The sequence below is a fragment of the Agrobacterium sp. ST15.16.055 genome, from assembly GCF_027956555.1.
Taxonomy (GTDB): Bacteria; Pseudomonadota; Alphaproteobacteria; order Rhizobiales; family Rhizobiaceae; genus Agrobacterium; species Agrobacterium salinitolerans.
Genome location: NZ_JAQKGN010000017.1, coordinates 1 through 57,671, shown reverse-complemented (window position 1 = coordinate 57,671; position 57,671 = coordinate 1). Strand labels below are relative to the sequence as shown.

The following is a 57,671-nucleotide window of genomic DNA, read 5'->3' as shown; positions in this document are numbered from 1 at the left end:
GTTCGATGAACCCGCATTTAATGTCTTCTTCGATGAGGTGAATGACTGGGGTGTTGCCACTCTGGAAAAGGCAATCGAAGGCCTGAAATGTGAGACTGCCGTTCATATTTGCTACGGCTACGGTATCAAGGCCAATACGGACTGGAAAAAGACTCTTGGGTCGGAGTGGCGGCAGTATGAGGAAACTTTCCCCAAGCTGCAGAAATCCAGCATCGGCATGATCTCCCTGGAATGCCACAACTCTCACGTTCCGATGGATCTTATGGAACTGGTTCGCGGCAAGAAGGTGATGGTCGGAGCGATCGATGTTGCGAGCAATACCATCGAGACGCCGGAGGAAGTGGCCGCTACTCTGCGAAAGGCACTTCAGTTTGTCGATGCCGACAAACTTTGCCCTTGTACCAATTGTGGCATGGCACCCCTGTCTCGCCGGGTAGCACGAGGCAAGCTGAATGCTCTCGCCGCAGGTGCGGAAATCGTTCGAAAAGAACTGTCAGCCTAGCGTTACCGGAGCCGCAGGAGGCCGACATGAACATGGTGAACCACCGCTTCGATATTGTGGACAAAGCCACGTTTCGCAACGGCATGTCGCGTCTCGGCTCTGCGGTCAACGTCGTCACCACCACATACGGCGGGAAGCGTTACGGCTTCGCCGCATCGGCTGTTTGCAGTGTCAGCGACACGCCGCCGACACTTCTCGTCTGCATCAATCGAGCCAGCTCATCTTTTCATGCGTTTGAGCGTGCGCGACACTTCTGCGTCAACACGCTGATGCCGGGCCAGGAGGATATCTCGAACGCTTTCGGCGGAAAGAGACCGGTGAAGGATCGATTTGCGCTTGGCGAATGGAAAGACGGCCTCACGGGTGTCCCGATTCTGGCTGACGCCTCGGTCAGCTTTGAATGCGAGCTGACCAATGCCGTCGACGAAGCAACGCACCGAATTCTTTTCGGGTGCGTGATCGACATTCGCGAGAGCGAAGAGCAGGCAACGCTGCTCTACTGCATGCGTCGCTATCTCAAGGGATAGCGGATACAGGCCGTCGTGACACCGGCGTTCACCTCTCCCACCACATCCTCCGAAACTCTGTTGTATGTAACGCACAAGATGGAATCCATGTTTTGCAATAGCTCCATTTCGGGGTTCTACAGGTTCAGGGGGCGGGAGCGAGGGGTTTGTGCCATCCCCTCCTGATGCCCTCGACGTCGCAGGGCTGCGACCAGCAGTCGTTCGGTCCATTCGACGATCGCGGCATTCAGCGTCCTGAACACGCTAATGAAGCAAACCAGTTTTTCCAGAACTTCAGCCACGTTCACCGGGTCACGGGTGCAGGCTTCGGCCGTCTTTGGCACGGTTCGACAGCTATCGGGCACGGCATTGTGAAGGATGTGATGCCGAACGCATCACCGTTTCGGTGAAATGTTGCAAAGCTCCACTGATTTCGAGCAAAAGCTGCGGCGCGGTGGGGTTATGATCGAGCCGCTATGCGCCACGAGCGGCACGAAATGGTGGGAATTGATAGAGGACATGCGTGTGAGTGAAATCCTCAAGCTCGGAGAAAGAAACCAGATCGACGCCTTCGCGATGCAGATCGACGATATGGCGAGGGCGGACCTTGAGCAGCTTCATGCGCTGTCGATTTCGGTCGGCTGGCCGCACCGCCCGCAGGACTGGCAGTTCTTGCGCGACGTCGGCAAAGGCGTCGTTGCGATCGATGACATCGGCCGCATCATGAGTTCCGCCATGTGGTTCCGTCAATCGCCCGAGCTCGCAACGATCGGCATGGTCATCACCTCGCCGCGCTTGCAGACGCATGGCACGGGCCTCTGGCTGATGGAATATGCGCTACAAGATCTTGACGGCATAGACCTGCGCCTCAACGCAACGCGGGCTGCCCAGAGGCTTTACCTGTCCCTCGACTTCGTGCCGGAAAAGATTGTTTATCAGTGCCAGGGTATCGTCACCGATGCGCCCGTCGAGCAGGATTTTGCCGGCGACTTGCGGGTCTTGGGCGCTGATGATCTCGCCGCAGTGACGGCGCTCGACGCGGCGGCCTTTGGCGTGGTGCGCTCAGGCGTCATCGAAAAGCTCATGGCCCATTCGCGAGGCTACGGCCTTTTCCGCGATGGCGTGCTGAAGGCTTTTGCCCTCTGTCGCCGGTTCGGGCGCGGCCATGTCGTCGGGCCGATTGTGGCCTCGAACGACGAGGAGGCCGTCGCTGTCGTTTCGCCGCATATCCGCGATCATGAGGGTCGGTTCCTGCGTCTCGATACGCACTACGAAACAGGTGACTTTGCACTCTTCGTGCAGCGCAGCGGTCTTACCGTCTACGATACCGTACTGACCATGTCGCGGGGCAAGCGGCTTGCGGATTTTGCGACGGAGGGAACGCGTGCGCCGGTGACTTACTCACTGGCCAGCCAGACACTTGGCTGATCATGCTGAGGTGACCGGCCGGCCTGCCCATTCGGGCCGCCGTTGTTAAGCCCAGCCTTAACCGGGCACTCAGGCGAGATCGACTGTCGATCTCTTGCCCTTTCAGTCATCCTGTTCGAAGCGCACGGAATACGTCGTGCAGGACCAAGGAGAAGACGTAGCGATGAAACGAGAGAACCAGTTTTACATCAACGGCGAGTGGCAGGCATTCGCCGATGTGAACCTGCTGCCGGTCGTCGATCCGGCGTCTGAACAGGTTACCGGCCATGTCCCTGCCGGAAGCGCCCGCCACGTTGACCTGGCCGTGGCCGCCGCGCGCAAGGCCTTTCCCAGTTTTGCCCAATCGAGTATCCCGGAGCGGCTTGCGCTTCTGAAAAGAATGCATGCGCTCGTCATGGAACGCGCCGAGCTGTTCGCTCAGGCGATCGTGAGCGAAATGGGGACGCCGATCAGCTTTGCCCGGTCGTCGCAGGTCTTCTTTGCTGCCGAACATATCCGCGTCCAGATGGAGACGCTCGAGACATATCCGTTCCTGTCGGTGAACGGAGGCCTCGCGACAGCGAAAGAGGCCATCGGCGTCTGTGCCCTCATCACCCCCTGGAACTGGCCTCTCTACCAGATCACCGCCAAGGTGGCGCCCGCGATTGCCGCTGGCTGTACGATTGTCCTGAAGCCCAGCGAGCTTTCGCCTTACAGCGCAGTGCTGTTTGCCGAACTGATGCACGATGCGGGCACATCGCCCGGTGTGTTCAACCTGGTCAACGGCACGGGCGAGGCCGTTGGTGCTGCTCTGTCCAGCCATCCGGATGTCGACATGATCTCCATCACCGGCTCGACGCGTGCAGGCGTGCTGGTCGCCCAGGCGGCCGCACCGACCATCAAGCGCGTGGTTCAGGAATTGGGTGGCAAGTCGCCCAACATCCTGCTGGATGATGCCGATTTCGAAATCGCGGTCCCGAAAGGACTGCAGGCGGGCATGCGCAATGCCGGCCAATCCTGCAGCGCGCCGACGCGGATGCTAGTGCCAGCGCACCGGCTTTCCCAAGTGGAGGAACTGGCACGCAACACCGTCCATGCCATGGTGGTTGGCGATCCGCGCGACGCCGCGACAACGATGGGGCCGATCGCCAACCGCGCCCAGTTCGAACGCGTTCAGACTATGATCAGGGCCGGCATCGATGGCGGGGCCAAGCTCGTGGCAGGCGGACCTGGTCGTCCTGGCGGGATCGAGAGCGGCTTTTTCGCACAGCCGACGGTCTTTTCCGACGTCACGCCTGACATGCGCATCGCGCGCGAGGAAATCTTCGGCCCTGTCCTGGCGATCATGCCCTATAAGGACGAGGAAGAGGCTATCACAATCGCCAACGACACGGTCTACGGTCTCGGCGCGCATGTGCAGTCAGGCGATATCGACCGGGCGAGACGCGTGGCGAGCCGGATCCGCGCGGGTCAGGTTCATATCAATTATCCGGCTTGGAACGGTGCGGCGGCATTCGGCGGCTACAAGCAGTCGGGCAATGGGCGCGAATACGGCGTCCACGGACTTGAGGAATATCTCGAGACGAAGTCAATCCTCGGCTACTGACCGACTGATGCCAAGTTGCCGCTTCGCCATGGCGGCGGCTTGAGCGACTGACGCAGGAGCTTCAAGAAAGCGGTGGAGCGGGCGCTCCGCCCGTGCCTCGATCCCAGCATGGCGATGATGTCGGCCGAGGGAAGCTGCCAGTCGGGCAGCACTTCCTGCAATCGGCCGGCGACGAGGTCTTCAGCGACGCTCCATTCCGACCGCATCATCACGCCCTGGCCCGCCAGTGCCCAGTCTCGGATGACCGAACCGTCATTGCTCGACATGGCTGGATTGATACGCACTGTCGCAGTCTCCTGCCGGGGCCCGGTGAAACGCCACAGCGTCACGTCTTCTTCGTTCTCGCGGACGGCAAGGCAGCGATGCCTGGCGAGATCTGCCGGCTCCAAAATCGGCGACGCCGAAGTCAGATAGTGCGGACTGGCGCAGAGAATGCGCCGGTTCGGCGCCAGCGTCGTTACCACTTGGTCGAGATGTCCCCGCGCGCCGATGTGAATGATCACTTCGAAACTCTCGATGAGCAAGGCGGAAGGGTGGTCGGACAGTTCCAGCGTGGCGAGCGCGCTCTTATGCTCGCGCGCGAACGCCTCCACGACGGGTGCGACATGCTGCCTGCCGAACCCGTGTGGGGCTGCGATCCTCAAATGTCCCCGCACCACGCCCCTGCGGTCCGCCAGGGCTTCTGACAGCTCATCGATTGCGTTGCTGACGATAACGCTGTGCGAAGCGACGAGCGAGCCCTCCTCGGTCAAAAAGAGGCTTTTGCCGGTTCGATCGATCAGCCTGACACCCACTTTTTCTTCGAGCGCACGCAGCCGCTGAGTGACGGCTGGCGGCGTCACGTTGAGCTTGCGCGCGCTCTCCGCCAGGGATCGCGAGCCGACAAGGACCGAGAAAAAGGCGAGATCATCGGATGTAAGCATTAAGTTCGTCCTGAATTTAATATTCTAATCACATTAATTTTCATCTTCATGCTCAGGAGGCAAGACGTTTGATCGGAGAATCGCGGAAATGCCTCGATTGTCGCGGCCGCCGCTGGTGACGAGGTAGAATCTGCGTCCCTATTGCAAAACCAAAATGGCTTTTCCATCCGTCTTACCCCTCCCATTGCCGACATCCTTTGAGGAGGTATTCCGGTTGGAGGGCGGTTCATGAGCGGGATAATTTTCGTTTACGGAAATCTGAAATCATGAGGCTTTTATCCACGACCGCTTGCCCTTTGTCGTGTTTGACGATGCGGATTTCGAGGCAGGTGCCATGGTCGCCAAGATGCGCAGCGGTGGCGAGGCCCACACGGCCGCTAACCGCTTTTATGTCCATTACCGGCGGCGCGGCGATCGACGGCCAGGGCTTCTTCTATCCACCAACGATATGTCGGTCTTTCGCCAGAATAATCTCATGGAGGTATTTTTCAATGATGGGAAACGGCTTCTCAGCCAGCACACAAAGCCGCAGCCCGTCTGCAATCGTGTTCAGCAACGGAAGGGAGATTCGCTCCTTGTATTGATCCAGCTCTGGCTATATTTGGCAGTCAACGCGAGCTCTACGCCGATGACGCGCACCGACGGCGTGGTTTCCTTGATCGCCGTGGCAATACCCGAAATCAGTCCGCCGCCGCTGACAGGGACGATGACCGTATCAACGTCGGATAGATCATCGAGAATTTCGCCACAGCGCCTATCACCTGCCGCATGTCGATCAGGCGCCTCACCTGATCCCTGTTGAGTAGGAGCGTTTGCATCGCTGACCTCGGTTTGCTTGCGGTTCCCTGCAGACGCATGCGACTGCTCGTGTGATGACCGTGCCCGATATTCGTCTTCATTTATCGCCGGATAGGCTGCCGGTGAAAGCAGATTGTTGTGATTGACGTCGCGGCTTACGCATAAAGTTTGCCGACGGCGATCGAAAGGGACGCGCGCGCTCATCCGTCGGTGGCGATCTCGACCGCAATCAAAGCGCGCCGACATTCACCTTCGATCCGTCAAAGAAGCGCGACAGCCGGAAGGGCGTGGGATCAACGCAGGGTTTATCATTAGCAACCAGGTCGGCCGCGAGTCGTCCAATGCCCGGACCGATGCCAAAACCGCGACCGGACCCACCGGCCGCCAGATAAAAGCCGCGCACGCGGTCGACTGCAGAAATCACCGGCACTGCGTCCGGTGTGCAGTCCACATAGGAACCCCAGCTATCGGCGATCGTGACGCCGGCAAGCGCCGGAAACTGGTCGTGGACACCTTTCAGCATGGCGGCAATTGTCCGCTTGCTGGGGGCCGGATCAAGAATCCGCATCCGCTCGAAGGGCGATGTTTCCTGCATCGTCCATCGTGCCAGCGCTTCCGGACCGCGGAACATCGACGTACTGACGCCGACCTGTACGGCCTTGAGCCGTTTCAGGAACATCGGCATGAACCAGCGGGCATAGCGCATGCCCTGGGGCGTCAGGTCAAGTGTTGCCCTGCCGCTGACGGCCAAGGTGTAACTGCCATCGAGCCGGCGCGTCAGCGAACATTCGGGTGTGTAAAGGGCATCGCCGACATTCACCGTCGGTACTGTGCGCACCGCCGTCTGGCGGACACTTGCCTGCGGAAATATGACGCCGTAGGGCCGGCTGAACATGGATGCCCATGCGCCGCCGGCATTGAGGACGGCCTGTGTCCTGATCGTGCCCTTTTCGGTGATGACCCCGGCGACCGCGCCGTTGACAACATCCAGCCCGCGCGCGGCGCAATTCTGGTGGATGGTTGCGCCGAACTTGCGGGCACCGCTCGCGATTGTCGGAGCGGCAATGGCCGGCTCGCCCTTGCCATCATCAACGGAATGAACCCCGCCGAGCCATCGACGCCCCTGCGCCGGAACGCTTTCATGTGCCTCCTTGGGGCTCAGCATGCGCGTATTGACATCGAACTTACGGGCGGTCGTCTGCCATTGCTCCCATTCCGCCAGCTGTTGCGGATTGTCCGTGGCATAGAACAGGCCGCACCGGCGGAAGCCGACATCCTCGCCGATCTTCGCCGCGATCTCGTCCCACAGGTCCATGGCGACGCCCGAGAGTGGCAATTCGCGCTCATCCCGGTTCTGCCGGCGGCACCAGCCCCAGTTGCGGCTCGATTGCTCCGCGCCAACCAGACCTTTTTCCAGTAGCGCCACGGAGAGACCACGTTCGGCCAGCGAAAATGCTGCGGACGCGCCGATGATGCCGGCACCGATGACCACGACATCGGCCTTGGCCGGGAGTTCCGGGTCGCTTGGGATGGATCTGAGCAGTGGAGTCATGAATCTTGACCTAGGTGAGTGGTGTTCTTGCGACCGGATGCCCGTTGGATTTAATGGCCAATGACGGCAATCGCGTCGATCTCGACGAGATAGTCATAGTGCAGTTCAGGGACGGGAACGACTGTGCGGGCGGGGCGCGCCTCACCCAGCCGTTCGGCATAGACCGCGTTGAAACGCGGCCAATTGCTGACCCCAACGATGTACGCCGTCACGCGGACGAGATCGGTCGGCTGCCCGTCGGCCGCCTTGAGGATCGCCAGCATGTTGTCGATTGCTTGCGCAGCCTGCGTCTCGAAACTGTCGTCGGGCAGGGGCTCCCCATCGGGGCGGATCGGCAACTGGCCGGATATGTAAAGATGATCACCGCCACGCCTTGCCTGGACATAATGCCCAGCCGGGCGCGGCGCGTCATCCGTGTTGATGTCCAGCAATCTTGTCATTACCAGCCTCCAAAGCGCGGCCAGACGGCTTCCACATCGCGCGAGACCCCGCGCACGATATGATAGGCGCCGTGCTGTGCCGCGGTCGCACAGGCGTGGTTGGGCAGGATGCGGACGCGGTCTCCGACGGCCAAGTCTGGAAGGCGGCCGTTGGAACCCGGCCGGACAGCAATGATCCCGTGCTCTTGGTTCGCATCGGCAACGATCACATCGTTGAAAACTTCGCCGTTGATGTCGCAGACCAGACCAAAGCCCATGTCGAGGGGCTGTTTGCTGGTGCCGCGGTCCCGCGACAGCGACATCCAGCCGCCATCTGTGATGATCCAGCCCTTATCGCGCTGGTGGCCGATGACGGTGGCGAGAACGCTGAGCGCAATGTCATCCACCCGGCAGATGCCGATCCCGGCCATGACCAGATCGAAGAACACGAAGACTCCAGCGCGGACTTCGGTCACGCCGGTCAAATCCTTTGCGTGATGAGCCGTCGGCGTTGAGCCGACACTAACGATGGGGCAGGGCAGGCCGGCGGCGCGCAGGACCTGCGCGGACTCGACGACAGCCCGGCGTTCTGCCTCGGCGAAGCGTTCCTGAGCCTCCGGGCCGCCGCCGCGATAGCTATCACCGGCATGGGTCAGTACGCCGCGCAACTCTGCGCCGGCGGCAAGTACTTCGCCGATCTGAAGCAGCCGGGCATGGTCATGGGGCGGAACGCCGGAGCGATGGCCGTCGCAATCGATTTCGATGAGGGCTGGAATGCGTAAACCCGCCGCCTTGGATGCTGCGGCAATAGCCTCGGCCTGCTCGACATTGTCGGCCACGACCATGAGGTCGATGCCGCGGTACCGCATCTCGGCGACACGAGCGAGCTTGTCGGGTGCAATCCCAACCGCATAGATCACGTCGCGCACGCCCGCTGCGGCGAACTGTTCGGCTTCCTTCAAGGTCGATACGGTCGCAGGCCCTTCCGGCGAGGTCATGACCTTGCGGGCGGCCTCGATCGACTTGGCAGTTTTCAGATGCGGGCGTAGAGAAACGCCCAGTGCATCGAGACGCGTCCGCAGCCGCGTGATATTTCTCTCCATCCGATCCGCATCCACGATAAGGCAGGGCGTTTCCAGGGTGTCGAGCGTGCTGGCGAAATTGGGTTCTGTACGCATTTGGAGCGTCCTTACATCCATCAGTCCGGTTTCCGGTTTGATCCCAACTTGCCGCCAATTCATAAAGTCTGCAATTAATGACTAGTGAATGTTGGATTTAGCTTTATGTTAATATCTTCACCTCCAGGCCTTGCCTTGAGCAGGCTTTTCTCGTGGCAGTCAGAGTTTCGGCCCAGGAATATTGTCTCTGGCATGGTCGTTACGACCGAGCCTGTGTTGCCGGATGACGCGGTGATTGCGGTTCGTGGTTTGACCGTTAACCTACCGCGCGGCATGGAGCGTCCACACGCTGTTGAGAACGTACCCTTCGATCTCAAGCGCGAATATTGGCTAAAGCAACAAGGGAACGATTTGTTTCAGGCATTGTCATGTACGACCATGACAAGGTGATCCCGTTCGGAGAGCGGCTATCCGCTGTCCCAATCGCGGCGTTGTGGCGTTAACAGTAAGTGTAGCAACGTCGTTAAAGAAAAAGCGGGCCGGCCGACTGGCCGCCCCGATGGAAATAGTCTTGTTTCATTCCGCTTACGCGGGACGTTCCTCGCCTGCATTCGGCCGCCAGGTAATCAACCTCTTCTCCGCAAAATCCAGAATGAGGTCAATAACAAGAACGAAGACCGCCAGGATGATGATGCCCGCGAAGACGCCGACCGCATCGAAGTTGCCTTCCGAGCGGGCGATTAGATAACCGAGGCCAGCGGAGGCTCCCAGATATTCGCCGATGATTGCGCCGACCACGGCAAATCCGACGGAGGTGCGCAGCGACGACAGAATCCAGCTCGCCGCAGCGGGAAAATAGACGTGACGCAGCAGATCCGAACGCTTGGCGCCAAGAATGCGAGTATTGGAAAGCACGACCGGATTCACTTCGCGCACGCCCTGCATGGCGTTGAAGAAAGTGACGAAGAAAACGAGCGTAACCGCAAGCGCAACCTTCGACCACAGGCCGAGGCCGAGCCACAGCACGAAGATCGGAGCCAGAACCACACGCGGAATGGCGTTCACGGCCTTGATGAACGGATCAAGCACCCGGGCGACGAAGGGGCTGAGGCCCAGCCAGACGCCGGCGCCGACGCCGAGACCTGTACCGATGAGATAGCCAAGCACCGTTTCGCTCAGCGTGATGCCGACATGCTTGTAAAAACCGGCATCGGCAACCCAATCAATCACCTGTTTGACGATGTCATAGGGCGCCGGAAAGAAGAACCGGTCGATGGCGCCCGAGGTGACACCGAGTTGCCAGCCTCCCAAAAGCACGACCAGAAGAACGACCTGGATGATACGAACATTAACGGCTTGCATAGCTTTTCTCCACTTCGCCACGCAGGGACGCCCATATATCGCGATAGAGCGTCATGAATTTTGGATCGAGTTTGATTTCCGCAACGTTGCGGGGACGTTCAAGATCGACAGGGAAGCTCTCGATGACGCGGCTCTTCGGGCCAGCAGCGAGAACAACAACCCGGTCTCCGAGCGCAATCGCCTCTTCCAGATCATGGGTGATCATGACCACCGCACGGCGGTCCTCCTGCCACAGGCGCAGCAATTCGTTCTGCATAAGGTGGCGGGTATGGATATCCAATGCGGAGAAGGGTTCGTCCATGAGGATGACCTTCGGCTCGGTGATGAGTGCCTGCGCCATCTGCACGCGTTTGCGCTGCCCACCGGAGAGTTGGTGCGGAAAGCGGTCTCCGAATCCCTTCAGGCCGACCTTTTCAAGCCAGGACTGAACCTTGGCGCGCCGCTCATTTTCGGGAACGCCGCGGAACATCAAGCCAAGCTCGACATTCTGAAACGCTGTCTTCCAGGGAAGGAGCGCGTCCTGCTGGAACAGATATCCGATGTTGTTCTGTACGCCCTTGACGAGCGAACCGTCGATGGAAACCTTGCCCTGCGCTGGCTTCAACAGGCCCGCAATGGCGTTGAGAATGGTGGACTTTCCGCATCCCGTAGGCCCAACGATGGAGAGAAACTCGCCATCGCCGACCTTGAGATTTACGTTTTGTACGGCAACAAACGAACCGAACGCCATGGTCACATCATCGATTGCTACCATCGGCGGGGGCTTCAGTTCCGTCACGGGTTCTAGCTTTCTGGCTGGCGAAGACATGGCGGCCTCTCAGTTTGCGGCCTTCGAGGCAGCAGCCTCGACGAACTTGTTGGTGTAGGTGGTGTTGAGATCGATCGTCGCCTTGGCAACCGCATCATTGAAGCTTTTCAGAACCGAAAGCGGCGTTTCGAGATCGGCAGGCTCGAACTTGCCGTCTTCGGAGAAGATCGCCTTGGCTGCTTCGACAGCCTTGCTGTAGGTCTGCTTGTCGCCGGACACGAAATCATCGGGAAGCTTCGCCACGATTTCTTCCGCAGAATGCTGCTTCATCCAGTGCAGCGCCCGAACCGTCGCGTTGGTGACTTTCTGAACCACTTCTGGATTGGCATCGATATAGTCCTGCGTCGCGTAAAGGACCGATGTCGGATAGATGCCGCCATAGACATCCCTGGCGCCCTGATCGCTACGGGCATCGATGAGGATCTTGCCCAATCCGCGTTCCACGACGATGGTCGCGGCAGGATCGTAATTGACGAGCAGGTCGATCTTGCCCTGCTGCAGAGCGGCTACGGCTGCAGCACCCGAACCGACGCCGATGATGGAGATGTCGTTGTCGCTGAGATCATGCTGCTTCATGTAATAGCGAATGAAGAAGTCCGAGGAGGAGCCGGGCGACGTAATGCCGACCTTCTTGCCCTTGATCGTCTCGGGCTTGGCCGGATCGAAGTCCGTGTCGTTCTTGCCGGCGAGAACCAGGCCCGAGTTACGGGCAAGCTGCACGAAGCCGACCACATGCTTGTTCTGCGACTGCATCTGGATCGTATGATCGTAGAAGCCCACGGCAACGTCCGTGGAACCCGCGACAAGCGCCTGCAGGACCTTCGACCCGCCTTGGGCAAAGTTCTCGGTCGTTACATCAAGGCCCTCCTCCTTGTAGAAGCCAAGGCTCGCAGCCACGGGGAAAGGCAGGTTGTTGAGGTTGTACGAGCCAACGCTCATCCTGACGGATTCGGCATTGGCTGATGCTGCCAGCGCACAGAGCGCGGCGGTTGCAAGCAGATATTTACGCATAAGGGTCTCCTCCCGGTTCAACTATATTTTGCGCCACTATGGCCGCGTCTAGGCTGCGTCTTCAATCGCAGCGGTTGGTTTGGCAAAGGCGAAGCCTTCGAAAAGCCTGCGCGCCGTTCTTACAAGTCCGGCCGTTATTGCTCCGTTTCGCATCTCCAGCTGCACGTCGAGGCAGCCGGCGGGATGTTCGATGCGGATCTGGGTTGGCACCGAAAGGCCTCCAACCATATTATAAGCGACAGAGCCTTTGGTGACAGCCGCGGTTGCGATGCCAACAGCACCGGTCGTCGCCAGTGCAGGATGACACTCGTTGGGCATGAAATACCGTACCGAGAGAGTGCCGCCTCTGCGGGCGGGCGCAACGAGCACCGGTTTCGGAATGACCATGTCTTTGACATCACCCATTCCCATCAACTTTCCAGCCTCGATGCGGATGCGGGTCATCCGTGCGATGAGGTCCTTGTGAGCGCTCAGGGTTTGCGGATCCTCGTACCCCGTCACGCCGAGATCGGGTGCGTGGATGAGAACCATCGGAATGGCACAGTCTATGGCCGTCACGTTGACGCCATCGATTAGATCAACCGGCTTTCCAGTTGGTAGCAGCTGGCCGGTCTTCGCACCTGCTGCATCCATGAATGTCAATGCGATGGGTGCCGCCAGACCCGGAACGCCGTCGATCGAGGCGTCGCCGAGATAAATAACCTCACGACCGCGTGTCGGAACTTTCGCCTCGATCAGCTTGCCGGTATTCACGTTATGGATTCTCACAAGAGTATCCTTGCCCCGTGCTTCGACAAGTCCCGCTTCGATAGCAAAAGGGCCGACAGCGGCCAGCATGTTTCCGCAATTTGGCGAATAATCGACATACTGCCTGTCGGTCCGAACCTGCGCGAACAGGTAATCAATGTCCGCGCCCCGGACTGTGGAAGGGCCGATAATCGCAACTTTGGACGTAACCGGATTGCCTCCGCCAATGCCGTCGATCTGCAGTGGATGGCCCGACCCCATGATGGAGAGAAGGGCCGCGTCCCGGTCTACTCGATCACGGGGAAGATCGGATGCGAGAAAGAACGGTCCACGCGACGTTCCACCGCGCATCAGCACACAGGGTATCTTCAGCAGGTCGTTCATGGGTTGCCTCAGTATTGCATTTGGCGGATCAATGCGTCGTGTTGTTGCAATATGAGCAAAAGAGTCTAATCTGTTAAATGCAATGTTTTGGAGTTTTATTGCGATATGAGCATCAATTGCGAAATTCTGGATTTGCGGGCGTTTCAAGCGGTGGTTGAATTGGCCAGTTTCCACAGGGCCGCCGAGGCGCTTCACATCTCGCAACCGGCGCTCACCCGCCGTATCCAGAAACTGGAGCAGGCGATCGGGGCGCCCCTTCTGGAAAGAACGACACGCCACGTTGCCCCCACTGCCATGGGACAGGAAGTCATGCCGCTCGTTCGGCGTATGCTCGAGGAATTTGACGGATCGCTTTTTGCAATGAAGGACGGCGCGCAACGGCGTGGGCTTATCACCATGGCCTGTGTTCCGACCGCCGCCTTTTACTTTCTTCCCACCGTCATCAAGACCTTCAGCCAGCAATATCCCCACATAAGGCTGAGGATCAGGGATTTGACAGCCAATGAAGGTCTTCAGGCGGTCGCCAGAGGCGAGGTGGAATTCGGCATCAACCTGATGGGCAATTCCGATCCCGAGCTTTCATTCGAGCCCCTCATCGATGACCCCTTCGTGCTGGCGATGAGGAAAGACCACCCTCTGGCAGCCTACGAGACAATCGAGTGGGACCAGCTGGAGGCCTTTCCGCTGGTTGTCGTGGACCGTTCAAGTGGCAACAGGACGCTTCTCGACAGCGCGCTTGCGCGATGCAATCTAAAATTGAACTGGTTTTACGAGGTGACGCACCTGAACACGTCGCTCGGTCTCGTAGAAGCTGGACTTGGGATTTCCGTCCTGCCGCGGTTGGCAACGCCGCAGGGCGATCACCCATTCCTTATCACCCGGCCGATCGTCAACCCGGTGGTTTCCCGCACGATAGGCATCGTGCGGAGAAGGAGTAACGCGCTGTCTCCGGCGGCGGAAAAATTCGTGGAAATGCTGTTGAGAACTTGGAAAACACATTAATTTTACAGCCTCGTGCGGTCTAAACCTCAGGCCCTGATACGGGGGATTGTTCGTGAGCATCTGGCCACTTTGGAGTAGTGTCGAGCTATTGCTGTTGGTTCTAAACACGAGATCGCCCGCGGTCGTTCCGCGACCAGCGCTCGCCAATCTAGCGCCGTGATTATCTGATCATTTGCCTCGCAGCGAGGATACCCCCTCTTGAAGTGGAGGATGCCGGCGCGGAAACTGCCATGACAATACCGTGGCCGAGAGCTTCTTCGATCTGTTGAAGCGGGAGCGGGTATGCCGAAAGGTTTATCGCTCAAGAGACGAAGTCGGGCAGGACGTGTTCGACTACATCGAGATGTTTTACAACCCGAAGCGCAAACATGTCTAAAACGGGATGCTGTCACCCGTCGAGTTCGAAGAACGGCAGAAAACGTAACCCGAGGGTGTCTACGAAACGCGGGGCTATTCAGTTTCTCTCCGGAGCCAAGCGTCATCGCTCGCTGATTTCAGCCTGCTTTTGCGGGCTTGTTTGTCTGGCGCTCGTCTGGAACATCAGTATGGCGCTTCAGGAGCAGCGACGAAACGCGGCTGAAATGGCATGCGGTTTCACGTAGTCGGTTGCGACCGCGCTTCGCCCAGCTCTTTTCCAACGTCCAGCTTGTTCAACGAAACCGGAGGTTCCGGCGTGTCAGCTGATCGACGGAGGTGCAGCCCATCAGTTTCATGCCGCGCTCGATTTCGATACGCATCAACTCGAGCGCTCTTTCCACGCCCGGTTGCCCGGCAGCAGCCAAGGGGAAAAGGTAATAGCGGCCGAGCCCCACGGCTTTTGCACCGAGAGACAGTGCCTTCAAAACATGGGTGCCGCGCTGCACGCCGCCATCCATCATCACGTCGATCCGGTCGCCGACCGCATCGACGATCTCGGCCAGCTGATCGAAGGCGCTGCGGGAGCCATCGAGCTGGCGGCCGCCGTGATTGGAAAGCACGATGCCGCTGCAGCCGATGTCGACGGCGCGTCTGGCGTCATCCACCGACATGATGCCCTTCAGGCAGAACGGCCCGCCCCATTCGCGCACCATCTGCGCCACGTCGTCCCAGTTCATCGAAGGGTCGAGCATGTCGGTGAAATAGCGGCTGATGGAAAGAGCGCCGCCGTCCATTTTAATGTGGTCGTCGAGCTGCGGCAGGCTGAAGCGCTCATGCGTCAGGTAATTGATGCCCCAGGCCGGCTTGATGGCAAATTGTGCGATGCCGGAAAGATTGAGCTTGAACGGAATGGCAAAGCCGGTGCGCTTGTCGCGCTCGCGGTTGCCGCCGGTAATACTGTCCACCGTCAGCATCATCGCCTCGACACCGGCGCTCTTGGCGCGCGCCATCATATCGCGGTTGAGGCCTCGGTCCTTGTGGAAATAGAACTGATAGACCTGCGGGCCGCCGCTGATCCGGCGCGCTTCTTCCAGGCTCGTGGTGCCGAGCGAAGAAACGCCGAACATCGTGCCGTATTTTCCCGCCGCGGCCGCAACCGCCCGTTCCCCCTGATGGTGGAAGAGGCGTTGCAGCGCCGTCGGCGAACAATAGACCGGCATGGACAGCTTCTGCCCCATGACGGTGACCGACATATCCACATCGGCCACGCCCCGCAGCACATCGGGAACGAGATCGCATTTCTCGAAGGCGGCCGTGTTTCGCCGATACGTCACCTCGTCATCGGCGGCGCCGTCTATATAATTGAAGATCGGTCCGGGCAGACGCTGCTTGGCCATGCGGCGAAAATCGTGGAAATTATAGCAGTCTTTGAGTTGCATCTTTTACTCGACCGGTCAGGTTTGAAAGCTTTCAAAAGAGTGTCGGAAACCTATACCGGAGATTTGGAGCGGGCAATCAGGCCACGGACGATTTCCGCAGGCTCGAAGCGATGGATGCCGCAAGGTCGGAACGGCAGGAGATGTTCCGCATCGAGGAGCTTCGCTGAAAGCCAGAGAACCGACATCCACATTTCCGTGCCCTGCAGGCCGGCCGGATGCCCCTCGGCAAAGGCAAATCCTCTGTTCCTTTGCCAGCGTCCCTCATTTCGGCGCAGAATTTCGCGGGCTATCTCTTTCGCCTCGTCCTGCCGGTGATCCGTCTGTTTCAGGCACAGAAGAAGCGGGTGGATTGTATCGAGCAGGTTACAGGCATTAAAATCCTTGCCGTGGAAACCGCCATAGGCACGATAATTGGCGATAACGGAGTCTATTGCTGCGTCCGGATAGGGAAGGGAAAGGCCGAACTGCGCGTAAGAGCCGCGGGTAAGCCGGTAAAAACCGTTGACCGGTTGCAGCAGGTCCTGTGCGGCAGTCGGCTCACCCCAAAGCCCGGTGGTTTTGTCCGCATTCATCGCCAGCCAACCGAAGAGAACGGTGAGGTTGTCGCCGGATGTGAAATAGCGCCTGTTGAAATAAAGCGCGGTGGCGATGGCGTCTATTGTGGCGCCGCAATGCCATGCCCGGCTTTGCCACGGCAATTCTTCCAGCAGGAGGATGAGTTCTTCGGCGCGCAGACGCTCAATGAAAGCGATCGGCTGTTTTGGCGCAGCTCCGAAACATTCAAGCGCATATCCGACAGCCAGAATATTATAGAGGACGGCAGGGTCCTTCTCGGGAGATGTAGAAGAGCGGTGGTGACGGTTAAGAAAAAGCCCCGTTTCTTGATCCTGCAAGGCCTGAAGATTGGCCACGGTTTTTCCGGTATCGAAAGCGATCTTTTCCTGTCCGAAGGCTGCTGCGATCTCGATGGCATCGCACAGATGCCTGACGCTTTCGACCTCACCTCCAGATGCATCGGCGGAACGATAGACGCCATCCTCGCCATAAGAGCGGATGGCCGCAAGCCAGTCGTCCGCAATCTCCTTGCCGAGTTCTCGCAGCGGGCTATCGGGTTCCATCAGCGTCGGCGCGGCCGCTTTTTTTCCGCGATATCGCAGAACTCGGGCGGGAACGCCGCCTGCAATGGCCATGGCGGGAATGTCCTTCGCCACCACCGCGCCTGCGGCGACAACAGCGCCGCGTCCTATCTTCACGCCATCAAGCACAACCGCATTGGCGCCGATCCAGACGTCGTCGCCGATCTCTATCCCGAGCGAGGTCAGCGGTTGGCGGTGGATCGGAGTTTCAATGTCGTTGAAGCCATGGTTGAAGCCGACGATGCTGACATGTGAGGCGATGCGCACGCCATTGCCGATTGTGACCTTACCGGAAAGACAGGCATAGGGGTTGATCGAGACATTGTCGCCGAGTTCGATGTCGCCGCGCACGATTGCGTAACCGGCGATCCACGAATACGCACCCATAAGGAGTCTATCCGTATGTACCTCGGCCCTGGCGGCGATGTAGACGCCCTGCCCGAAAACGGTGTTGGCAGAGCGCTTGAGGCCACGCAACCGCGCCTGATGGTCGGGGCCGTCGATATCCTCCTGCTTCCGCTCCCAGGTCAGGATGTTCAGCCGATCCGACCTTTGGGAAAAGCTCGATACTTCGTCTGTCATCTCCGCCAGCCTGCGCGGGTTTCATCGAGAGCATAGGCGGGAACGCGTCGCCCCTCCCGCCTGAACATCTCTTCCAGCCTCGGGAGATCTGGACTTTCGGGGAGGACAGCCAATGCGGCCTCTGCTTCTCTACCGGCCGGCAGTGCCATGGCCGCCGTCACCAGCAGCGTTTCGCCGGATGCGATGGCGCCGCGCAATTGCGGAACAAGGGTTCTGGCGTGGATGAGGTTGGTATTGGCGATTGCCTGATGGCACACGCCTTCGCGCCGAATGCCAGCCGAAAGATCGACGATGAGGCTGGTGTCAGTCTGTCCGTAACAGACGGCGCGACCTTCACCCGCCTCGGTGCAGTCGCGATTGAAATCGGCCCGCTCTATGGCAAATCCGCCTTCCGATGTTTGCAAGGGGCGCGGGGTGCGGATGCGGTGCAGCCTTATGTGCCATGGGTTTTGTGGCACGAGCCAGGTCTCGATCTCGACATCCGCCCATGGCCGCCAGCGGGAATAGAGGCAGTCTCTCGCAATCAACGCCTCTTCCATCGTCTCGCGGGTGCGCAAGTGCACGCCATCGTCGGAAAGGCCGAGCATGCCGTCGAAACTCGCGGCGGCGAAATGCCGGTCATCCGCCTCGACATTGAAGGCATAACGGGTGGAATAGACGAATTTCGAGTATTTTTCCTGTGCGCCGCGCATCCTGTCGTGCTGCTGCCCGGAGGACAGGACCACGATATTACCCGGCGTATGAAAGGCCACCATACCCGGCTCCGCCAAGGGAACCGGTTCGGCAAATTCCTGCGGTTCTGCCTCATCCGCAGTCCAGAATGGGTGATCGGCGGGCAGCGTCAGCGGCAGGAAAAATTTGAGCGCCCAATAGGGGGAACAGGGAGAATTGTAGCTCTCGCTCATCAAAAGATTTGGGTAGCCATATCCGACCGACAGGACGCCGTCGCGGTCCGCGATTGGCCGCTTCGACCACCAGCGGATATGGCGCATGTAATAACCCTTGATCTCTGGCCACGGCAGCGCCTCCAGACCGGAAAAGGCAAGAGCGCCCCAAAAACCGCCCGCCGCAAAACGGTAGGTCTGGCTGCGTCCGAAGGCGAGCGAGGCCCCGTCAGGCCCGAACCAGTGGCGTATGTCACGGGTGAAAATGCGCGAGCGTTCGAGCAAGCGCATTTTTCGCGCGTCGTCGCCTTTTGCCAGCACCGTATAGATCAGGCCGTAAAAATGCATGGCGAAGGGAATATAGTGGTCGACCCGGCGCACCGGCCCGTCGCGATACCAGCCGTTGCCGATATCGAAAGCCTCGAGTTCATCGAGATAGGTCTGGGTCTTGGCGCGGTCGAATTCCACGCCGACCCGTTCCAGCCCGAGATCGATCAGAACCCGGAAGAATTTCCAGTTATTGTCGACGAATTCCCGCTCGCGGGCAGCAAGAAGATAGGCGGCGACGGCCCGCCTGTCCGTTTCGGCAAGCGGCTCCCAGATATGTTCGGGAACCATGGCAAGCGCAAATCCTATCGCCGCCAGCTCGACCAGCCGCTGGTGCCGATCAGCCGTGTCGCCCCAATATTCGGGGTGGGCGGGGTTGGCGCCATTGGCCAGTCCACGCCTGTAGAGATCCCAGTGGGGAAAGTCATAACCGCCGGCGGCAAGTGGAACGATGCCCCATAGTGGCCGGGCAAAACCCTCGAGTTCCGCCGCAGGAAAATCGAAAATCGCCCCCGTCGCTCCAAGTCGGACACGCGCGCCGCCGGGTGAAAAACAGGCAAGCAGCGGGTTGAAGAGATCGATCACCGCCTTTGCGAGATCGTCCCGGCTTAAAAGCGGATTGTGAAAGAGCGGATTGGCTGTGGCGGTCTCGTGAGGCACGGTGACGAATATCCGGAATTCATGATCGAAGGAAGGGCCGCAGGCTCATCGCCCGCGGCCCTGGGGCAATTATTTAATGGCCTTGACGCCGTCATTCATGTCCTTGATGCCATCATCGATGGAGATATTGTCGGTCATCAGCGCATCATGCACGCGGTTCAGCACAACTTCGATCTTGGCCGCATTCGGGTTGACCGCCATTTCCAGATAGGCCTTGCCCGCCTGCAGCGCGTCCTTGCTGTTCTGATCCTGCGGGAAGCCCGGCAGTGCTGCGATCTTCTCGGCCACATCATCGGTTCTGAGCGCAGGGAAAGTGCCGGTGGAGGCGATGATCGCCGCACCCTCAGGTCCGGTAACGAAGTGGATGAAATCCAGCGCCGCTTCCTTGTGGTCGGAATTGGCATTGACCGACAATCCTGCAATCTGCGCGGCCGTCGCCCCTGCCGGCACACCATCCGGATGGGGGAACTTCACGATGCCCCAGTTGGCGCTTTTCGACTCGCCGGATTTCACCTTGGCAATCTGGGTGCCGACAAACCATGTGCCCATGGGCAGCATGCCGATCGTTCCGTTGAAGAAAAGAGCGGAATAATGGGTATTCGAGGTTTTCAGCGAGGCGTAGGACGGTATCGCGCCGCTCTTTTGCAGGGCAAGCGCACGCTCATACCAGGGTTTCAGGAACTCATAATTACCGTCCACCAGCGTGTGCTTGCCGTCCTGAATACCGGGCAGCTGCACCGTCGAACGCCAGGTGTGCAGCAGCGCGCCGTAGGTGCGGTTGGCGCCCATGCCACCCTTCAGCTTGCCGGCGATTTCATCGAACTGCGCCCAGCTCATGTCATTGGTGGGGTAGGGCACGCCGGCCTTGTCGAAAATATCCTTGTTGTAATAGACCACCCAGAAATCCGAGCGGAACGGCAGGGCGTAAATCTTGCCGTCGATGGTCAGTTCCTCGATCAGGCCGCCATAGGGCGCCGTCTCGATCTTCTGGTCCTTGATGAAGCCGCTGAGATCGGTGATGTTGCCGGCGCGCACCAGATTGGCGTAGCCGGGCACGTCCTTGATGGTGACGACGTCGATATCCTTGGAGCCGCCGGTCAGCTGAGTGGATATCATCTGCGTATAGTCCTGCGAGCCGAGGTCGACCACCTCGAACGTCACATTCGGATGTTTCTGCTTGTAGGCCTCCATCAAGGGTTTGAAATAAGCGCCCTTGTCCAAATCCCAAAGCGCCCATTTAAGCGTGACGGGCGCATCGCCCGCAGCAAGCGCCGTTCCTCCCATGCCGATCGCAATGCCGAGACCGGCGGTTGCGAGAGCAAATGCACGTCTGGTTGTCTTAAACTCCATAGCCCGTTTCTCCTTCCCTGACTGATGTCGTTTTGATTTTAGTCTGCCTTAAGCGCTGCTCCCCGCCGGTTCGGGTTTCGGCGCGCGTGTTTTCGCTGCAGCGTTTCTCGCTGCGAAACACAGGGCGAACATGCCGAGCGAAAAATTGATGGTGGCCGGCATGAACACCGACACCGGATAAAAGAGGATGTGTGCGATCCACAGCGCTGTGACGAATCCGAGCGCCGCCAGCATCGGCAACGGTCTGATGAGCGCGGAAAATGCCGCCTGCCGCAGCGTTTCTCCAAGCAGCAAGTCCTGTTTCGCCATGAGAACAATGGCGTAGGCGCTGAGAAGGATGAGAAGCAGCGTCACTGCCAGACTGATCGTAAAGGGCAGGCTATAAACGAGCTGAAGCCGGGCGGCCCCGGCATAGCTGACAGTCGCGTAAACACCGGCGCTCACCAGCAGCGCGCTCAAAACCACAAGTGCGGTGCCGCGAAGAGCGAACTTCCGCAAGGCCTCGAGAAAGTCGCGCAGCAGATAGGTATTCTCGTCATTTGCGAAGGAAACTGAGATGCGGGCCGTGGCCAGCATCGCCGCTGGCATCGTCACCACCGGCAGGCTGGCGATGATGAACAGGAGGTTGAGCTTCACCATCTCCCACCATTCGCGCTTGACGATATCGAGGAACAGGGCAACGCCGGTAAGCGGCGGGGCGTTCTTGTCGATCCCGGCCCCTTCCCTTGTCCATAAGCCTTCCAGCCATTGCATCGCGTTTCTCCCCGTCGCCTTAATAAAGGATCGATCGCTCGGTGGCGGGATCGAAAAGCTGTGCATTCGTCAGATCCGCCACCAGTTCGACGGGATCGCCGATCTTCGCCCTGAAACGCGGTGAGACGCGCGCGACGAGGTTTCGCCCGCCGGAGACGAGGTTGAGATGCACCTCCGATCCCATCGGCTCCGCCAGTTCCACCGTCGCCCGGAAGGGTGCGACATTGGCGGCGTCGATATCCGCCGGGGCGAATTCGTGGAAGTTTTCCGGGCGGATGCCGAGAACGATGTCCTTTCCTTCATATGGGTGCAGGCGTGCGGTATCGATGCCTGCCGGCAGTGGCAAGGAAGCGCCGTCGAACAGGGCGGTGAAGCGGTCGCCGTCACGGCGTAGCGTTACCGGCAGCATGTTCATCTGCGGCGCGCCGATGAAGCCCGCGACGAACATGTTGATCGGTCGGTCGTAGAGATTTTGCGGCGTATCCACTTGCTGGATATGGCCATCCTTCATCACCACGATACGGTCCGCCATGGTCATGGCTTCCACCTGATCGTGGGTGACGTAAATGAAGGTGGCGTCGAGCCGTTTGTGCAGTTTGGAGATTTCCGACCGCATCGTTCCGCGCAGCTTTGCGTCGAGATTGGAAAGCGGCTCATCGAGCAGAAAGACTTCCGGATTGCGCACCATGGCGCGGCCAAGCGCGACACGCTGGCGCTGGCCGCCGGAAAGCGCTTTCGGCTTTCGGTTCAAGAGATGGGTGATGTCGAGAATTTTCGCCGCATCCTTGACCTTGGTGTCGATGAGATGGCGCGGCGCCTTTCTGAGTTCCAGACCGAAGGCCATGTTCTTGTAGACCGTCATATGCGGGTAAAGCGCATAGTTCTGGAACACCATGGCGATGTCGCGGTCCTTGGAGGGCACATCGTTCATCACGTCCTCGCCGATGCGCAACTCCCCGCCGGAGATTTCCTCCAGCCCGGCGATCATCCTGAGCGTCGTGGATTTTCCGCACCCGGAAGGGCCGACCAGAATGATGAATTCCTTGTCGGCAATATCCAGATCGATATCGTGAACGACCTTGAGCGCGCCGAAGGTCTTGTTGAGTTTTTTCAGGGAAATGCTAGCCATCTGTGCCTCGCGCTCACCAATAGGAAGACCAGTTGCGCGAAAGCCGGATCAGCGCTTCCAGATAATAATAATCGCCCCAAGAGACGCACTCATCGACGCCTTCGCCCCGGCAGGTGTTGTGGGGCGTCTTCTTGGAATAGGTGCCGTGCAGAAGCTGCCCGTTGGAGATCGCGGGATCGCGAACGGAATAGAGATCGGCGAGGCTTTTCACCATGCGCCTTGCCAGGTCGCGATACTCCGCGGCCTTTTCCGGCGTTTCCAGCTCCGCCATTTCCAGGAGGCCGCAGGCGACGATGGCCGCCGCTGAGCTGTCGCGCGGTTCGCCATCGCCATCCGCAAAAATCAGGTCCCAATAGGGTACGAGATCATCGGGCAGGCGTTTAAGATAGAAGGCGAGAAGCCGCTCGAAGGTGTCGCGATAGGCGGGCAGACGCTCATAACGATAGGAAATGGCCATGCCGGCGATGCCCCAGGCCTGTCCACGGGCCCAGTAACTCTCGTCGCTGTAACCCTGCTTGGTCACACCGCGCACCGGCGCGCCGGTCTCCGGGTCCATGTAAAATGTATGATAGGTGGAATCGTCCGGCCGGACGGAATGGGCAAGTGTGGTGCGGGCATGGGCAAGCGCCACGGTGCGGTAGTCTTCCCGGCCCGTTTCACGGCTCGCCCAATAAAGCAGCGGCAGGTTCAAAAGGCAGTCGATAATATAGCGATATTCGTTGGGATTGTCCCTGCGGCCCCAGGCCTGGATGAATTGCCCGACCGGCTGGAACCGTTCCATCAACTGGTCCGCCGCCATCAGCGCCGCGCGTCTTCCATCCTCATCGGCCACCAGTTTCCATGCGGCGATGCAGGAGGGCGAGTAGAGAAAGCCCATATCGTGATGATCGGTCTCGATGCGCTTTTCGATACGGTGCAGGAAGCTCTGCACCTGTATTTGCGCCGCATGCTGAAAGGTCCTGTCGCCGGTATGTTCGAAGGCGAGCCATATCTGGCCGGGCCAGAAACCGGCGGTCCACTGGTCGTTGGCCACTGCGGGGTAAAAATTCTTCACGCTCGAATGGTTCTGCGCGGCATAGGTGAACTCAGGCAGATTGCGCCTGACCTGCGCGACGGCGGCCGTCAGCGCTACGTCGATTTCCGCTGCGGTGATCGGGGTTGGAAGGGACGTGGTCAAATCGAGCATGAAATCAACCCTTGAGGCCGGTGGAGGCGACGCCTTCGACGAAGAAGCGCTGCAATGCCAGGAAAACGACGAGAACTGGGATGAGCGCCACCACCGAGGCGGCCATGATCAGCCCGTATTCCGCCGAATATTGCGAAATGAACATGCGAAGACCGATCTGGATGGTCTTCAGCTCGGTCTTGGTGAGATAGATCATCGGCCCGAGAAAATCGTTCCAGGTCGTGACGAAGGTGAAGATCGTCAAGGTGGAAAGCGCCGGTTTGGAAAGCGGCAGCATGATCTTCGCCCAGATCTGGTACTCGTTCATGCCGTCGATGCGCGCCGCCTCGCAAAGCTCGTTCGGGATCGACATGTAGAACTGCCGCATCAGGAAGACGCCGAAGGCGGTGAAGGCCTGCAGGAAAATCAGCGCGAGATGGGTGTTGTTGAGCCCGAATTCACGCATCAGCAGAAACTGCGGCACCATATAGACCTGCCAGGGCATGGCGATGGTGGCGATATAGCCGAGAAACAGCGTATTCTTGTAGGGAAAATGCAGCTTGGCGAAGGCGTAGGCCGCGAAGCTTGAGGTCAGCAATTGCAGTAGCGTGACGATGATCGTCAGCTTCGACGTGTTGTAGATGAACAGCGCCAGCGGGATTTTCGTCCAGATTTCCACATAGTTTTCCCAACGGGGCTGGGAGGGTATCCACTCGATCGGGAACGCGAAGACATCGCGGCTGAGTTTCAGCGACGCCGATAGCATCCATGCGAAGGGCAGAAGCATGACGATGGTGACGACGATGACGGTCAGATAGATGCCGATCGTGGCGGCGGGGATTTTGCGGCCCATGATGCGCATGGATCAATCCTCCCGCTGCCGTTTGAACTGGACGATGGTGACCACCAAGACCAGGAAGAACAGGACGAGCGCGATCATGCTGGAATAGCCGAGATCCCAGGAAATGAAGGCCTCATTGTAGATGTGGTAGACGAGAACGAGCGTCGAGGTGCCGGGACCGCCCTGCGTGATCATATAGACCTGATCGAAAACCTTGAAGGACTGGATCGTCAGCATAACGGTGACGAAAAAGGTCGTCGGCGCAAGCTGTGGCAGGGTGACGTGGATGAATTTCTGCCAGGCATTGGCGCCATCCAGCCCCGCGGCTTCATAAAGCTCCGAGTTGATGCCCTGCAGCCCGGCGAGATAGATGACCATGTAATATCCCATGCTCTTCCAGACGCCGAAGAGAATGACCGTGACCATGGCCCAGTGCCGGTCCGCCGCCCATCCCGGCATGTCGGCGGGATCGAGGCCGAGCGTATAGAGCAGCATGTTGACCGGACCCATCTCCGGATTGAAAATCATGTTCCAGACGACGGCCACGGCGACCAATGATGCGACATAGGGAAAGAACATGGCCGTGCGGAAGAAATTGCGGCCGAGGATTTTTTGGTTGAGCAGGATCGCAAGCCCGAGCGCGCAGGCGAGCGTGGCCGGCACTGACGCGACGGTGTAGATGACCGTGTTCCAGAAGGCCGCGATGAAGGCCTTATCCTCGAAAAGCCGCCAGAAATTATCGAGACCGGCAAAACGCATGGCATTGGAGCCGTCCCAATGCATGAAGGCCAACGCAAAGGCAAAGAGGATCGGTCCGAGCGTGAAAATCGCAAATCCGAGAAAATTGGGCGCAATGAAGGAATAGGCGACGAGCGCATTTTCTATTCCGCGCCGCCGTTTGGAGACGATGCGGCGTTTTTTCCTGCGATACGGAGTCGCCTGCTTGTCGGACATGGTCGCGGTTGCGATTGCCACAGCATATCTCCCATTGCCGCCGTTTCACCGCTTAATCGGTGGCGGCTGCCTGCATGTTCCATTGCGGTCCAGGTCTTCGCCCTGCCGCCTCCCGCGCTCTGGATAACACAATATCGATATTGGTCAAACAACTTTGCATAAAGTCAGACAAATTTTCTGGTTTTTCGAAAATACGTATGATAGGAGGCCCGTATCGGATTGCGGAACGCGCGGGAGGTTTGAGGGCGTGTTTGTCGAAAGGATGCGTTTTCTGCCAGAGCGGTTCGCCGATTTCGGCGCGGAACTGACGGCGCAGAAAATACGGTCTTCAGCGTCGGGCGCGGTTTCCCGTGGTCTCATCGAGGCGGCGGAGCAGACGCTTGACGAACCTTGGTCCACAATTCTGGCGGGCGACTACCGGGAATATAGCCGCACCGGCAATCGCGATCGTTTCGAGGCGCTTTATTTTTCCCGAAGACTGAAGCTGAACGCGCTGGTTCTTGGAGAATGCGCCGAAGGGCAGGGTCGCTTTCTCGATGCCATCATCGATGGTCTTTGGCTGATATGCGAGGAAAGCGGCTGGCAATTGCCCGCCCATAATTCCCATATTCGCGGCGGCCCGCGAGATTCTCTGCCCGATCCGCAGAACCCGGTGATCGACCTGTTCGCCGCCGAAACGGGCGCCAATCTCGCTTTGTGCCTGCATTTGCTGGCACCGGAACTGGAAAGAGCGAATGCAAACCTTGTTTCTCGCATCCGCGCCGAGATCGACAGGCGTATCACGAAGCCCTATCTCGCCCGGCATTTCTGGTGGGTGGGAAATGGCGACGAACGGATGAACAACTGGACGGCCTGGATCACCCAGAACGTCCTTCTCTCGACCCTGCTATTGCCCATAGACCAGTCGACGAGGCGTGCGGTCGTGGAAAAGGCGCTCAAGAGTCTCGATGCGTTTCAAAAGGATTATGCGGAAGACGGCGCCTGCGAAGAGGGCGTTCTTTATTATGGCCATGCGGCGCTTTGCCTGTTCGGGGCGATGAGCATTCTCGAAGCCTCTGCGCCGGGCTTCATGGCGTCGCTCTTTCATGCGCCGAAGCTGCGCAGCATGGCCGAATTCATTCTCAACATGCACGTGGCGGAAGACCGGTTCTTCAACTTCGCCGATGCGCCGGCGAAGGTCGAGACATCCGGCGTGCGGGAATATCTCTTCGGCAGGGCCGTTTCTTCGCTACCGCTTCAGGCTTTCGCTGCCGCCTGCTGGAACCGCTCACCGGACCGGATGATGTGCAAGGAGTGGAATCTCTGGTATCGGGTCCAGGCAGTGCTTGCCATCCCGGAATTATCCGCGCTTATTCCAACGGGCCCAGCAAAGACCGATATCGCCTATCCCGGTATCGGTCTGGCGATTGCCCGCGACGGGGTCTTCGATCTTGCCGTGAAGGCGGGTAATAATGGTGAGAGCCACAATCACAACGATGTCGGCAGTTTCACGCTTTATAAGAACGGCCGGCCGTTCATCATCGATGTCGGGGTGGAAGCCTACACCGCAAAAACCTTCTCACCGCAACGCTACGACATCTGGACGATGCAATCGGCCTTTCACAATCTGCCGACTTTCGGCGGCGTCATGCAGGCTGCCGGGGCAGAGTTTGCCGCGACAGATTTTGCGACCAAATTTTCCGAAGAGCAGGCGGAAGTCTCCTTTGACATTGCCGGGGCCTATCCCGCCATGGCGCGTGTTGAACACTATCGTCGCCGCGTCCGATTGCTGCGTGGCAGCCATGTGGAAGTCGTTGACGACTATCACGGCAGGCAGGAGGCGGTTCTGTCGCTGATGGTTGCCGAAAAGCCCGCTGTCACGCCGGGTGCCCTGAACTTTGCGGGGTTGGGAGAGATAGCCTGCGAAGGCGCGGGAGAACCCGCAATCGAAGCCATAACAATCGACGATGCCCGCCTTCGCCAGTCCTGGCCCCCGGTGATCTATCGCATTCTCATCCCCATCGCAGCCCAGCGTCTGTGCCTGACGATCAGTTAAGGAAGTGTCGATGAAACTTACACTCAAGGTCGTCAATGCGCTGGGTGATGTTCTGGCGAAAGCCGAAGCGGAGGACGAAGCTCTGCTCGTTTATCGCGCAGAATATTGCGAGGGTGACAGGCTTGTCGTTGAGATTTCACAGCCCGGTCATATCTGGCTTGCGCTCGACGCCGGCATGCAGCCGACGCTGGTTTTCCTGCACGGAAATGAATTCACCCTGCCCATTCCTTCCGCGGCGAAACGCAAATCCTATCCGCCGCAGGCGTTCAGCGGTAATCTTCACAGGATCGCCGCGCGCCGCACACTTGCCGGTGAAATTGGAGTTCGCAGGAATCTGGCGCTCAACCCGTTTGACGATCATGAGAACACCTCGCTGTTTCCGCACGTTTATGCGAGCACGGAAACGCGTGGGGAGGCGGCCTTCGCAGCCCGCAATGTTATCGATGGTGAAAAGGCGAGCGCGGGCCACGGCTTCTGGCCCTATACAAGCTGGGGCATCAACCGCGATCCCGAAGCTTCGCTGACCCTCGTATTCGGCCGCGCAGTCCTTATCGACCAGCTGACTTTTTACCTGCGGGCGGACTTCCCACACGATGCCTGGTGGGAAAAAGCGAGCGTCACTTTTTCCGACGGCGAAAGTGCGAGCTTTTCCCTGCAGAAAACCGGTGCGGCCCAAACCTTCCCGGTTGTGCCGCGCCGGGTGGAGTGGATCCGTCTGCATGATCTTAAAAAAGCGGACGACCCTTCGCCCTTTCCCGCGCTGACGCAGATCGAGGTCTGGGGGGCGGATCTGCGGGAAGCGCCGTAGCCCCTGATCGCGCCTTTCAGAACACAAAGCTACGACCCGCGTTTACGTGAAATTCTTTAGCTGTGTGCGATGCCGCGCATGTCGCGCATCATGTCGCGGTAACGGTGCTGGCTGCCGCGCAGATGCGCTTGCATCGCCAGCTTTGCGGCTTGTTCGTTCCGGTCCGATATGGCGATGACGATTGCCTCGTGCTCCTTGTGGATCAATCGCCGGTAAGCTGTCTGGTCGTTCTCGCCGGTTTCGGAAACCACGCGCGATTGTGGAATCACGGTCTGGCCGTGCAGTTCGAGGAACTGTGTGAAAAGCGGATTGTTGGTGGCGGCCGCAATGGCGAGATGCAGCGCCAGGTCCGCCTCACGAATGGAGCGGTTCTCCTCGATACATTGCAGAAGCCGGGCGTGACAGTCGAAAATCGCTTCCTCTTGCGATGGCGAGCGGCGGAGGGCGGCGAGCCCCGCCGCTTCGATTTCAAGCGGCGTCCTGATTTCCAGCACCTCCAGATCGGAAGAAAGCCGGGCGCGGTCAACACCGGGTGTGGGTGACGTGTCCTTTTCATGCTTCAGTACGAAAATGCCCGCTCCCTGACGCACCTCCACCAGCCCGTCGCAGCGTAGCGCCGTCACCGCCTCGCGCACGACGGTGCGGCTGACGCCATGGGTTTCCGTCATCTCGATCTCGCTGGGCAGGCGGTCGCCGGGCCCATATTGCCCGGAGGCAATCGCGTTTCTCAGGCTGAGGCTAACTCTGCTCACCAGAGAACCGGAGGATTTGCTGCGCTGTTTTTGCTGTTCAGGCACGTCGGTCACCATGCATTGAAATCGAGGCAGGCGTGGAGCCTGTCAAATATGTATGATGAATTTCATTAAAACTCAATGATCATACCAATTTTACCTGCCTTCATGCAGAGGAGGCGCAGAATGGTACTAAAAATCTTCCCGATTCTGACCGGAGACACTAGGCCGGGCCAGCAAACTGTTCCGTGGAAACGGCATGCAACGCCCTGCCGGTCCTGAAAAAGCTCTCGATATTGCCGATCGTGGTGTCCGCGATATTTTTGAGCGCCTCCTGCGTGAAGAAGCCCTGATGACCGGTGACCAGAACATTTGGAAAGGTCAGCAGTCGCGCGAAAACATCGTCGCGCAGCACCTCGTTGGAAAGATCCTCGAAAAAGAGATCGGCCTCTTCTTCATAGACATCAATGCCGAGACTGCCGATCGTGCCGTCTTTCAGGCCTGCAATTACCGCCTGCGTGTCGATGATGGCGCCGCGGCTGGTATTGACGAGCATCACGCCCTTTTTCAGAAGCGGCAGCGTCTCTCCACGAATAAGGTGACGGGTCTCCGGTGTGAGCGGGCACATCAGCGCCAGAATGTCCGATGTTCGGAACAGCTCCTCGCGCGTGACGTAGACCATGCCCAGCGCCTCGCAATCCGGATTTGGCCGTAGATCGTGGCCGACGAGACGGCAGCCGAAGCCGGCCGCAATGCGCGCGAAAATCGCCCCGATCTTGCCCGTGCCGACAATGCCGACGGTCTTCCCGTGAAGATCGAAGCCAAGCAGGCCATCGAGGGCGAAGTTTCCTTCGCGGACACGGTTATAGGCGCGGTGGATCTTGCGGTTGAGCGACAGGATGAGCGCCATGGTGTGTTCGGCGACCGCATAGGGCGAATAGGCCGGCACGCGCGCAACGGTCAGGCCGAGCTTTTCGGCGGCGGCGAGATCGACCTGATTGAAACCGGCGCAGCGCAGGGCGATGAGCCGGACACCCATTTCCGCAAGCTTTTCAAGCACCGGCCGCGACAGGTCGTCATTAACAAAGGCGCAGATCGCCGCCGCTCCCTCCGCCAGCGCAACTGTCTCTGGAGACAGACGTGCTTCGCAATATTGCATCCGCATGTCAGCGTGGGCTGCAGCGTCAAGGAACTGCCTGTCATAGGGTTTGGCGCTGTAGACCACGATCCGCATCTGTTTCTCCAGTCTCCAAACGAAAGCTGCCGTGACAGGGCGATGCGTCCGGCAGATATCTTAGCTGCGAAGACCCGGTGCCTCCTGTCCCGTGCTTTCGACATATTCGGTATAGCCGCCGCCATATTGGTGGATACCGTCAGGCGTCAGTTCCAGCACCCGGTTCGAAAGTGCGGCCAGGAAATGGCGGTCGTGCGAAACGAACAGCATCGTGCCTTCATAATTTGACAGAGCCTTGATCAGCATTTCCTTGGTGTCGAGATCGAGATGGTTGGTCGGCTCGTCCAGCACGAGGAAGTTCGGCGGATCGAACAGCATGGCGGCCATGACGAGGCGGGCCTTTTCGCCGCCGGAAAGAACACGGCAACGTTTTTCCACGTCGTCGCCGGAAAAGCCGAAACAGCCGGCAAGGGCGCGCAACGGCGCCTGCCCCGCCTTCGGAAAACGCTCCTCCAGCCATTCGAGAATGGTGCTGTCGCCATCAAGCACATCCATGGCATGCTGGGCGAAATAGCCGAGCTTGACGCTGGCGCCGAGGGTGACATTGCCGGAATCCGGTTCCGCCGTGCCGGTCACCAGCTTCAGCAGCGTCGATTTTCCGGCGCCGTTGATGCCCATGATGCACCAGCGTTCCTTGCGCCGCACCATGAAATCGAGCTCGTCGTAGATCGTGCGGCTGCCATAGGTCTTGTTGACCTTCTTCAGCGCCACGACATCCTCGCCTGAGCGAGGAGCGGGTGCAAATTCGAAAGCAACCGTCTGACGCCGTTTTGGCGGCTCGACGCGGTCAATCTTCTCGAGTTTCTTCACACGGCTCTGCACCTGCGAGGCGTGCGAAGCGCGGGCCTTGAAGCGTTCGATGAACTTGATTTCCTTGGCGAGCATAGCCTGCTGGCGCTCGAACTGCGCCTGCTGCTGCTTTTCGTTCTGCGCGCGCTGCTGCTCGTAAAAGCCGTAGTCACCGGAATAGGTGGTGAGATTGCCGGCATCGATTTCGATGATCTTGGTGACGATGCGGTTCATGAATTCGCGGTCATGCGAGGTCATAAGCAGCGCGCCGTCGTAGTTCTTCAGGAAGTCTTCGAGCCAGATCAGGCTTTCGAGATCGAGATGGTTCGACGGTTCGTCGAGCAGCATCACGTCAGGGCGCATGAGAAGAATACGGGCAAGCGCCACGCGCATCTTCCAGCCGCCGGAAAGCTTGGAAACATCGCCGTCCATCATTTCCTGGCTGAAGCTCAAGCCATCCAACACCTCACGCGCACGGCCTTCCAGCGCGTAGCCGTCCAGCTCCTCATAACGCGCCTGCACTTCGCCGTAACGTTCGATGATGGCGTCCATCTCGTCCATCCGGTCGGGGTCGGACATGGCGGCTTCCAGTTCCCGAAGCTCCGCCGCCACTTCGCTGACGGGGCCTGCCCCTTCCATGACTTCCGCGACGGCCGAGCGGCCGGACATTTCACCGACATCCTGATCGAAATAACCGACCGTCATGCCCTTTTCAACGACGACCTGGCCCTCGTCGGGCTGCTCTTCGCCGGTGATCATCCGGAACAGCGTGGTCTTGCCGGCGCCATTCGGGCCGACAAGGCCGATCTTCTCGCCGCGATTGAGCGCGGCGGAAGCCTCGATATAGAGAATGCGGTGACTGTTCGACTTGCTGATGTTTTCGATGCGGATCATGACAGGGCCTGTGAATGGGAGCGGCCCTCCTATGCCACGGGCCGCCGCCACTGTCACCTGCCGGACGTGTCGTGTCAGCCATGCAGCCGACAAGATGCTCCGGAGAAGCCGCTCCGGAAACAGAATCAGTTGGTGAGCGTGGCCATGCTGCCGGCAGCCTTGCGGGCGATTTCGCCAAAGGCTGTGACGATCTGTTCCATGTTTTCCGGCGCGTAATAATTGTCAGCGCTCGATGCACAATATTGCAACAGCGACTTGCCCCTGTCCGGCGCCATGAAGGCGACGCTGAAAATCTTGATCCCGTCTTTCTTGGCGGTCTCGCAGGTGGTGCGTACCGACTGGTCGATGCTGGAGTTCCACGAGGCGCTGTTGCCCGTCATTTCGCCGTCGGTCATGAGAACAATGTAGCGCTCGAACGATTCACTGCCTTTGTCTTTATGTGCTTTCGCTTCGGTGGTGTTGGATTTTTTAAGGGCGTTATAAGCGGCGTTCAGGCTGCTGCGGGCATCTGTGCCTCCGGTAGGGAATTCCGGGATTTGCTTGTCAACGTAGCTGACAACGCTGCCCGTACCCCAGCTGATGGGCTGGGCCGCATAGGTCTCATGCGTATAGACCGAGGCGCCTGTTCGGACGAGCTCTGAACCGCCGTTAGCCGTGTAGGTCGGGTCAGCCTTGTTCAATGTTGCGACGAGGAACCCAACGGCCGTTTTGAGCGAGGTGGCCTTGTTGATGTAGCAAGGGCTGGATGTGGCCCTCGCTTCGCTGCTACCCCAATTGTCTGCCGTATAAACCGGGCACGATTTTTTTGCGGTATTGATGGTATCGGTCTTGAATGACATCGAACCGGAACGGTCAAGTGCCAGATACATGGAGATCGGTGCGCCCTTGTTGACGGTGCTCTTTGCGGTGCCCGTTACCGAAAGATCGAGCGTTTTTGCGCCAATGAATCCCAGCAGCGGATTGAGTTCTATCCGACGGTTGATCGTGGTCTCGACGGTGTAGGTCTTGCCGCGGGCATTTTCCGTCGTCGCAATGCTGGTCGGAGAATTCTGCTCCAGTTCCTTTTTCTCTTCCTCGGTCAGGCTCTTTTCCATCTGGGCGGCGATGAAGTTCTTGGCGATTTCCTTGATCTGTTCGTCCGTCATATCGCCCATTTTCAAACGGGCCTCGGTCGCCGCCGCAAGGGCCGCCGAATCCGCGGTATTCTGCATATCCGCTTTCACCTGCATCACATTCGCCAACTCCATGCCGGCGCCGGCAAAACCCAGCAGGACCGGCAGCAGGATGGCCGTCATCATGCCGAAATTGCCGCTGGTATCGGCAAGAAAACGGCGCTTGGGTTTTTGATGTGCAGAGGCGGTCATGACGGGCTCACAGATTAGAATATTCGACTGAGCACAGAAAAGCCGCAAACGATGTAAAATCCGCTAACGTGATCGGTTCAATTTTACACAGTGTTCACATTGGAGCAGTTTTCGAAGTATTTTCAAGAATTGTCTGGCGCGATGGCCGCAATAATACACATCGTGTCATTATTGGACGGGGATGACGTCGACGGCCTGTTTTATCTGCTGGTTGCCATAGCTCTTCAAGACACCGATCACCGGGGCGACATCGGAATAGTCCCGGCCGTAACCGACAACGATATGGTCGCTTCCGGCGACGATATCATTGGTGGGATCGAGTTCCAGGTAACCGGCCGCTTCTCCGCACCAGACGCGAACCCAGGCATGCATTGCATCGGCGCCTTCAAGCCGTTCCTTGCCCGGTGGCGGAATGGTGCGCAGGAAACCGCTGACATAACCGGCGGGAATGCCGAGGCTGCGCAGCGCCATGATCATGATATGCGAAAAATCCTGGCACACGCCGCGCTTCAGCTTGAAGGCTTCCGATGGCGTCGTATCGACGGTCGTCGCCTCGCCGTCATAGGTAAAGTCCTTGTGGATGCGTTTGCATAGAGAGAGCGCGATCTCGCGAATGGTCATTCCGGGTTTCAGCAATTCCCGGGCATAGGCGGATATTGTTGCGTCCATTCCGATCCTCGGGCTCGCACCGATGAAGTGGTGCGGCGACTGGAAATCGAGCGACCAGACATCGGCCAGATCCTGCGGCAGGCGGGAAAGCTCGGGCGAGAAATCCGCCGTCAGCGCCGGCGCCTCCACCATCACGCGGGCCTGCATGCGGATATCCAGCTTCTCATGCGGTGCGCGCAGATGCACTGACGTGGCCGATTGATGAAAGAAATCCTCGAAGGTGGCACGTTCTTCCGGCACAGGCGAAACATCGATGGAGCCGGCGACAAGCCGCTGCCGGCCGGGGATGGAGAGCGGCAGAACGCGGATGATGTGGCGCGCGCCGTGGGCCAGCGTGTCGTAAGTGTAACCCATATGCAGGGAAAGATCGTAAAGCATAGGATTATCCGAGATAGGTCCGGGCCAGAACATCGGAGAGATGTTCCATGTCGGTTTCGAGCTGGCGATAGATCGCGCCGTTCATGTTTTCCGGCGTCATGACCGCAAGCCCGGAATGCAGACGCATCGCCTCGCGGTAGAAGGGCGACATCTGACCGTTCACGAAGGCGTTCGGAAGCTGCTCCACCTCGGTGCGGATCTCGTTCAGCTGGAACAGGATCGAGCGGGGATTGAGCGGGTCGAGCGCCAGAAGATCGGTCACGGTCAGGCCGGCCGTATTGACGTTGTAGCGGCGGCGATGGGTCATGACGCTGTCGCCGATTTCAAGCAGCATGTCATAGGAGCCGTCAGGCGCGTCCGGGCCGGTCATATGGCCGAGAAGACGCGTCATATGCAGGCCGCGCTCCAGGTAACGGCCGATCGACAGGAAACGCCAGCCGGTGAAGCGATACATGTTTTCGTGCACGAGACCGGCAAAGCCTGCAAGCTTGCGCAAAAGGATCGTCATGGCATGGGTAGCGTCGTCGCCGGGGGCCACTTTCGCGTGGAAACGGCGGGCGGTCTTGGCAAGGTCGTTCAGCGCCAGCCACCCGTCCGGCGAAAAGCGGTCGCGAATGTTGCTGGCGGAATAAAGCGCGCTGTTGATGTTGTTCAGCAGGCTTTCCGGCACGGCATCGTTCATCTCCACATCGAGCGTTTCGAGATAGCGTGTCACATGGGCAAGCAGCGGCTGGCGCGGATCGGCGGATTCGGCATAACGCCCGTGCCAGGCGCGCAGGATGCGCAGGGCGCCTTCCGAACGCTCGATATAACGCCCGAGCCAGAACAGATTGTCGGCTGCGCGGCTCGGCAGGCTGCCCGGCATATTGCGGGTGAAGCTCTCTTCCGCCGGCAGAAGCGTGGTGCGCTCCACAGGTCTGTCACTGACGATCCAGACATCGGCAGCGCTGCCGCCCGATTGCATGGCGATGGCAGACACATCGTCGCCGCTGCCGATCCGTGCGAAGCCGCCCGGCATGATCTGCCAGCCTTCCTGGGTGCGCGCAGCAAAAACGCGAAGGCTCATCGGGCGCGGCACGAGCTTGTTGTCGATATAGGCCGGGGTGGTTGAGAGCTTCACCACTTCCTGGCCCACCAGCCTGTGGCCGTCGGAGGTAAGCCAGTCGCTGATCGATTCCTTTGCAGTTTCTCTCAGGGAAGAGCCGAGCACGGACTGGCCGTTGTCGTCGAAGAAGGGAAGCCGGGAATAGGCAGGCCCGATGACCATGCCTTCGATATTGCCGGCGACATGGCGGCGTTCGGCTTCCTGACCGCACCACCAGGTGGCGATGGATGGCAGTTTCAGCTCCTCGCCCAGAATGTGGCGGCAGATGCGCGGCATGAAAGCGAGCAGCGCCCTGGTTTCGAGAATGCCGCTGCCGAGCGCGTTGACGATGGTGAGCGCCTCATTGCGCAGCGCCTGCACCATGCCGGGCGTGCCGATATGGGAGTGCTGGTTGAGTTCCAGCGGATCGGAATAAGAGGCGTCGAGACGCCGCCACAGAACGCCGATCGGTTTTAGCCCGGCCACGGTTCTGACCATGACGCGGCCGTTGACGACGGTGAGGTCCTCGCCTTCCAGCAACATGAAGCCGAGATAACGGGCGATATAGGCGTGTTCGAAATAGGTTTCGTTGGCGGGACCGGGCGTCAGCACGGCGATCCGGTCATCGGGGTGCTTTCTTTGCGCCTGCAGCGCGTCGCGGAAAGCACCGAAAAACGAGGCGAGACGGTGGACATGGGTTTCCGCATAGATATCGGAAAGCGCGCGAGTGGTCGCCACCCGGTTTTCGAGAGCAAAACCGGCCCCGGACGGTGCCTGCGTGCGGTCAGCCAGTACCCACCAGTTGCCGTCAGGTCCGCGGCCGATCTCGAAGGAACAGAAATGCAGATAGTGGCCGGTTGCCGGTTTCACGCCGACCATGGGCCTTAGAAATTCCGGATTGGAGGCAATCAGCGCTGGCGGCACATAACCTTCCTTCACCAGCCGGTTCTCGCCGTAAAAATCGGCAACCATGGCTTCGAGAAGATTGGCGCGCTGCTTCAGTCCTTCGGAAAGTACCGTCCATTCCCTGTCGTCGATCAGGACCGGAATGTGCGAGATCGGCCAGTTTCTTTCGCTGCTGCCCTTGCCGTAGTCGCGGTAGAACACGCCGGCGTCGCGCAGATAGCGGTCGGTGCGGGCAAAGCGCTCGTGCAATTCCCGTTCCGACATGCGCGACAGGGCGTCGAGCAGGGTCTTCCAGACCGGCCTGACCTTGCCATTGGTATCGAGCATTTCGTCGGCAACGCCCGGCAAGGGGGAATATTCAAGCCCGCGTGGTTGCGCGCCTGTTTCCGTCTTGCGTTCCGTTGCCGGGGCTTTGGACAATTTACACTCCGTAAGGCCGACGCAGATCGAGCGTCAGCGGAAATTCTGACGACACGGTTTCCGCCATCAGCGGATATTGCCCGGCCGTATGCCCCCATGGTTCGAAACGGGCGAGGCGGCGTGCCTCGGCCTCATTGCCGTTGACGGGAAACGTCTCGTAATTGCGCCCGCCCGGATGAGCAACATGATAGATGCATCCGCCGATCGATCGCCTCGACCATGTATCATAAATGTCAAAGGTCAAGGGTGAATTGACGGGCAGGACGGGATGCAGGCCGGAAGAGGGCTGCCACGCCTTGAAGCGCACGCCGGCCACCGCGACACTGCGGTTTTCTGTTGGTGTCATCGGCACGGCGCGTCCGTTGCAGGCGACGGTGTAACGAGAAGGGTTGGAGGTTTCCAGCCGCACCTGCAGGCGCTCCACGGAGCTGTCGACAAAACGCACGGTGCCGCCGATCGCGCCCTGTTCGCCCATCACATGCCAGGGTTCCAGCGCCTGGCGCAGCTCAAGCTTCGCACCCTCGTATTCCACCTCGCCGAAGAAGGGGAAACGGAATTCCTGCTGGGCGGTGAACCATTCCGGCTTGAGGTCGAAACCGTTTTCTCTGAGGTCCGCAAGCACATCGAGAAAATCCGCCCAGATATAATGCGGCAGCATGAAGCGGTCGGCGAGCGCCGTACCCCAGCGCACGAATTTGCCGGCGGCCGGATTTTTCCAGAAGCGGGCGATGAGGGCGCGCACCAGCAATTGCTGGGCAAGCGACATGCGCGCGTTCGGCGGCATTTCGAAACCGCGAAATTCCACCAGTCCGAGGCGCCCGGTCGGCCCGTCGGGTGAAAACAGCTTGTCGATGCAGATTTCGGCCCGGTGGGTGTTACCCGTCACATCCGTCAGAAGATTGCGGAACAGCCGGTCGACCAGCCATGGCAGAGGCGGAGCGCCCTCACCGGGGGCAGGCACCTGCGCCAGCGCAATTTCCAGTTCGTAGAGACTGTCGTGTCGGGCCTCGTCGATGCGCGGCGCCTGACTTGTGGGGCCGATGAACAGGCCGGAAAAGAGGTAGGAGAGCGATGGATGCCGCTGCCAGTGCAGAACGAGGCTTTTGAGAAGATCGGGCCGGCGCAGGAAGGGGCTGTCATTGGGGTTTGCCCCACCGACAACCACATGATTGCCGCCGCCGGTGCCGGTATGGCGGCCGTCGATCATGAATTTGTCGGCGCCGAGACGCGACTGGCGCGCCTCCTCATAGACTGCCGTGGTGATATTGACGCAATCTTTCCAGCTCGAAGCGGGGTGGATGTTGACCTCGATCACACCGGGATCGGGCGCGACGCGGATAACATTGAGGCGTTCGTCATGCGGCGGTGCATAGCCCTCGATATGGACGGGCAGTCCAAGCTCTGTGGCAGCCGCTTCCGCTGCCGCGATCAGTTCGAGATAATCCTCGATGCGCTCGACCGGCGGCATGAAAACGCAAAGCCTTCCGTCACGCGGTTCCACTGACATGGCGGTGCGCACCGCGCCGCCGATTTCACCAAGCGTCTGCTCTATGCGCTCCTGCCCGGCCACTTCGCTTGCCTGGAACGAGGCTTCGGGCATGGCGCGACCGGAGGGCTTCAAGACATCGGGAAGCGGGCCCCTGGGGATAGAAGGGTCGGCCTCATGGATATAGGGATAGGCCGACGGCGGCACATAGGGCAGGGTGCCGAGCGGCAGGCGGTAACCGACCGGGCTGTCGCCCGGAACGAGAAAAATCTTGCCGCGCCGCGTCTTCCATTTTTCGCTGATCCAGCGTTCGCCGGCGGCGCGCGCATTCCATGCCTGTACCGGCAGGATGTAGCCGGTGGGCGTCGTCAAACCGCGTTCGAAGACGCGGGCGATACGGTTGCGCTCTTCCGGATCCTTCAGTCTGGAATTGGACGGGTCGACATTGTCGGGCAGGCTGCCTTCCTTGATGATCCATTCGGCCGGATCCTCATAGGCTGGCAGCACCAGATCAGGCTCAATGCCGAGCTGGGTGGCTATACCACCCAATAGCTTCTGTGCATCTTCGGCCTTGACGCCCGTATCTGCGCCTTCCTCCGCAATCAGGGCCGGGTTCTGCCAGATCGGCAGGCCGTCCTTCCGCCAGTAGAGCGAAAAGGTCCAGCGCGGCAGGGTTTCGCCCGGATACCATTTCCCCTGCCCGTAATGCAGAAAGCCGCCCGGTGCGAAACGCTCACGCAGGCGGCGGATCAGGGCGTCGGCCTTTTCACGCTTTGTCGGCCCGACTGCGCCGGTGTTCCATTCGTCGGATTCGAAATCGTCGATGGAAACGAAGGTCGGCTCGCCGCCCATTGTCAGCCGGACGTCATGGCTGTTCAGAACGCCGTCGACCGCTTCACCGAGCGCGTTGAGCTCCTCCCAGCTTTCATCCGAAAAGGGTTTGGTGATACGCGGTGTCTCGGCAACACGCCGGACCTGCATGTCGAAGGCGAATTCGGTATTGGCGTGGCCGAAATAACCGCCGGAAATCGGTGCGGCATTGCGATAATGCGGCGTTGCGGCCAGCGGAATATGGCTTTCACCTGTCAGAAGCCCGGAGGTCGGGTCAAGCCCGATCCAGCCGGCGCCGGGCATATAGACCTCGGCCCAGGCGTGAAGATCGGTGAAGTCCACTTCGGTGCCGGATGGGCCATCCAGCGCCTTGAGATCGGGAGTAAGCTGAATGAGATATCCCGACACAAAGCGGGCGGCGAGGCCAAGATGCCGCAGAACCTGCACGAGCAGCCAGCTCGTATCGCGGCAGGAGCCCTTGCCGGAAGCGAGCGTTTCCTCAGGCGTCTGGACGCCGGGTTCCATGCGGATGACGTAACCGATCTCCTGTTGCAGGCGGGCATTGAGGCCAACGACCATGTCCACAGTCGGTTGCCCCGGCGTGCGGTCGACGGTGGCCATGAAGGCGGCAAGCAGCGGGCCTGTCGGTTCCGGCTTCATGTAGATGGAGAGATCGTCCCGCAATTCCTGCGGATAATCGAACGGCCACTTTGTCGCCTCTTCCTCCACAAAGAAATCGAACGGATTGTAAACCGTCATATCGGCGACAAGATCGACCTCGATCTTAAATTCCGTCGCCGGCTCGGGAAAAACGAAGCGGGCGAGGTAATTGCCGTAAGGATCTTGCTGAAGGTTCACGAAGTGATTGGAGGGCGAAACCTTGAGCGAATGGCTGATGACACGGGTTCTGGAGTGCGAGGCGGGCTTTAATCTTATGATCTGTGGTCCAAGGCGAACAGGATTGTCGTATTTATAATGCGTCAGATGATAGATGCTCGCTTTGATCGCCATTAATCTGCCTTGCCCGGTTTTCCGGCTTACGCGGTTTGTCCGCCCCTCTGAAATTATCCGGATTTTGTGCAATGCAGGAAAAGAAAGCAAGGATCATTTCCGGAAGCGACAGCATTGTTGGGTTAAGCCGCGATATTTGCCCGCGGGAAGAATTGTCTGGGCTTTTCAATCATCGCAGCTGAGATTTCGCCGGGATTGTGGACAAGGTTGAACGGCGTGTTATTGCTTGGCAACGAAAGGCGCAGAATCGCGCCCCGCTTTCTTTGCCGACTGACGTTTCGGAATGGAATGAATGGCAACAACGGTGACCGACGATCAGCGCAAAAGCGCGGCTAATCTTTCGGGTTTCGATCTCGATTTTCCCGCGCAGCTGCGCATGATGGGGCGCGCCTTCTGGACCTCGCCGGTGCGCAATCGGCTGATCTTGCTGTCGATGGCGTTGCTCACGGTAATATTGCTCACCGCTTACGGCCAGATCAGGCTCAATGAATGGAACGCGCCGTTTTACAATGCGCTGGAGCGGCGCGATCTTGCCGCCTTCATTCATCAGCTGGAGGTCTTCGCCATCATCGGGGGGGCGTTGCTTCTCCTCAACGTCATCCAGACCTGGCTGAACCAGATGACGGCGCTGAACATGCGCGAAGGTCTTGCCAAGGATATGGTGGATCAATGGCTGAAACCCGGGCGCGCCGCCCGTCTTGCCGGTTTCGGCACGATTGCGATCAACCCCGACCAGCGCCTGCATGACGATGTCCGCAATCTCGCTGAAAGCAGTACGGCGCTTTCCATCGGGCTCGTCAATGCGACGATCCTGCTCATCAGCTTTATCGGCGTCCTCTGGTCGCTCTCGGCGGGCTTTGCTGTCACCATCGGCGGCGATACCTATGCTATCCCCGGCTACATGGTTTGGGCGGCGATATTTTACGCCGGTTCAGCCTCCCTGCTCAGCAATCTCGTCGGTTATCGGCTGGTTGGACTGAATGCCGAGCGTTACTCCAAAGAAGCGGAGCTTCGCTTCTCGCTGATGCGGGCCAGCGAAAATCTTGCCGCCATTGCCCTTGCGCGCGGTGAAAAGAACGAAAGGCGGCGGATCGGTATCGATGTTGATGCGGTGATTGGCGTCATTCGAGGGCTGGCGATGGCCCTGACAAATCTAACATGGGTTTCGGCGGGATATGGCTGGCTGGCGGTGGTGGCGCCGATTCTGATCGCAGCTCCCGTTTATTTTTCCGGCAATCTGACATTCGGCGGGTTGATGATGGCCGTGGGTGCGTTCAACCAGGTCAACACGGCGCTGCGCTGGTACATCGACAATTTCGGACCGATTGCCAGCTGGAAGGCCACGTTACAGCGCGTTTCGGTGTTCCGTAACGCCCTTATCGAGATGGACAGCGTCGAACAGCACGGCTTGGCGATCGATCTGCAACGCAGCGCGGAGAATGAAAAAATCCGCCTCCAGTCGGTGGTGATCTGCCGCGATGCGGGCGGACAGGATTTGGATCGCGGCTTCCAGCTGCGCGAGAGCGAAGTCACGATCGGGCCGGGCGAACGACTGATGATCAATGGCGAGCAGGGCGTGAACCGAAGGCTGCTTTTTGCGGCCATGGCGGGCCTGTGGCCCTGGGGACAGGGCAGGATAGAGATGCCCGAACAGTCCGACACGCTTTTCATCGCCCAGCACGGCTATCTGCCGGCGGGTTCGCTGCGTGAAATCCTCGCCTATCCGCGCGCTCCCCAGCGTTTTGCCGATGCCGATTATATCTCGGCGCTCGCTGCCTGCGGGCTTGGCGAGATGGCGTCCCGTCTCGATGAAAACATTCGCTGGGATAAAAAACTGGATTCAGACGAGCAGGCCAGCATCCGGGTTGCAAACGCCCTGCTGCTGAAGCCGAAATTCCTCGTTATCGATGATTTGCTCGAAGGGTTGGAAAAACAGACGCAGGATACGCTGGCGGAAGTTCTGAACGGGATCGACAGTGCGGCGATCATCTATATCGGCCGCTCCGAAACATTTCTGTCGGTTCTCGCCCCGGCCGTGGCGCATCTCGACCATACCGCGCAGAAGGAAAATATCTCCCCGGCAGACAGCGCTCCGCTATAGGCCGTCGGGCTATGGAGTTGTTCGGAGCGGGCTATAGCCGAAGATGCCATTGATCCGAAGCGAGCCGCGGCTGTTTGACAAGGCTTAGTGTGGTGTCCGGCTCCACCTGCGAACGCAGGGCAAATGTGCCGGTCGCCAGGCTGATGGCGACGACGCTGGCGACCACCAGGACAATACGGTCGTAGCGCTGCTGTATTGCGTTGTTTCCACTCCAGTCATAGGCCATTCGCACGCCCTCGCGTTTTTTGGAATCGTGCCTCATCATGGTTAACCGAAGCTTACGACGGCTCTATGATTCCTTGCTGTTTTGGAAGGGCTGCCGCGACAAATCGGCTATTGGCGGATGGGGTGCGGTTGTTTAAGTCCGGCAGCGGGAGGCTTGTGAAAGGACTTTGAGACATGGACCAGCAACCGCCCGCCGATATGGAACTCACGCTCAGAACGCTTGCGATGCCCGCCGATGCCAACCCGGCCGGCGATATTTTCGGCGGCTGGGTCATGTCGCAGATGGACCTTGCCGCTTTCGTCCGCGCCAATGATGTGGCTGGCGGCCGCACCGTCACCGTCGCAGTCAATGAGATCGTCTTCAAGAAGCCGGTCAAGATCGGCGATACATTGTGTGTCTATACCAAAATCGAAAAGATCGGCCGTACCTCCGTCACATTGAAGATCGAGGCGTGGACCCGCAGGCACTATCAGGATTCACGCGAAAAGGTGACGGAGGCCGTCTTCATCATGGTCGCGGTGGACGACAACGGCGATCCTCGTCCCGTCCGCAAGGAGGCGTGAGACGGCTTCCGCTTTTTTTTCAAAGCAATTCCGAAGCGCCTGCAAATGACTAGAAGCATAGGCGTTTCGGATTTTTCGCAATTCGATATCCGTCCGCTCAATACTTTAGAAATATCCAATTTATTTATCAATTTTTGCGATCAAGATATGGAATAGGACGAGGATCAGGCTTTGACCATTCCAGGTGTTGTTATTGTCGGCGGCGCTCACGGCACGCTCGCCCTTGTGCGCAGCCTCGGCGCCCTGAATGTGCCTGTCTATTATCTCACCCATGATTCACCGTTGCCAGGCTGGTCGCGCTTCGTGCGGGAAACAATCCGCTGGGATGGCCCGCACGACGCCGGAGCAATGGAGTTCCTGCGTCAGATGGCGGCGGAACGTGGTTTGAAGGGCTGTCTGCTGGTGCCATCCGGTGACGGAGAGGTCCAGCTCGTTGCGCAGCATCGTGAGGAGCTTTCCGCTCTTTACAAGATCGTTTTGCCGGATTGGGCGGAGCTGCAATGGCTCTGCGAAAAACCGCTGCTTTATCAGCGCGCCGCAGAACTCGGCGTCGATATTCCGCGTACCTATGCACTGACATCGGCCGCTGACATCGATACGCTGGACATATTGTTTCCCGTCATTCTCAAGCCGAATATGGGGGGTGGCGATACCACCATCGCCCGGGCAAAAGTCATTCGCGCCGATGACCGCCATGCTTTGAAAACGGCTTTTGCCGATGCGAGTGAAGAGATCGGCGTCGGCAATGTCGTCGTGCAGGAACTCATTCCGGGTGGAGGAGAAAGCCAGTTCTCCTACGCGGCGCTCTGGCTGAACGGAGAGCCGGTAGCGGAATTCACTGCCCGGCGCGTCCGGCAATATCCTGTCGATTTCGGCTATACCAGCACCCGCGTCGAGGTCGTCGACAACGGGAAAGCGGTGGAGGCGGCTCGAAAAATACTGAAATCGGCCGGCCATAGCGGGCTGGTCGAGGCGGAATTCAAGCTCGACCACCGAGACGGGAAACTCAAGCTTCTCGATGTCAATCCGCGTCCATGGTCATGGTTTGGCCTTTGCTCGGCGGCGGGCGTCGACCTTGGCGCCCTGCTATGGCGGGTCGCCAACGGTGAGCCGGTCGGTCCGCCCGGCGATGTGCGGCAGGGTGTTTCCTGGTCCTATCTTGTCCGCGACGCCGTTGCCGCTTTCACATTGGCCCGGAGGGGGCAGGCGAAAATTGGTGACTACCTTGCTTCTCTGGGCAAGATCCGCAGCTGGGCCGCCTTTGCGCCGAACGATCCCTTGCCGGGCCTGATCGATCTGCCGCTGACGGTCTCGAGAGTCGTGAGAAAACGCCTTCTTCCCGGCCTGAGATCAGGACAATCGGGGAGAATTTTCTTTCAGCCGATAAAACGCCTTGTGAAATATGGAGTCATAAGGGCGGGGCTGGAGGTGAGTTCTCTCCCGGCCGTCCGTTCGGCATTTCCGTCTTTTGCCGGGCGTGGCGTAATCTTTACGCTTCATCATGTGCGCCCCGGAGGGGTTGTTTCGGCTTTCGCACCCAATGTGCAATTGTCCGTCACGCCGCAATTTCTGGAAGAGGCGATACAGGCCGCACTCGAATGCGGTCTTGTTCCTGTCCATCTGCACGATCTGCCGGCTCTGCTTGCCGATAATCACGAGGGCCGGTCCTTCTGCGCCTTCACGCTCGACGACGGCTATCGAAACAATGCCGAGTATGCCGCACCGATCTTCCGTAAATATGCCGTTCCCTACACGATTTTCATCACGCCGGGTTTTGTGGAGCGAACACGCAGCCTCTGGTGGGAAACCGCTGCTGCCTTGACGCAGAAAGCCGCGTCTTTCGAATTCGATTTCGGGGCGGGGCCGGAACTGGTGGCGTGCGCCAGCCCTTCGCAGAAAGCGGAGGCATTCACGCGGCTTGAAGATTTCGTCCAGAATTTTTCGGAAGACGAGGCGGTGGAAAGGATCGATCGTGTCGCGAGGCAGCATGGCGTCGATCCCATCGCGATCGTGGACGAACTTGTCATGGATGAAGACGAGATCAAGGCGCTGGCGCAAGACCCTCTGGTGCATTTCGGCGCACATACCGTGACGCATGTGAATATGCGCAAGGTCGATGCGACGCGTCTGGCTTATGAGATCGCGGAATCGACGCGTCGGGTGGAAGCTTATGTCGACCACCGGCCACGGTCCTTTTCTTATCCCTATGGCTGGGTAAAGGCCGTGGGAGAACGGGAAGCGAAAGCGGTTCACGACGCAGGATTTTCTGCAGCCGTGACCACGCAGGCTGGCGTTATCGATCCCCGTTGCCTTGAAAAGCCGACGCTGCTGCCGCGTGTATCGCTGAATGGTCGCTTTCAGAAAAAGCGTTTCGTCAAGGCGCTCATTTCAGGTCTGCCCTTCCGGTTCATCTAGCGACCTTGTTCGTTCGCCATCTCTCGGCCGTCTTGCCAGATGTTTCTGCGGCTCGCATTTGGCGTTCTCTTTTGCCGTTTCCGATTTTTCTCTCGTCCTTCGAGCCTCTTTGCGGCTGATTGGTCAGTGCGAAAAGCTGTGTCACAAATTTTGTTATTCACATCCACTTATCTATTGATTATAAATAAATTTATCGACAGAAAACATTACAACTTTTATGAAGACATCGCCCTTGCTATTAATTTTTGCCGATGATCTGACCGGAGCGCTCGACGCCGCCGCCCCTTTTGCCGGGCGCGGGCTGGCGACCGAGGTTGCCATCGGGCTTGACGGTGCGCGTGCGGCGTTGGCGGATGCGCCTGCCGTCCTTAGCGTCAATCTCGGCTGCCGCGACGGCGAGGCGGATGAAGCCCGCCGCCGCACGCGGGAACTGCTGGGGATGATTCCGGTCGATACCATCCTTTTCAAGAAGATCGATTCCCGCCTGAAGGGGCATATTGCGGCGGAAATGGATGCGATTTCCTATCGCCACGCGCTTGTCGCGCCCGCAATTCCGGATTTCGGACGCGTCGTTATTGGCGGAGCCGTTTCCGGCTTTGGCGTCGACGCTGCCATTCCGGTTCATGAAAGGCTTCGCGGGCATGCCGACCGTTGCACGATACCCGATACGCGATCAAAGGGCGAAATCGCCGAGGCTCTCGCCGCCGCGCAGGCGCAAGGGGCCGATCTTCTGGTCGGCGCGCGCGGGCTTGCCGAGGCGCTGGCTGAGGCGATGACGGCGCAGGCTGTTCCTGAGGCCGCGATCATTCCGGCCGGAAAGGGGCTTTTTGTCATCGGGTCTCGCGATCCGATCACGGTGGAGCAGATTGACGTTCTCAAAAGCGTTGGACCTGTTTCGATCATTGAGGCGCCGAATGGCGTCATGCCCCGCCACACCGATGACGGTGCCGGTCTGATGCTGGTTCAAGCGACGCAGGGTGCGGAAAATCTGTCGCCGCTTGCGGTCTCAGACCGGTTGGCGCAAGGCGTCGTGCCGCATTTTACCGCCGGAGCGGCGAGACTGCTGTTGTCAGGTGGAGCCACGGCGGAGGCCGTGCTGCGGGCCATGGGCGTTTCACGCTTGCGTCTTGCCGGCGAATGCCTGCCGGGTCTCGGCGTGGGCTGGTCCGGCGATCAATGCATCATTGCGAAGTCCGGCGGTTTTGGGCAAGCTGACACGTTGAAACGGATCGCGAAAATGATGCTTGGCGACAATGACGCTGGAGAGAGCTGACCAGATGGGGCTGATGAAAGAAACGGCGCGCAAGGCACTTCCGGACATTATTTTCGAGAGAATGCACCGCGCGATCAAATCCGGCGCCTACAAGCCGGATGAGCGGCTGCCGACCGAGCATGAACTCGCCATGGAATTCGAAGTATCGCGACCGGTGGTGCGCGAGGCACTCCGGCGGCTGCGCGAACAGGGTTTCATCTATTCCCGCAGAGGCTCCGGCAGCTATGTCAGGGCCTTCGGCCTGCGCGAGCCGCTCGGCTTCGGACAGCTTGAAAACGTCGCGGACCTTCTCAACTGTTACGAATTCAGGCTGACGCTGGAGCCGGCAGCGGCGGCGGCCGCGGCTCTGCGGCACGATGGTGAGAGACTTGCGGCGATCCGAAAGGCGCTCGAACTGATGCGGGATGCGACCAATCGCCAGTCCCACCGCGAGGATGCCGATTATCAGTTTCATCTCGCCATCGCACGGGCGGCGCGGAACAGTTATTTCTCCACTGCGATGGAAGCGCTGAAAGACCATATTGCCGTGGGAATGAAGTTCCACGGCATGTCATTGAAGCGGGAAGCATCCGGCCTGACGCGTGTTTTTGCCGAGCATGAGGCAATCGCAAAGGCGATTGCCGATGGGGATGCAGAGGCGGCACGCCAGCTGATGCTCCAGCACCTGACCGGATCGCGCGACCGCCTGTTTGAGTCTTCGCACACGGAATAAGCGGGTGACCGAAGACCGATGCGCGCGTCCGCGCACCGGAATTTTGCTCAGAAGGCGTGGCGGTAAACGCCGAGCACATCCTCGAGGCTCATGTCGACGGGGTTGTTGTCCATCAGCCGGCGGATGGCATGCGCATTCTCAGCGTAGCGGGGAAGATCGGCTTCAATGGCGCCGTGCCGTGCAAGCGACATTTCGATGCCGAGTCCGGCACAGAAATCCGTCGCCGCCTTGCGCAAATCATCAGGCGAAAGATGTTCGCGAAGCCCGAGCGCTCCCGCCACCTCCGCCGTCTTCGCAGAAACCGCGGGCTGGTTGAAGGCCAGAACATGCGGAAAGACGATGGCGTTCGCCAGCCCGTGCGGCAGGTTAAGAAGCGTGCCGAGCGGATAGGCGATGGCATGGCCGGCGGCCGTATTGACCGGACCAAGGCAGATGCCGCCATAATAGGAGGCAAGCATCATGCCTTCCCGCGCTTCAGTATCCGCACCATCGCGGACGGCGCGCGCCAGATATTTACCGACCAGTGCAAATCCCATGCGTGCGAAACCGTCGATCATCGGGTGGGCCTTGCGGTTGGTGAAGGCTTCGACGCAATGGGCCATGGCATCCACACCCGTTGCCGCCGTAACGGCTGGTGGGACCGAATAGGTGAGTTCCGGATCGAGCACGGCGAAATCCGCAATCAGATGAGGGCTTTCGACCGCGATCTTGCTGCCTTTTACCGGGTCTGTGATAAGCGAACGGATGCCGGCTTCGGAGCCGGTTCCGGCGGTGGTGGCGATCTGCACCAGCCGCGTGTTGCGCCCGGCAACCCTGTTCGGTCCAGCCACATCCTCAAGCGTCTGGCCGGAATTCCAGAGCGCTGCGACCAGCTTCGCCACATCCATTACCGAACCGCCGCCGAGGCCGATGACGAGATCCGGCTTGGCGGCGCTTGCCGCGGCAAGGGCGGCTTCGAGCGTTGTGGTGTCCGGCTCGCCGGGAATGGCGTCGAAGACAGTGAAAGGACCCGGCAATTGCAGCCGTTCGGCAAATTTGGCCGTCAGCGGTGTGGCGATAACGAGGGTCGATGCGGTTTTCCCCGCCCAGACGCCGACCTGTGAAACGGTGCCAGCGCCAACGGCGAGCCGGCGTGGCTGATGGATGAGAATGGGAGCTGTTGACATGGTGCTCATCCCTTTCGGTCCTTGCCCGCCACCAGCTTGCGCGCATAGGCGATGGCCGCATTCATGTTGCCGTGATTGGCGATGCCCTTGCCGGCGATATCGAAAGCCGTGCCGTGATCGACGGAGGTGCGGTCTATCGGCAGATCGACGGAGACATTGACGGCGGTGTCGAAAGCGACAAGTTTGATCGGGATATGGCCCTGATCGTGATATTGCGCGACGACGAGATCGAAAGCGCCGGAATAAGCCCGGTGGAACACGGTGTCGGCGGAAATCGGTCCCTGCACTTCGATGCCTTCGGCGCGTGCGGCGGCGACCGCCGGTGCGATCTGGTTGTCATCCTCATTGCCGAACAGGCCGTTTTCACCGCAATGCGGGTTAATGCCGGCAACCGCGATGCGCGGTTGACCATAACCGATGCGTTTCAGATGCGCGTTGCCGGCGCGGATGGTCGCAAGCACGCGCTCCGTCGTCGCGCGGGTAATGGCTTCCTGCAAGGAGACATGGGTGGAAACGTGAATGACCTTCAACCGTTCAGAGGCGAGCAGCATATAGGCAGCCGAGGAGCCGGTGAGGCTTCGCAACATGCCGGTGTGGCCATCATAATGGTGACCGGCGAGATTCAGGGCTTCCTTGTTGATCGGCGCGGTAACGATGCAGCCGATAGCGCCCGCTTCGGCATCGCGAACAGCCTTTTCGATAAAGCGGAACGCGGCGTCTCCGGCAACAGGCGACAATGTACCCCAGGGCAGCGGCGCACCCTCCACTGGCAGGTCGACCACGTGCTGAGAAAGATCGATATCAACGCCGAGCGCATCCCGCGCCGCTTCCAGCGTGGCGAGGTTGCCGTAAATCCGCGTCGCTGCACGATCCGAACCGGACATTTCGGCGAGCGCCCGCACCGTGATTTCCGGGCCGACACCACAGGGATCGCCCATGGTGATGCCAATAATATTGCTCATCTTTGTCTCCCGTCGTTCTCGTCAGCCCAGCCGGGCGCCAGCCGGACATATTTGATTGCGCGGCGATGATAGGTGTAGCTTGCATGCAGCGTACCGTCCGGCGCTTCCAGAAGCCACGGATAGGACATTTCCAGATTGCGCCCATCGGTCGAATCGTTCGAAAGGCAGGTGCCCGGCCCGTCTTCGATCAGGATCCGGGTGGCAAAACTGCGCCCGTCATCGTCGGACAGGCAGATCGAAACAGGCGCGCGCGGCACACCCCAGACGGGAACGCACCCGCCGCTCGGATCGGCATCCGGCCTGTCGTCGTCCTCTCCAAGTTCGTCGTAAAGCGAGGCGCGGCGATCGCTCGACTGCGCGGCATTGACGGGGTTGCAGATCATAGCCAACCTGCCATCGTTGAGCTTGATGACCGCAATGGAGGAATTATTGTTGGGCACATCGGTCGGCTCCGGCTTTGACCACGAGCGGCCGCCATCGACGCTTTGCGTGCGGTAGACGAAGTCAGCCTGACGGCGGCGGAAGAAGGCGGCGTAGTCCCCATTCGTCACCGCAACCGGGCTCATATGCACGCAGCCGGTCGATTCTTCCAGATCCTGCAATCGCCAGGTCGCACCATTGTCCGTGGATATGCCGAGCGCTGCCGTATCGTGGCTACCGTTCCATTTCTGGCCGGGGCGCTGGATGCAACGGAAGATCGGCAGCAGCCAGGCACCGTCATCTCGGATGCGCAGCGGCGCGCGGATGAAGCAGCCCTGCGGGAGATCGAGAAAACGTCCTTCCTCGGAAACAAGCTTTTCCGGCGCAGTCGCGTCGCGGTGGATCCGCGCCGTGCGAATGCGGCATTCATCCTGATTACCGGAGGGCTGAGCGGTATGAAACAGCCACAGAACGCCATCCGGCGCGGTGAAGACAACCGGGTTCTGTTCGGAATGGGAGGGGTCGTGGCTCAGTCGCTGCGGCGGTCCCCACCGGGTTGCACCCGCCGTCAGTACGGATGCGAAAATCGAAATATCAGATTTTCCTTCCAGCGTGCCGCCGAACCATGCGCAGAGCAGGGCGCCATCGTCCAGAAGGTGCAGGAAGCTCGCATGGTTCTGAATCATGGGCGACGGCAGAAAGGCTTCCTGCCGGTTTTCCGACACGGCATGCATGGCTCCGGTCATGGCGCGAGCGATGTCATCAGGGGTCATCGTGGTCTCCTCTTGTCTCGATGAAAATGACATATTAAAAAAGTTGTCAAGTTTATTTGATAGAAAATGAGGATTCGATATTTTTGATATTTGGAATTAAACTTTTGTTTTTAAATAATAAAATTAATGAATTTGGCTTTAATAAAAATTGCCTTCGAAAAATAAATTGACAAAAAACGTGATAGCGTCGATGCTTCGCTAACGGGTGGAGGAGACAATCATCCGCATGCCATGCTCCTTAATGCAGGAGACGGGGATTTTTCAAATGCCCCTTGCGGCGCGCCGCCATGTTGCTGAATTTCTGAATCTGGGAGGAGAACGGAATGAAGAAGTCATTGATTGCGGGCGCCCTTGTCTTGGGTTCCTTCAGCGCCGCGGTTTCGCCGGCGCTCGCGGCATCGGGTCCGATCAAGATCGTGCTGGCGGAAGAGGCGGACCTGCTGGAGCCCTGCATGGCCACCCGCTCCAACATCGGTCGCATCATCATGGAAAATGTCAGCGAGACGCTGACGGAGCTTGATGTGCGCGGCAACAAGGGTGTTCAGCCGCGCCTTGCCGAGAAGTGGGAGCAGAATGCCGATGGAAGCTGGCGTTTCCACCTGCGTGAAGGCGTAAAGTTTTCCGACGGCACGGCGTTCGATGCCAAGGACGTCAAGCACAGCTTCGAACGCATTATGAGCGACAAGAACGCCTGCGAGTCCCGTCGTTATTTCGGTGGCATGACGGTGACCCCATCGATCGTTGATGACTACACGATCGACTTCAAGGCCGAACCGGCGCAGCCTATTCTGCCGCTCTTGATGTCTCTGGTCACCATCGTTCCGGAAGAAACCAAGATGGAATTCATCCGAGAGCCTGTCGGCACCGGGCCCTACAAGCTGACCGACTGGACGCCGGGTCAGCAAATTGTGCTCACCGCGCGCGACGATTATTGGGGGGGCAAACCGCAGGTGACGGAAGCGACCTATCTTTTCCGCGCCGATCCTTCGGTTCGCGCGGCCATGGTGCAGACCGGCGAAGCCGATCTCTCGCCTTCGATTTCCCAGCTGGACGCCACCAATACGAAGACCGACTTTTCCTATCTCGACAGCGAGACGGTCTATATGCGTCTCGATCACAATATTGAGCCGCTGAACGATGTGCGGGTGCGCCGCGCGCTCAACCTCGCCATCGACCGGCAGGCCTTCCTCGGCACGCTGGTTCCAGAAGGCGCCGTGCTGGCCACCGCGCTCGTTCCACCGACAACGCTTGGCTGGAACCCCGACGTCAAGGTCTTCCCCTATGACCCCGAGGGCGCAAAAAAGCTGCTCGAGGAAGCAAAGGCTGCCGGTGTGAAGGTGGATACGCCGATCACCATCATCGCGCGTACCGCGAATTTCCCCAACGTCACCGAGATCATGGAGGCGATCCAGCAGCAATTGCAGGATGTCGGCTTCAAGATCGACCTGAAATTCGTGGAAGTGGCCGAGCACGAAAGCTATTATTCCAAGCCCTTCAAGGAAGGCCGCGGACCGCAGATTGTCGCCGCCATGCACGACAATTCCAAGGGCGACCCGTCCTTCACCATGTTCTTCAAATATGCCACCAAGGGCACGCAGTCCGGCTTCTCGGACAAGAAGGTTGACGATCTGATTGAACGTGCATCCGCAGCGGTCGGTGACGAGCGCGCCAAGCTCTGGTCGGAACTCATCGCTTATCTGCACGACGATGTGGTGGCCGACGTGCTGCTGTTCCACATGGTCGGCTTCTCCCGCGTCTCGGAACGGCTGGACTTCAAGCCCACCATCTCCACGAACTCGATGCTGCAGCTTTCGGAAATCGGCATCAAATAAGACCCCGCGTCTTGTCAATTGAGAAGCGGCGGCGCAGCGAAAGCTTCGCCGCCGCATTGAAAAACCGGAGGCAACCATGCTGAGTTTCATCCGAAAACGTTCCGTTGCGAGCCTGATCTCCCTGATCGGCCTCATCGTGATGGTTTTCTTCCTGTCGCGCCTGACGGGGGACCCGGCCGCATTGTTTCTGCCGGTGGAGGCTTCGGAGGAGTTGAAGCAGCAGTTTCGGGCGCTGCACGGGCTGAACGATCCGCTGACGGTGCAGTTCCTGCGCTATGCGGGCGATGTGATGACGGGTGATCTCGGAGAATCACTGAGAAAAGCGCGCCCGGCGCTGGATGTGGTGCTGGAGGCTTTTGTCTGGACACTCTGGCTCGCTGTCATCACCATGTCGCTCGTTACCTCCGCCGCCATAGTCATCGGTTCGCTTGCGGCTTTCCGCTCTGGTGGCTTCTTCGACCGCATGGCTTCCAGTATCTCGCTCATCGGTGCATCCGTGCCGGATTTCTGGCTGGCGATCGTCGCCATCGTCGTCTTCTCTGTCAATCTCGCCTGGTTGCCCACGTCGGGAACGGGCTCCGTGCTGCACTGGATATTGCCGATCGCAGTCCTTTTTGTGCGCCCCTTCGGCATTATCGTGCAGGTGGTGCGCGGTTCGATGATCGGTGCTTTGTCCTCGGCCTATGTCAAGACGGCGCGCGCCAAGGGCGTGAAGTCGGGTCCGATCATTTTCATCCACGCTTTGCGAAACGCCATGCTGCCGGTCATCACCGTCATTGGCGATCAGGCGGCAAGCCTTCTCAATGGCGCCGTCATCGTCGAAACGATTTTCGGTTTTCCCGGCGTTGGCAAGCTGATGATCGATTCCATTCTTCAGCGCGATTTCAACGTCGTGCTGGCCGCCATTCTCGTGACCGCGCTGGCGATCTTCCTGATGAATCTTCTGATCGATATCGCCTATGCGCTCCTTGATCCGCGTATCCGGCACTGAGGAGGCCGTTCAGCCATGAGCCTTTCCAGCGCCGACAACGAGATCACCGCCGAGCCGTCCTTCGCAACACGTATGCTGCGCATGTTGTGGGCGGATAAATTCGCGCTCTGCGCCGCGATCTTCCTCATCGTCGTCGTTATCCTCGCTTTTGTCGGCCCGGCGTGGCTTGGCGATCTGGCGACGAAACAGAACCTGCGCGGGCGCAACCTCGCCCCGTTCGACTGGCAGCGCGAGTGGTATTTCTGGCTGGGGGCGGATGCGCTCGGCCGTTCGCTTCTCGCGCGCATTGTCGCCGCCACGCAAAACACGATGATGATCGCCGCCGGCGCGGTGCTTCTTTCCGCCATTACCGGCGCCGTGCTCGGGCTGATTGCCGGTTTTTCCTCCGACCGTGTCGGTCAGATCATCATGCGGCTTGCTGATGTTATCATGTCGTTCCCGTCGCTCTTGATTGCGGTCATCGTGCTTTATCTGCTCGGCTCCTCCATCCTCAACCTGATGCTGGTTCTCGCCATCACCCGCATTCCCGTTTACATCCGGACGACAAGGGCGGAGGTGCTTGAGGTGCGCGAGCGTATGTTCGTGCAGGCGGCGCGCGTGATGGGCGCATCCGGCAAGCGCATCCTGTTCCGCCACATCCTGCCCGTCGTGTTGCCGACGCTGACGACGCTTGCCACGCTTGATTTCGCCTATGTGATGCTGGCGGAAAGCGCGCTATCCTTCCTCGGTATCGGCATTCAGCCGCCGGAAATCACCTGGGGCCTGATGATTTCGCAGGGGCGGCAATATCTTACCAATGCCTGGTGGCTGTCCTTCTGGCCGGGACTTGCCATCATCCTCACAACCCTGTCGCTCAACCTGCTTTCGAACTGGCTGCGCATCGCGCTTGATCCCGTGCAGCGCTGGCGCCTGGAAATGAAAGGCCGCAAGCATGGCTGACCGTCTTCTCGACGTGCGCAACCTGTCCGTGGAGTTCCACACCGCAAGCGGTGTCGTCCATGCGGTAAAGGATGTCTCCTACCATATCGACCGTGGCGAAACGCTGGCCATCCTCGGCGAAAGCGGTTCGGGCAAGTCGGTATCGTCCTCGGCCATCATGAACCTCATCGACATGCCGCCCGGACATATCGGCGGCGGTCAGATATTGCTCGACGGTCAGGACCTTCTGACCATGCCGACCGAGGCGCGCCGCGAGATCAACGGCCGGCGCATCGCCATGATCTTTCAGGACCCGCTTAGCCACCTCAATCCGGTCTATACCGTCGGTTGGCAGATCCGCGAGGCGATGACCACCCATGGCATGAGCAAGGCGGCGGCGGAAACGGAGGCGAGGCGGCTTGTCGCCCGCGTCGGCATTCCTAACCCGGACGGGGCCTTGAAGAAATATCCGCATGAATTTTCCGGCGGTCAGCGCCAGCGCGTCATGATCGCCATGGCGCTGGCGCTTCGGCCCGATCTCCTGATCGCCGATGAGCCGACCACCGCGCTTGACGTGACGGTGCAGGCTGAGGTGCTTTCGCTGCTCAAGGAATTGCAGCGAGAAACCGGTATGGCCGTGCTCATCATCACTCACGATCTCGGCGTCGTCGCCGAAATCGCCGATCGCGTGGTTGTGATGGAAAAGGGCGTTCTGGTCGAGGCCGGCACGGTTCGCGAGGTCTATCGAAATCCGCAACACCCCTATACCCGCAAGCTCATCAGCGCAGCACCCGGCAAGGGCGATATGCATGAGCCGCAGGGGGTGGGCGAAGCGCTGCTCAGCGTGCGTGACGTGCGCAAGCGTTACGGCGCCTTCGAGGCGCTGAAGGGCATTTCCTTCGACCTCATGCCCGGAGAAACCATTGCCGTCGTCGGTGAAAGCGGTTCTGGCAAATCGACGCTGGCGCGTATTCTCTTGCGGCTGGACGAGCCGGATGCGGGCAGCGCCTTGTGGAAGGGCCGCGACCTTTTCAAGCTCTCGCCTGCTGAACTTTTTGCGCTCCGGCGCGATTTGCAGATGGTGTTTCAGGACCCCACCCAGTCGCTCAATCCGCGCATGACCGTGTTTCAATTAATTTCCGAGGCCTGGGTCATCCATCCGGAGATATTGCCCAAGGCAAGATGGCGTGAACGGGTTGCCGAATTGCTGCATCAGGTGGGTCTCTCGCCGGAACATATGCGCCGTTATCCGCACCAGTTCTCCGGCGGTCAGCGGCAGCGGATCGCGATTGCCCGCGCATTGGCACTGGAACCCAAGCTCATCATCTGCGACGAAGCGGTCTCGGCTCTCGATGTCTCGGTTCAGGCGCAGGTCATAGCACTTCTGGATAAGCTGCGCCGCGAAATGGGCCTCTCCTTCATCTTCATCGCGCATGATTTGCCGGTTGTTCGGGATTTTGCCGATCACGTCATGGTCATGCAGGGGGGAGAGATTGTAGAGTTCGGTACCGTCCGACAGGTGTTCGAAGCGCCGTGCGAGGCCTATACCCGTGCCCTTCTGTCCGCGAGCCTCGATCCAGACCCTGATATGCAATCCCAGCGTCATCCGTCCGTTGCCGGCGATGCCGTCGCAAATTCAAGCGGAGTTCTTTCATGAGCAAACAAGCTTTCGTCGCGCTCGTTACCTGTTTCAACGAGGACGAAACCATCAACTATGAGGCAACCCGCGCACAGGTGCGCCGCCAGGTGGCGGCCGGTAACAACATTATGTGCGCCGGGACCAATGGCGATTTTACCGCTTTGACGCATACGGAAAAAATCCGGCTGACCGAAGAGGTGGTGGACGAAGTTGCCGGCCGTGCCAAGGTCATCGTGAATGCGGGCATGCCCGCCACATTCGAAACCCTGCAACTTGCCAAAGCCTTCGACCGCATCGGCGTCGACGGTATCGCCGTCATCACGCCCTTCTTCATCGCCTGCACGCAGGATGGCCTGATCCGCCATTTCTCGACAGTGGCCGATGCCGTTGAAACGCCGGTCTATCTCTATGACATTCCCGCCCGCACCCAGAACCACATAGAGCCTGAAACCGCACGCAAACTCGCCATCCATGGCAATATCGCAGGCATCAAGGATTCCGGCGGCGCTCAGCAGACGCTCGAAGCCTATCTTCAGGTGGCAAAGGAGATGCCGGGTTTCGAGGTCTATTCCGGCCCGGATCACCTCGTTCTCTGGTCGTTACAGAACGGCGCGGCGGGCTGCATTTCCGGCCTCGGCAACGCACTGCCGGATGTTCTGGCCGGCATTCTCAATGCTTTCAACGCCGGCGATATCACCGAGGCCGAACGCCAGCAGACAATCTACACTGACTTCCGCACCGATCTCTACGCCCTCGGCTTCGCACCGGCCATGGTCAAGCGCTCGCTTTATCTCCAGGACTCTTCCGTTGGCGCCAGTCGCCAACCGGCCCTTCTGCCGGATAAAGCGCAGGATGAAAAAATCCTGGAAATCTTGCGGCGTTATCAACGGCTCTGACGCCGTGAGCGACTGTAACGCGCACCGCAGCGGACCGTGTGCCTCACCTTAAAAATATCTGCCAAACGGCCATCATCAAAAGCATTTCCCTAGCCTGATCCATGGCGAATAATTTGTGACATAAACACGAAATTCCCCTTGTCAGCCCCGCCATTGATGTTTAAGAGGAGCGCGCAACGCAAGCGTTCGCGCATGCGGAGAGGTGGCAGAGTGGTCGAATGCACCGCACTCGAAATGCGGCATACCTGCAAGGGTATCGTGGGTTCGAATCCCACCCTCTCCGCCAGCTGCCGCCTGTCCAGACCGGAGACATAGGTAACAGTTTGTACCTAAGACATAGGTGACAATCTCGTGCCGAACGGATTGTCGATTGTTTGCAGCGTTCTCTGTTCCAGGTCGATATATCCTAGATCGTAATGCAT

The 57,671-nt window shown here is 59.3% G+C and carries 46 protein-coding genes, 1 tRNA gene and 2 pseudogenes (1 of these 49 running past the window's edge); 20 read left to right on the top strand and 29 right to left on the bottom strand.

The window, feature by feature from the left end; genetic code table 11:
• From PL599_RS19780 to PL599_RS19765, 4 genes are all read left to right on the top strand, one after another.
• Positions 1-502: the 3' portion of a methionine synthase gene (locus PL599_RS19780; protein WP_077984688.1), read on the top strand. The gene continues 527 nt to the left of window position 1, outside the view; 502 of the gene's 1,029 nt are visible here — the last part of the coding sequence; its start codon lies off the left edge, out of view; it ends in the stop codon at positions 500-502.
• Positions 503-528: 26 nt separating this feature from the next.
• Positions 529-1,029 (top strand): flavin reductase, encoded by a 501-nt coding sequence (locus PL599_RS19775; protein ID WP_137412575.1) that lies wholly within the window; start codon positions 529-531, stop codon positions 1,027-1,029.
• A gap of 498 nt (positions 1,030-1,527) precedes the next feature.
• On the top strand, positions 1,528-2,436 hold the full coding sequence (locus PL599_RS19770; RefSeq protein ID WP_269824963.1) for a GNAT family N-acetyltransferase: 909 nt from the start codon (positions 1,528-1,530) through the stop codon (positions 2,434-2,436).
• Positions 2,437-2,599: 163 nt separating this feature from the next.
• Entirely contained in the window at positions 2,600-4,021 is a 1,422-nt protein-coding gene (locus PL599_RS19765) for an aldehyde dehydrogenase family protein (RefSeq protein ID WP_269824932.1), read from the top strand.
• Here the strand turns inward: PL599_RS19765 and PL599_RS19760 are convergent.
• The 5 genes and pseudogenes from PL599_RS19760 to PL599_RS19740 form a co-directional block, all read right to left on the bottom strand.
• Entirely contained in the window at positions 4,015-4,944 is a 930-nt protein-coding gene (locus PL599_RS19760; RefSeq protein WP_269824933.1) for a LysR family transcriptional regulator, read from the bottom strand. The two genes, PL599_RS19765 and PL599_RS19760, sit on opposite strands and share 7 nt — an antisense overlap.
• A 436-nt stretch (positions 4,945-5,380) precedes the next feature.
• Positions 5,381-5,688, bottom strand: a pseudogene (locus tag PL599_RS19755) (pyridoxal-phosphate dependent enzyme); the annotation flags it as partial.
• Between the two features lie 283 nt (positions 5,689-5,971).
• The gene (locus tag PL599_RS19750; protein ID WP_269824934.1) at positions 5,972-7,294 is read right to left on the bottom strand and encodes an NAD(P)/FAD-dependent oxidoreductase; all 1,323 of its coding nucleotides are present in this window, start codon (positions 7,292-7,294) and stop codon (positions 5,972-5,974) included.
• A 50-nt stretch (positions 7,295-7,344) separates the two neighbouring features.
• Positions 7,345-7,734: a RidA family protein gene (locus tag PL599_RS19745; RefSeq protein ID WP_269824935.1), complete on the bottom strand. Its 390-nt coding sequence runs from the start codon at positions 7,732-7,734 to the stop codon at positions 7,345-7,347.
• On the bottom strand, positions 7,734-8,891 hold the full coding sequence (locus tag PL599_RS19740; protein WP_269824936.1) for an alanine racemase: 1,158 nt from the start codon (positions 8,889-8,891) through the stop codon (positions 7,734-7,736). The genes PL599_RS19745 and PL599_RS19740 overlap by 1 nt, the downstream gene beginning before the upstream one ends.
• A 192-nt stretch (positions 8,892-9,083) precedes the next feature.
• On the opposite strand from PL599_RS19740, the gene PL599_RS19735 reads away from it, so the two are divergent.
• Entirely contained in the window at positions 9,084-9,281 is a 198-nt protein-coding gene (locus tag PL599_RS19735) for a hypothetical protein (protein WP_269824964.1), read from the top strand.
• Positions 9,282-9,416: 135 nt separating this feature from the next.
• On the opposite strand, the gene PL599_RS19730 is transcribed toward PL599_RS19735, so the two are convergent.
• From PL599_RS19730 to PL599_RS19715, 4 genes are read right to left on the bottom strand one after another with little or no spacing between them, the layout of a single operon-like run.
• On the bottom strand, positions 9,417-10,193 hold the full coding sequence (locus tag PL599_RS19730; protein ID WP_077984695.1) for an ABC transporter permease: 777 nt from the start codon (positions 10,191-10,193) through the stop codon (positions 9,417-9,419).
• A complete protein-coding gene (locus tag PL599_RS19725; protein ID WP_077984696.1) occupies positions 10,180-11,001 on the bottom strand; it encodes an ABC transporter ATP-binding protein in 822 nt (273 codons plus the stop codon). The genes PL599_RS19730 and PL599_RS19725 overlap by 14 nt, the downstream gene beginning before the upstream one ends.
• A gap of 9 nt (positions 11,002-11,010) precedes the next feature.
• A complete protein-coding gene (locus tag PL599_RS19720) occupies positions 11,011-12,012 on the bottom strand; it encodes an ABC transporter substrate-binding protein (protein WP_269824937.1) in 1,002 nt (333 codons plus the stop codon).
• A gap of 48 nt (positions 12,013-12,060) precedes the next feature.
• A complete protein-coding gene (locus PL599_RS19715; protein ID WP_269824938.1) occupies positions 12,061-13,143 on the bottom strand; it encodes a 4-oxalomesaconate tautomerase in 1,083 nt (360 codons plus the stop codon).
• 105 nt (positions 13,144-13,248) lie between these two features.
• Here PL599_RS19715 and PL599_RS19710 point away from each other — a divergent pair, with 105 nt between their 5' ends.
• Entirely contained in the window at positions 13,249-14,145 is an 897-nt protein-coding gene (locus PL599_RS19710; RefSeq protein WP_077984698.1) for a LysR family transcriptional regulator, read from the top strand.
• A gap of 214 nt (positions 14,146-14,359) precedes the next feature.
• Positions 14,360-14,569 (top strand): annotated as a pseudogene (locus tag PL599_RS19705) (IS3 family transposase); the annotation flags it as partial.
• Between the two features lie 226 nt (positions 14,570-14,795).
• Here the strand turns inward: PL599_RS19705 and PL599_RS19700 are convergent.
• The 9 genes from PL599_RS19700 to PL599_RS19660 form a co-directional block, all read right to left on the bottom strand.
• Entirely contained in the window at positions 14,796-15,941 is a 1,146-nt protein-coding gene (locus tag PL599_RS19700; protein ID WP_077984699.1) for an alpha-hydroxy acid oxidase, read from the bottom strand.
• 50 nt (positions 15,942-15,991) lie between these two features.
• The gene (locus tag PL599_RS19695) at positions 15,992-17,659 is read right to left on the bottom strand and encodes an acyltransferase (protein ID WP_269824939.1); all 1,668 of its coding nucleotides are present in this window, start codon (positions 17,657-17,659) and stop codon (positions 15,992-15,994) included.
• Complete coding sequence (locus tag PL599_RS19690; RefSeq protein WP_269824940.1) at positions 17,656-19,530, bottom strand: DUF2264 domain-containing protein; 1,875 nt, start codon at positions 19,528-19,530, stop codon at positions 17,656-17,658. Before PL599_RS19690 ends, PL599_RS19695 begins: the two co-directional genes overlap by 4 nt.
• A gap of 69 nt (positions 19,531-19,599) precedes the next feature.
• A complete protein-coding gene (locus PL599_RS19685; RefSeq protein WP_191218394.1) occupies positions 19,600-20,880 on the bottom strand; it encodes an ABC transporter substrate-binding protein in 1,281 nt (426 codons plus the stop codon).
• A gap of 48 nt (positions 20,881-20,928) precedes the next feature.
• Positions 20,929-21,633 carry a hypothetical protein gene (locus PL599_RS19680; protein ID WP_269824941.1) on the bottom strand — a complete coding sequence of 235 codons (705 nt, stop codon included), beginning with the start codon at positions 21,631-21,633 and terminating at the stop codon, positions 20,929-20,931.
• Positions 21,634-21,652: 19 nt separating this feature from the next.
• Complete coding sequence (locus PL599_RS19675; RefSeq protein ID WP_137412562.1) at positions 21,653-22,762, bottom strand: ABC transporter ATP-binding protein; 1,110 nt, start codon at positions 22,760-22,762, stop codon at positions 21,653-21,655.
• 13 nt (positions 22,763-22,775) lie between these two features.
• Entirely contained in the window at positions 22,776-23,948 is a 1,173-nt protein-coding gene (locus PL599_RS19670) for a glycoside hydrolase family 88 protein (RefSeq protein ID WP_137412561.1), read from the bottom strand.
• Between the two features lie 4 nt (positions 23,949-23,952).
• Positions 23,953-24,789 carry a carbohydrate ABC transporter permease gene (locus PL599_RS19665; protein WP_077984706.1) on the bottom strand — a complete coding sequence of 279 codons (837 nt, stop codon included), beginning with the start codon at positions 24,787-24,789 and terminating at the stop codon, positions 23,953-23,955.
• Positions 24,790-24,792: 3 nt separating this feature from the next.
• Positions 24,793-25,722, bottom strand: coding sequence for a carbohydrate ABC transporter permease (locus PL599_RS19660; RefSeq protein WP_202048328.1), 930 nt, complete (start codon positions 25,720-25,722; stop codon positions 24,793-24,795).
• Between the two features lie 247 nt (positions 25,723-25,969).
• Between PL599_RS19660 and PL599_RS19655 the strand changes: the two genes are divergently transcribed.
• Positions 25,970-27,757, top strand: coding sequence for a heparinase II/III domain-containing protein (locus tag PL599_RS19655; protein WP_269824942.1), 1,788 nt, complete (start codon positions 25,970-25,972; stop codon positions 27,755-27,757).
• 10 nt (positions 27,758-27,767) lie between these two features.
• Positions 27,768-28,565, top strand: coding sequence for a carbohydrate-binding protein (locus PL599_RS19650; RefSeq protein ID WP_269824943.1), 798 nt, complete (start codon positions 27,768-27,770; stop codon positions 28,563-28,565).
• A 56-nt stretch (positions 28,566-28,621) separates the two neighbouring features.
• On the opposite strand, the gene PL599_RS19645 is transcribed toward PL599_RS19650, so the two are convergent.
• The 7 genes from PL599_RS19645 to PL599_RS19615 form a co-directional block, all read right to left on the bottom strand.
• Complete coding sequence (locus PL599_RS19645; protein WP_077984710.1) at positions 28,622-29,374, bottom strand: FadR/GntR family transcriptional regulator; 753 nt, start codon at positions 29,372-29,374, stop codon at positions 28,622-28,624.
• Positions 29,375-29,519: 145 nt separating this feature from the next.
• The gene (locus PL599_RS19640; RefSeq protein WP_269824944.1) at positions 29,520-30,530 is read right to left on the bottom strand and encodes a 2-hydroxyacid dehydrogenase; all 1,011 of its coding nucleotides are present in this window, start codon (positions 30,528-30,530) and stop codon (positions 29,520-29,522) included.
• A gap of 60 nt (positions 30,531-30,590) precedes the next feature.
• A complete protein-coding gene (locus tag PL599_RS19635; protein WP_077984712.1) occupies positions 30,591-32,213 on the bottom strand; it encodes an ABC-F family ATP-binding cassette domain-containing protein in 1,623 nt (540 codons plus the stop codon).
• A 125-nt stretch (positions 32,214-32,338) separates the two neighbouring features.
• Positions 32,339-33,577, bottom strand: coding sequence for a vWA domain-containing protein (locus tag PL599_RS19630; RefSeq protein ID WP_137412556.1), 1,239 nt, complete (start codon positions 33,575-33,577; stop codon positions 32,339-32,341).
• Between the two features lie 168 nt (positions 33,578-33,745).
• The gene (locus PL599_RS19625) at positions 33,746-34,624 is read right to left on the bottom strand and encodes a transglutaminase family protein (RefSeq protein ID WP_077984714.1); all 879 of its coding nucleotides are present in this window, start codon (positions 34,622-34,624) and stop codon (positions 33,746-33,748) included.
• Between the two features lie 4 nt (positions 34,625-34,628).
• Positions 34,629-37,034, bottom strand: coding sequence for a circularly permuted type 2 ATP-grasp protein (locus PL599_RS19620; protein ID WP_269824945.1), 2,406 nt, complete (start codon positions 37,032-37,034; stop codon positions 34,629-34,631).
• A gap of 1 nt (position 37,035) precedes the next feature.
• Complete coding sequence (locus PL599_RS19615) at positions 37,036-40,362, bottom strand: transglutaminase family protein (protein WP_269824946.1); 3,327 nt, start codon at positions 40,360-40,362, stop codon at positions 37,036-37,038.
• Between the two features lie 292 nt (positions 40,363-40,654).
• Between PL599_RS19615 and PL599_RS19610 the strand changes: the two genes are divergently transcribed.
• Positions 40,655-42,463, top strand: a complete 1,809-nt coding sequence (locus PL599_RS19610; RefSeq protein WP_077984717.1) for an ABC transporter ATP-binding protein/permease — start codon at positions 40,655-40,657, stop codon at positions 42,461-42,463.
• A 31-nt stretch (positions 42,464-42,494) separates the two neighbouring features.
• On the opposite strand, the gene PL599_RS19605 is transcribed toward PL599_RS19610, so the two are convergent.
• Complete coding sequence (locus tag PL599_RS19605) at positions 42,495-42,728, bottom strand: hypothetical protein (RefSeq protein WP_137412553.1); 234 nt, start codon at positions 42,726-42,728, stop codon at positions 42,495-42,497.
• Between the two features lie 134 nt (positions 42,729-42,862).
• Between PL599_RS19605 and PL599_RS19600 the strand changes: the two genes are divergently transcribed.
• The 4 genes from PL599_RS19600 (at position 42,863) to PL599_RS19585 (ending at position 47,652) form a co-directional block, all read left to right on the top strand.
• Entirely contained in the window at positions 42,863-43,252 is a 390-nt protein-coding gene (locus PL599_RS19600) for an acyl-CoA thioesterase (RefSeq protein ID WP_035260778.1), read from the top strand.
• 171 nt (positions 43,253-43,423) lie between these two features.
• Positions 43,424-45,667 (top strand): polysaccharide deacetylase family protein, encoded by a 2,244-nt coding sequence (locus PL599_RS19595; protein ID WP_269824947.1) that lies wholly within the window; start codon positions 43,424-43,426, stop codon positions 45,665-45,667.
• A 232-nt stretch (positions 45,668-45,899) separates the two neighbouring features.
• Positions 45,900-46,940, top strand: coding sequence for a four-carbon acid sugar kinase family protein (locus PL599_RS19590; RefSeq protein ID WP_269824948.1), 1,041 nt, complete (start codon positions 45,900-45,902; stop codon positions 46,938-46,940).
• A gap of 4 nt (positions 46,941-46,944) precedes the next feature.
• Positions 46,945-47,652 (top strand): FadR/GntR family transcriptional regulator, encoded by a 708-nt coding sequence (locus PL599_RS19585; RefSeq protein ID WP_142913472.1) that lies wholly within the window; start codon positions 46,945-46,947, stop codon positions 47,650-47,652.
• Positions 47,653-47,699: 47 nt separating this feature from the next.
• Here the strand turns inward: PL599_RS19585 and PL599_RS19580 are convergent, their stop codons facing one another.
• The 3 genes from PL599_RS19580 to PL599_RS19570 are packed head-to-tail and all read right to left on the bottom strand — an operon-like array spanning position 47,700 to position 50,973.
• Positions 47,700-48,827, bottom strand: a complete 1,128-nt coding sequence (locus tag PL599_RS19580) for an iron-containing alcohol dehydrogenase (RefSeq protein ID WP_269824949.1) — start codon at positions 48,825-48,827, stop codon at positions 47,700-47,702.
• Entirely contained in the window at positions 48,824-49,780 is a 957-nt protein-coding gene (pdxA, locus tag PL599_RS19575; protein WP_142913378.1) for a 4-hydroxythreonine-4-phosphate dehydrogenase PdxA, read from the bottom strand. Before pdxA ends, PL599_RS19580 begins: the two co-directional genes overlap by 4 nt.
• Positions 49,777-50,973, bottom strand: a complete 1,197-nt coding sequence (locus PL599_RS19570) for a sialidase family protein (protein ID WP_269824950.1) — start codon at positions 50,971-50,973, stop codon at positions 49,777-49,779. The genes pdxA and PL599_RS19570 overlap by 4 nt, the downstream gene beginning before the upstream one ends.
• Positions 50,974-51,296: 323 nt before the next feature.
• On the opposite strand from PL599_RS19570, the gene PL599_RS19565 reads away from it, so the two are divergent.
• The 6 genes from PL599_RS19565 to PL599_RS19540 all read left to right on the top strand — a co-directional run bounded on the left by PL599_RS19565 (position 51,297) and on the right by PL599_RS19540 (position 57,535).
• The gene (locus PL599_RS19565; protein WP_173991335.1) at positions 51,297-52,805 is read left to right on the top strand and encodes an ABC transporter substrate-binding protein; all 1,509 of its coding nucleotides are present in this window, start codon (positions 51,297-51,299) and stop codon (positions 52,803-52,805) included.
• Between the two features lie 76 nt (positions 52,806-52,881).
• Positions 52,882-53,796 carry an ABC transporter permease gene (locus tag PL599_RS19560; protein WP_077984726.1) on the top strand — a complete coding sequence of 305 codons (915 nt, stop codon included), beginning with the start codon at positions 52,882-52,884 and terminating at the stop codon, positions 53,794-53,796.
• 15 nt (positions 53,797-53,811) lie between these two features.
• Positions 53,812-54,735 (top strand): ABC transporter permease, encoded by a 924-nt coding sequence (locus tag PL599_RS19555; protein ID WP_142913379.1) that lies wholly within the window; start codon positions 53,812-53,814, stop codon positions 54,733-54,735.
• A complete protein-coding gene (locus tag PL599_RS19550; protein WP_269824951.1) occupies positions 54,728-56,371 on the top strand; it encodes an ABC transporter ATP-binding protein in 1,644 nt (547 codons plus the stop codon). Before PL599_RS19555 ends, PL599_RS19550 begins: the two co-directional genes overlap by 8 nt.
• Positions 56,368-57,249: a dihydrodipicolinate synthase family protein gene (locus PL599_RS19545; protein WP_269824952.1), complete on the top strand. Its 882-nt coding sequence runs from the start codon at positions 56,368-56,370 to the stop codon at positions 57,247-57,249. The genes PL599_RS19550 and PL599_RS19545 overlap by 4 nt, the downstream gene beginning before the upstream one ends.
• A gap of 196 nt (positions 57,250-57,445) precedes the next feature.
• Positions 57,446-57,535: transfer RNA gene (locus PL599_RS19540), tRNA-Ser, on the top strand.
• The last annotated feature ends 136 nt before the right edge of the window (positions 57,536-57,671 follow it).

Coding starts and splice junctions, on each gene's coding strand:
- PL599_RS19680 (WP_269824941.1), bottom strand. CDS start 21,633: ATGCAATGGCTGGAAGGCTTATGGACAAGGGAAGGGGCCGGGATCGAC.
- PL599_RS19730 (WP_077984695.1), bottom strand. CDS start 10,193: ATGCAAGCCGTTAATGTTCGTATCATCCAGGTCGTTCTTCTGGTCGTG.
- PL599_RS19585 (WP_142913472.1), top strand. CDS start 46,945: ATGGGGCTGATGAAAGAAACGGCGCGCAAGGCACTTCCGGACATTATT.
- PL599_RS19745 (WP_269824935.1), bottom strand. CDS start 7,734: ATGACAAGATTGCTGGACATCAACACGGATGACGCGCCGCGCCCGGCT.
- PL599_RS19650 (WP_269824943.1), top strand. CDS start 27,768: ATGAAACTTACACTCAAGGTCGTCAATGCGCTGGGTGATGTTCTGGCG.
- PL599_RS19600 (WP_035260778.1), top strand. CDS start 42,863: ATGGACCAGCAACCGCCCGCCGATATGGAACTCACGCTCAGAACGCTT.
- PL599_RS19640 (WP_269824944.1), bottom strand. CDS start 30,530: ATGCGGATCGTGGTCTACAGCGCCAAACCCTATGACAGGCAGTTCCTT.
- PL599_RS19700 (WP_077984699.1), bottom strand. CDS start 15,941: ATGCAACTCAAAGACTGCTATAATTTCCACGATTTTCGCCGCATGGCC.
- PL599_RS19565 (WP_173991335.1), top strand. CDS start 51,297: ATGAAGAAGTCATTGATTGCGGGCGCCCTTGTCTTGGGTTCCTTCAGC.
- PL599_RS19775 (WP_137412575.1), top strand. CDS start 529: ATGAACATGGTGAACCACCGCTTCGATATTGTGGACAAAGCCACGTTT.
- PL599_RS19735 (WP_269824964.1), top strand. CDS start 9,084: ATGGTCGTTACGACCGAGCCTGTGTTGCCGGATGACGCGGTGATTGCG.
- PL599_RS19695 (WP_269824939.1), bottom strand. CDS start 17,659: ATGACAGACGAAGTATCGAGCTTTTCCCAAAGGTCGGATCGGCTGAAC.
- PL599_RS19765 (WP_269824932.1), top strand. CDS start 2,600: ATGAAACGAGAGAACCAGTTTTACATCAACGGCGAGTGGCAGGCATTC.
- PL599_RS19610 (WP_077984717.1), top strand. CDS start 40,655: ATGGCAACAACGGTGACCGACGATCAGCGCAAAAGCGCGGCTAATCTT.
- PL599_RS19630 (WP_137412556.1), bottom strand. CDS start 33,577: ATGACCGCCTCTGCACATCAAAAACCCAAGCGCCGTTTTCTTGCCGAT.
- PL599_RS19675 (WP_137412562.1), bottom strand. CDS start 22,762: ATGGCTAGCATTTCCCTGAAAAAACTCAACAAGACCTTCGGCGCGCTC.
- PL599_RS19645 (WP_077984710.1), bottom strand. CDS start 29,374: ATGGTGACCGACGTGCCTGAACAGCAAAAACAGCGCAGCAAATCCTCC.
- PL599_RS19685 (WP_191218394.1), bottom strand. CDS start 20,880: ATGGAGTTTAAGACAACCAGACGTGCATTTGCTCTCGCAACCGCCGGT.
- PL599_RS19760 (WP_269824933.1), bottom strand. CDS start 4,944: ATGCTTACATCCGATGATCTCGCCTTTTTCTCGGTCCTTGTCGGCTCG.
- PL599_RS19550 (WP_269824951.1), top strand. CDS start 54,728: ATGGCTGACCGTCTTCTCGACGTGCGCAACCTGTCCGTGGAGTTCCAC.
- PL599_RS19740 (WP_269824936.1), bottom strand. CDS start 8,891: ATGCGTACAGAACCCAATTTCGCCAGCACGCTCGACACCCTGGAAACG.
- PL599_RS19770 (WP_269824963.1), top strand. CDS start 1,528: ATGCGTGTGAGTGAAATCCTCAAGCTCGGAGAAAGAAACCAGATCGAC.
- PL599_RS19670 (WP_137412561.1), bottom strand. CDS start 23,948: ATGCTCGATTTGACCACGTCCCTTCCAACCCCGATCACCGCAGCGGAA.
- PL599_RS19710 (WP_077984698.1), top strand. CDS start 13,249: ATGAGCATCAATTGCGAAATTCTGGATTTGCGGGCGTTTCAAGCGGTG.
- PL599_RS19715 (WP_269824938.1), bottom strand. CDS start 13,143: ATGAACGACCTGCTGAAGATACCCTGTGTGCTGATGCGCGGTGGAACG.
- PL599_RS19545 (WP_269824952.1), top strand. CDS start 56,368: ATGAGCAAACAAGCTTTCGTCGCGCTCGTTACCTGTTTCAACGAGGAC.
- PL599_RS19750 (WP_269824934.1), bottom strand. CDS start 7,294: ATGACTCCACTGCTCAGATCCATCCCAAGCGACCCGGAACTCCCGGCC.
- PL599_RS19580 (WP_269824949.1), bottom strand. CDS start 48,827: ATGAGCACCATGTCAACAGCTCCCATTCTCATCCATCAGCCACGCCGG.
- PL599_RS19665 (WP_077984706.1), bottom strand. CDS start 24,789: ATGCGCATCATGGGCCGCAAAATCCCCGCCGCCACGATCGGCATCTAT.
- PL599_RS19635 (WP_077984712.1), bottom strand. CDS start 32,213: ATGATCCGCATCGAAAACATCAGCAAGTCGAACAGTCACCGCATTCTC.
- PL599_RS19570 (WP_269824950.1), bottom strand. CDS start 50,973: ATGACCCCTGATGACATCGCTCGCGCCATGACCGGAGCCATGCATGCC.
- pdxA (WP_142913378.1), bottom strand. CDS start 49,780: ATGAGCAATATTATTGGCATCACCATGGGCGATCCCTGTGGTGTCGGC.
- PL599_RS19555 (WP_142913379.1), top strand. CDS start 53,812: ATGAGCCTTTCCAGCGCCGACAACGAGATCACCGCCGAGCCGTCCTTC.
- PL599_RS19660 (WP_202048328.1), bottom strand. CDS start 25,722: ATGTCCGACAAGCAGGCGACTCCGTATCGCAGGAAAAAACGCCGCATC.
- PL599_RS19720 (WP_269824937.1), bottom strand. CDS start 12,012: ATGCGTAAATATCTGCTTGCAACCGCCGCGCTCTGTGCGCTGGCAGCA.
- PL599_RS19725 (WP_077984696.1), bottom strand. CDS start 11,001: ATGTCTTCGCCAGCCAGAAAGCTAGAACCCGTGACGGAACTGAAGCCC.
- PL599_RS19605 (WP_137412553.1), bottom strand. CDS start 42,728: ATGATGAGGCACGATTCCAAAAAACGCGAGGGCGTGCGAATGGCCTAT.
- PL599_RS19615 (WP_269824946.1), bottom strand. CDS start 40,362: ATGGCGATCAAAGCGAGCATCTATCATCTGACGCATTATAAATACGAC.
- PL599_RS19560 (WP_077984726.1), top strand. CDS start 52,882: ATGCTGAGTTTCATCCGAAAACGTTCCGTTGCGAGCCTGATCTCCCTG.
- PL599_RS19625 (WP_077984714.1), bottom strand. CDS start 34,624: ATGCTTTACGATCTTTCCCTGCATATGGGTTACACTTACGACACGCTG.